General features: G+C 53.0%; 54 protein-coding genes and 1 tRNA gene (1 of these 55 running past the window's edge). 21 read left to right on the plus strand and 34 right to left on the minus strand.

Annotation, left to right across the window (positions count from 1 at the left end):
- Positions 1–1762 carry the 3' portion of a M43 family zinc metalloprotease gene (locus AWR27_RS24395; protein ID WP_077133595.1) on the plus strand. Its footprint begins 593 nt before the window's first position, so 1762 of the gene's 2355 nt are visible here — the last part of the coding sequence; its start codon lies beyond the left edge, outside the window; its stop codon occupies positions 1760–1762.
- 88 nt (positions 1763–1850) lie between these two features.
- On the plus strand, positions 1851–2573 hold the full coding sequence (locus tag AWR27_RS24400; RefSeq protein ID WP_077133596.1) for a head GIN domain-containing protein: 723 nt from the start codon (positions 1851–1853) through the stop codon (positions 2571–2573).
- Positions 2574–2599: 26 nt separating this feature from the next.
- Here AWR27_RS24400 and AWR27_RS24405 read toward each other — a convergent pair whose 3' ends face one another.
- The 4 genes from AWR27_RS24405 to AWR27_RS24425 all read right to left on the minus strand — a co-directional run bounded on the left by AWR27_RS24405 (position 2600) and on the right by AWR27_RS24425 (position 8915).
- Positions 2600–3214, minus strand: a complete 615-nt coding sequence (locus AWR27_RS24405; RefSeq protein WP_077133597.1) for a hypothetical protein — start codon at positions 3212–3214, stop codon at positions 2600–2602.
- Positions 3215–3224: 10 nt separating this feature from the next.
- The gene (locus AWR27_RS24410) at positions 3225–3671 is read right to left on the minus strand and encodes a hypothetical protein (protein ID WP_157579299.1); all 447 of its coding nucleotides are present in this window, start codon (positions 3669–3671) and stop codon (positions 3225–3227) included.
- Between the two features lie 740 nt (positions 3672–4411).
- On the minus strand, positions 4412–5770 hold the full coding sequence (locus AWR27_RS24420) for a RagB/SusD family nutrient uptake outer membrane protein (protein ID WP_077133600.1): 1359 nt from the start codon (positions 5768–5770) through the stop codon (positions 4412–4414).
- Positions 5771–5807: 37 nt separating this feature from the next.
- The gene (locus tag AWR27_RS24425) at positions 5808–8915 is read right to left on the minus strand and encodes a SusC/RagA family TonB-linked outer membrane protein (protein WP_077133601.1); all 3108 of its coding nucleotides are present in this window, start codon (positions 8913–8915) and stop codon (positions 5808–5810) included.
- A 250-nt stretch (positions 8916–9165) separates the two neighbouring features.
- On the opposite strand from AWR27_RS24425, the gene AWR27_RS24430 reads away from it, so the two are divergent.
- From AWR27_RS24430 to AWR27_RS24455, 6 genes are all read left to right on the plus strand, one after another.
- Entirely contained in the window at positions 9166–10221 is a 1056-nt protein-coding gene (locus tag AWR27_RS24430; protein WP_198045077.1) for a cyanophycinase, read from the plus strand.
- 109 nt (positions 10222–10330) lie between these two features.
- Positions 10331–11611 carry an OmpA family protein gene (locus AWR27_RS24435; RefSeq protein ID WP_077133603.1) on the plus strand — a complete coding sequence of 427 codons (1281 nt, stop codon included), beginning with the start codon at positions 10331–10333 and terminating at the stop codon, positions 11609–11611.
- Positions 11612–11709: 98 nt separating this feature from the next.
- Positions 11710–12372 (plus strand): endonuclease III domain-containing protein, encoded by a 663-nt coding sequence (locus AWR27_RS24440; protein WP_077133604.1) that lies wholly within the window; start codon positions 11710–11712, stop codon positions 12370–12372.
- Positions 12373–12473: 101 nt separating this feature from the next.
- Positions 12474–13070 (plus strand): hypothetical protein, encoded by a 597-nt coding sequence (locus AWR27_RS24445; RefSeq protein ID WP_077133605.1) that lies wholly within the window; start codon positions 12474–12476, stop codon positions 13068–13070.
- A gap of 68 nt (positions 13071–13138) precedes the next feature.
- Positions 13139–13984, plus strand: coding sequence for an RNA polymerase sigma factor (locus AWR27_RS24450; RefSeq protein ID WP_077133606.1), 846 nt, complete (start codon positions 13139–13141; stop codon positions 13982–13984).
- Between the two features lie 35 nt (positions 13985–14019).
- On the plus strand, positions 14020–14295 hold the full coding sequence (locus AWR27_RS24455) for a hypothetical protein (RefSeq protein ID WP_077133607.1): 276 nt from the start codon (positions 14020–14022) through the stop codon (positions 14293–14295).
- Positions 14296–14303: 8 nt separating this feature from the next.
- Here the strand turns inward: AWR27_RS24455 and AWR27_RS24460 are convergent, their stop codons facing one another.
- From AWR27_RS24460 to AWR27_RS24490, 7 genes are all read right to left on the minus strand, one after another.
- On the minus strand, positions 14304–15527 hold the full coding sequence (locus AWR27_RS24460) for an RNA-guided endonuclease InsQ/TnpB family protein (protein ID WP_077134184.1): 1224 nt from the start codon (positions 15525–15527) through the stop codon (positions 14304–14306).
- Between the two features lie 352 nt (positions 15528–15879).
- Positions 15880–16134, minus strand: coding sequence for a hypothetical protein (locus AWR27_RS24465; RefSeq protein ID WP_077133608.1), 255 nt, complete (start codon positions 16132–16134; stop codon positions 15880–15882).
- A 12-nt stretch (positions 16135–16146) separates the two neighbouring features.
- A complete protein-coding gene (locus AWR27_RS24470; RefSeq protein ID WP_077133609.1) occupies positions 16147–16377 on the minus strand; it encodes a hypothetical protein in 231 nt (76 codons plus the stop codon).
- Positions 16378–16380: 3 nt separating this feature from the next.
- The gene (locus AWR27_RS24475; RefSeq protein WP_418346647.1) at positions 16381–16830 is read right to left on the minus strand and encodes a DUF6932 family protein; all 450 of its coding nucleotides are present in this window, start codon (positions 16828–16830) and stop codon (positions 16381–16383) included.
- Between the two features lie 91 nt (positions 16831–16921).
- Positions 16922–16993 (minus strand) — tRNA-Arg (locus tag AWR27_RS24480).
- A gap of 84 nt (positions 16994–17077) precedes the next feature.
- On the minus strand, positions 17078–18370 hold the full coding sequence (gene hflX / locus AWR27_RS24485) for a GTPase HflX (protein ID WP_077133611.1): 1293 nt from the start codon (positions 18368–18370) through the stop codon (positions 17078–17080).
- 108 nt (positions 18371–18478) lie between these two features.
- The gene (locus AWR27_RS24490; RefSeq protein ID WP_077133612.1) at positions 18479–19864 is read right to left on the minus strand and encodes an MATE family efflux transporter; all 1386 of its coding nucleotides are present in this window, start codon (positions 19862–19864) and stop codon (positions 18479–18481) included.
- A 287-nt stretch (positions 19865–20151) separates the two neighbouring features.
- On the opposite strand from AWR27_RS24490, the gene AWR27_RS24495 reads away from it, so the two are divergent.
- On the plus strand, positions 20152–20895 hold the full coding sequence (locus AWR27_RS24495; protein WP_077133613.1) for a Nif3-like dinuclear metal center hexameric protein: 744 nt from the start codon (positions 20152–20154) through the stop codon (positions 20893–20895).
- 43 nt (positions 20896–20938) lie between these two features.
- Positions 20939–21193 (plus strand): hypothetical protein, encoded by a 255-nt coding sequence (locus AWR27_RS24500; RefSeq protein WP_077133614.1) that lies wholly within the window; start codon positions 20939–20941, stop codon positions 21191–21193.
- Between the two features lie 243 nt (positions 21194–21436).
- Here the strand turns inward: AWR27_RS24500 and AWR27_RS24505 are convergent, their stop codons facing one another.
- On the minus strand, positions 21437–22261 hold the full coding sequence (locus AWR27_RS24505) for an aldo/keto reductase (RefSeq protein ID WP_077133615.1): 825 nt from the start codon (positions 22259–22261) through the stop codon (positions 21437–21439).
- A 74-nt stretch (positions 22262–22335) separates the two neighbouring features.
- Between AWR27_RS24505 and AWR27_RS24510 the strand changes: the two genes are divergently transcribed.
- Positions 22336–23832, plus strand: coding sequence for a capsule assembly Wzi family protein (locus AWR27_RS24510; RefSeq protein ID WP_077134185.1), 1497 nt, complete (start codon positions 22336–22338; stop codon positions 23830–23832).
- Positions 23833–23839: 7 nt separating this feature from the next.
- Here AWR27_RS24510 and AWR27_RS24515 read toward each other — a convergent pair whose 3' ends face one another.
- From AWR27_RS24515 to AWR27_RS24530, 4 genes are all read right to left on the minus strand, one after another.
- A complete protein-coding gene (locus AWR27_RS24515) occupies positions 23840–26071 on the minus strand; it encodes a S9 family peptidase (RefSeq protein ID WP_077133616.1) in 2232 nt (743 codons plus the stop codon).
- 16 nt (positions 26072–26087) lie between these two features.
- On the minus strand, positions 26088–26597 hold the full coding sequence (locus tag AWR27_RS24520) for a DinB family protein (protein ID WP_077133617.1): 510 nt from the start codon (positions 26595–26597) through the stop codon (positions 26088–26090).
- A gap of 166 nt (positions 26598–26763) precedes the next feature.
- On the minus strand, positions 26764–28878 hold the full coding sequence (locus AWR27_RS24525) for a S46 family peptidase (RefSeq protein ID WP_077134186.1): 2115 nt from the start codon (positions 28876–28878) through the stop codon (positions 26764–26766).
- A gap of 52 nt (positions 28879–28930) precedes the next feature.
- Positions 28931–30271: an NAD(P)/FAD-dependent oxidoreductase gene (locus tag AWR27_RS24530; RefSeq protein WP_077133618.1), complete on the minus strand. Its 1341-nt coding sequence runs from the start codon at positions 30269–30271 to the stop codon at positions 28931–28933.
- 144 nt (positions 30272–30415) lie between these two features.
- On the opposite strand from AWR27_RS24530, the gene AWR27_RS24535 reads away from it, so the two are divergent.
- From AWR27_RS24535 to AWR27_RS24550, 4 genes are all read left to right on the plus strand, one after another.
- Entirely contained in the window at positions 30416–31273 is an 858-nt protein-coding gene (locus AWR27_RS24535) for a prephenate dehydrogenase (protein ID WP_077133619.1), read from the plus strand.
- Between the two features lie 47 nt (positions 31274–31320).
- The gene (locus tag AWR27_RS24540; RefSeq protein WP_077133620.1) at positions 31321–31548 is read left to right on the plus strand and encodes a DUF433 domain-containing protein; all 228 of its coding nucleotides are present in this window, start codon (positions 31321–31323) and stop codon (positions 31546–31548) included.
- A gap of 94 nt (positions 31549–31642) precedes the next feature.
- Positions 31643–32791, plus strand: a complete 1149-nt coding sequence (tnpB, locus tag AWR27_RS24545; protein ID WP_077134187.1) for an IS200/IS605 family element RNA-guided endonuclease TnpB — start codon at positions 31643–31645, stop codon at positions 32789–32791.
- A gap of 72 nt (positions 32792–32863) precedes the next feature.
- Positions 32864–33730, plus strand: coding sequence for an aldo/keto reductase (locus AWR27_RS24550; RefSeq protein WP_077133621.1), 867 nt, complete (start codon positions 32864–32866; stop codon positions 33728–33730).
- Between the two features lie 105 nt (positions 33731–33835).
- Here the strand turns inward: AWR27_RS24550 and AWR27_RS24555 are convergent, their stop codons facing one another.
- The 7 genes from AWR27_RS24555 to AWR27_RS24585 all read right to left on the minus strand — a co-directional run bounded on the left by AWR27_RS24555 (position 33836) and on the right by AWR27_RS24585 (position 39743).
- A complete protein-coding gene (locus tag AWR27_RS24555; RefSeq protein ID WP_077133622.1) occupies positions 33836–34285 on the minus strand; it encodes a ferritin-like domain-containing protein in 450 nt (149 codons plus the stop codon).
- Between the two features lie 90 nt (positions 34286–34375).
- On the minus strand, positions 34376–35815 hold the full coding sequence (locus tag AWR27_RS24560; protein WP_077133623.1) for a hypothetical protein: 1440 nt from the start codon (positions 35813–35815) through the stop codon (positions 34376–34378).
- A gap of 125 nt (positions 35816–35940) precedes the next feature.
- A complete protein-coding gene (gene kdsA / locus AWR27_RS24565; RefSeq protein ID WP_077133624.1) occupies positions 35941–36792 on the minus strand; it encodes a 3-deoxy-8-phosphooctulonate synthase in 852 nt (283 codons plus the stop codon).
- Positions 36793–36898: 106 nt separating this feature from the next.
- Positions 36899–37969 carry an iron-containing alcohol dehydrogenase family protein gene (locus AWR27_RS24570; protein ID WP_077133625.1) on the minus strand — a complete coding sequence of 357 codons (1071 nt, stop codon included), beginning with the start codon at positions 37967–37969 and terminating at the stop codon, positions 36899–36901.
- A 10-nt stretch (positions 37970–37979) separates the two neighbouring features.
- Positions 37980–38210, minus strand: a complete 231-nt coding sequence (locus AWR27_RS24575) for a DUF2442 domain-containing protein (protein WP_232325924.1) — start codon at positions 38208–38210, stop codon at positions 37980–37982.
- 37 nt (positions 38211–38247) lie between these two features.
- Positions 38248–38538 (minus strand): DUF4160 domain-containing protein, encoded by a 291-nt coding sequence (locus AWR27_RS24580; RefSeq protein ID WP_077133626.1) that lies wholly within the window; start codon positions 38536–38538, stop codon positions 38248–38250.
- Positions 38538–39743 (minus strand): DegT/DnrJ/EryC1/StrS family aminotransferase, encoded by a 1206-nt coding sequence (locus tag AWR27_RS24585; protein WP_232325926.1) that lies wholly within the window; start codon positions 39741–39743, stop codon positions 38538–38540. Before AWR27_RS24585 ends, AWR27_RS24580 begins: the two co-directional genes overlap by 1 nt.
- Positions 39744–39916: 173 nt before the next feature.
- Between AWR27_RS24585 and AWR27_RS24590 the strand changes: the two genes are divergently transcribed.
- Together AWR27_RS24590 and AWR27_RS24595 are read left to right on the plus strand one after the other, a co-directional pair.
- Positions 39917–40504 (plus strand): RNA polymerase sigma factor, encoded by a 588-nt coding sequence (locus AWR27_RS24590; RefSeq protein WP_077133627.1) that lies wholly within the window; start codon positions 39917–39919, stop codon positions 40502–40504.
- A complete protein-coding gene (locus AWR27_RS24595) occupies positions 40501–41277 on the plus strand; it encodes a hypothetical protein (protein WP_077133628.1) in 777 nt (258 codons plus the stop codon). The genes AWR27_RS24590 and AWR27_RS24595 overlap by 4 nt, the downstream gene beginning before the upstream one ends.
- Position 41278: 1 nt before the next feature.
- Here AWR27_RS24595 and AWR27_RS24600 read toward each other — a convergent pair whose 3' ends face one another.
- From AWR27_RS24600 to AWR27_RS24635, 8 genes are all read right to left on the minus strand, one after another.
- Positions 41279–42928: a LamG-like jellyroll fold domain-containing protein gene (locus AWR27_RS24600; RefSeq protein ID WP_077133629.1), complete on the minus strand. Its 1650-nt coding sequence runs from the start codon at positions 42926–42928 to the stop codon at positions 41279–41281.
- Positions 42929–42965: 37 nt separating this feature from the next.
- Positions 42966–43898 carry a hypothetical protein gene (locus tag AWR27_RS24605; RefSeq protein ID WP_077133630.1) on the minus strand — a complete coding sequence of 311 codons (933 nt, stop codon included), beginning with the start codon at positions 43896–43898 and terminating at the stop codon, positions 42966–42968.
- A gap of 26 nt (positions 43899–43924) precedes the next feature.
- A complete protein-coding gene (locus AWR27_RS24610; protein ID WP_077133631.1) occupies positions 43925–45889 on the minus strand; it encodes a serine/threonine-protein kinase in 1965 nt (654 codons plus the stop codon).
- A gap of 32 nt (positions 45890–45921) precedes the next feature.
- A complete protein-coding gene (locus tag AWR27_RS24615; RefSeq protein WP_077133632.1) occupies positions 45922–46728 on the minus strand; it encodes a caspase family protein in 807 nt (268 codons plus the stop codon).
- Positions 46718–47536, minus strand: a complete 819-nt coding sequence (locus tag AWR27_RS24620) for a PP2C family protein-serine/threonine phosphatase (protein ID WP_077133633.1) — start codon at positions 47534–47536, stop codon at positions 46718–46720. The genes AWR27_RS24615 and AWR27_RS24620 overlap by 11 nt, the downstream gene beginning before the upstream one ends.
- A 3-nt stretch (positions 47537–47539) precedes the next feature.
- Complete coding sequence (locus AWR27_RS24625) at positions 47540–48142, minus strand: FHA domain-containing protein (RefSeq protein ID WP_083732960.1); 603 nt, start codon at positions 48140–48142, stop codon at positions 47540–47542.
- 5 nt (positions 48143–48147) lie between these two features.
- A complete protein-coding gene (locus AWR27_RS24630) occupies positions 48148–49044 on the minus strand; it encodes a hypothetical protein (protein WP_232325927.1) in 897 nt (298 codons plus the stop codon).
- Between the two features lie 147 nt (positions 49045–49191).
- Entirely contained in the window at positions 49192–49974 is a 783-nt protein-coding gene (locus tag AWR27_RS24635; RefSeq protein ID WP_077133635.1) for an FHA domain-containing protein, read from the minus strand.
- Between the two features lie 137 nt (positions 49975–50111).
- Between AWR27_RS24635 and kdsB the strand changes: the two genes are divergently transcribed.
- Complete coding sequence (gene kdsB, locus AWR27_RS24640; protein ID WP_077133636.1) at positions 50112–50873, plus strand: 3-deoxy-manno-octulosonate cytidylyltransferase; 762 nt, start codon at positions 50112–50114, stop codon at positions 50871–50873.
- Between the two features lie 7 nt (positions 50874–50880).
- Here the strand turns inward: kdsB and AWR27_RS24645 are convergent, their stop codons facing one another.
- Together AWR27_RS24645 and AWR27_RS24650 are read right to left on the minus strand one after the other, a co-directional pair.
- Positions 50881–51228: a XisI protein gene (locus AWR27_RS24645; RefSeq protein WP_077133637.1), complete on the minus strand. Its 348-nt coding sequence runs from the start codon at positions 51226–51228 to the stop codon at positions 50881–50883.
- The gene (locus tag AWR27_RS24650) at positions 51213–51629 is read right to left on the minus strand and encodes an element excision factor XisH family protein (RefSeq protein ID WP_077133638.1); all 417 of its coding nucleotides are present in this window, start codon (positions 51627–51629) and stop codon (positions 51213–51215) included. The genes AWR27_RS24645 and AWR27_RS24650 overlap by 16 nt, the downstream gene beginning before the upstream one ends.
- Before the next feature lie 211 nt (positions 51630–51840).
- Here AWR27_RS24650 and carB point away from each other — a divergent pair, with 211 nt between their 5' ends.
- Positions 51841–54717: a carbamoyl-phosphate synthase large subunit gene (carB, locus tag AWR27_RS24655; RefSeq protein ID WP_077133639.1), complete on the plus strand. Its 2877-nt coding sequence runs from the start codon at positions 51841–51843 to the stop codon at positions 54715–54717.
- A gap of 113 nt (positions 54718–54830) precedes the next feature.
- Here the strand turns inward: carB and AWR27_RS24660 are convergent, their stop codons facing one another.
- Positions 54831–56384 carry a DUF4394 domain-containing protein gene (locus AWR27_RS24660; RefSeq protein WP_077133640.1) on the minus strand — a complete coding sequence of 518 codons (1554 nt, stop codon included), beginning with the start codon at positions 56382–56384 and terminating at the stop codon, positions 54831–54833.
- 133 nt (positions 56385–56517) lie between these two features.
- Here AWR27_RS24660 and AWR27_RS24665 point away from each other — a divergent pair, with 133 nt between their 5' ends.
- Both AWR27_RS24665 and AWR27_RS24670 read left to right on the plus strand, forming a co-directional pair.
- Entirely contained in the window at positions 56518–57186 is a 669-nt protein-coding gene (locus AWR27_RS24665; RefSeq protein WP_077133641.1) for an NUDIX hydrolase, read from the plus strand.
- Between the two features lie 4 nt (positions 57187–57190).
- A complete protein-coding gene (locus tag AWR27_RS24670) occupies positions 57191–57625 on the plus strand; it encodes a nucleoside deaminase (protein WP_077133642.1) in 435 nt (144 codons plus the stop codon).
- Positions 57626–57671 lie beyond the last annotated feature (46 nt).

Below are 57671 nucleotides of genomic sequence, written 5' to 3' on the forward strand. Positions count from 1 at the left end.
GCAGTTTCCGAGTCAGTCGGGCCTGCCTGGCATTCCGTCGCAAAGCCCGGCCAGTACAGATGGTGTAGTAGTTACTTACCGTTCGTTCGGGAACGCGGAGAAGGGAACTTTCCCCGTGATGCAGGCACCCTATAACTTAGGCCGTACCCTTACGCACGAAGTGGGCCATTGGCTGGGCCTGCGCCACATTTGGGGTGATGCCAACTGTGGTGACGATTTCTGTGGCGACACGCCCCCGCAGGCGTCGGAAAGCCGGGGTTGCCAGATCGGGCGCGTCAGTTGCGGAGGGGTCAATATGGTGCAAAACTATATGGATTACTCCGACGACGGCTGTTTCAATATCTTCACCAACGACCAGAAAGCCCGGATGCGCGCCGTGATCGACATCAGCCCGCGCCGAAATAGTCTCATTACGTCGAACGTCTGTGGTTCTACCGTGGCCGTGCTACCAGTTCCAAACTTCCAGGTTGCCAACCGACGGGTGTTGCTTGGCGGGCAGGTGCGCTTCAGCGATTTGTCGGGTGGATTTCCAACGCGGTGGGAGTGGACGTTTGAAGGCGGCAACCCCGCTACCTCGACCGAACAAAACCCGGTTGTGACCTATAATCAACCGGGTAGATTTCGGGTTACATTACGTGTGACAAACACCGTCGGATCATCACAACCGCTTGTGCGTGAGCAGTATGTTGAAGTATTGAACGCTGGCCTTTGCGCTGAATTTACCAACTTCAATGGTACCAATACCACTTTGCGCGAACCGGGTGGCACAGGCTATGTGGCCGGACAGAACAGTAAACGCTCGCAGGCTGTATCCGAATTCTTTGATAACTCGCTGGGATACAGCAATCTGTCGGGCGCATCATTGCGGTTTGCCGTAGCCAAAGCTGCACGCGGAGCCGCCACCGAGTCGGTAGTTACGGTCACGGTCTGGAACGGACGTGGTTTTCAGAATGGCCCCGGTGCCGTTCTGGAACGCAAAGACGTGCCGTTGCGCGATATTCTGGCCGACGTAGCCGCCAATCGACCTACCATTGTAACGTTTGAACGCAACGTGCCGTTGAGCGGCCTGCCATTCCACATCGGCCTTACGCTGCCCTACGCGGCTGGCGATACGGTGGCGTTATCGACAACCCGAAATGGCGAATCGGTCTTCGCTACGGCCTGGCGGCAGAATCGACAGGGCGACTGGCTGCGCTACGCCGACAGTCTCGGTCTGAACGTAGCGCACAATGTAGCGGCACGTATTGGTATGAAGTCGTCGGTGCAGGTAGCGGCTTCGTCGCTCTTTATCAGCCCCGGCGAGCTGGTTACGCTGAATGCGCGTGGAGCCAGCGTGTTTACGTGGGCTGGTTCGGGCCTGAACGCCAGCCTCGGCCCGCAGGTTGTGGCGCAACCTACGCAAACGACATCGTATACGGTATCGGGTACGGGCGACGATCTGTGTAGCACAAGTGCTGTTATCACGGTGAACGTGCGGGCGGGCACCGTAACGGCCACGCCACCGCCCAACGAACAGGAGTTACGCGTATCGCCCAACCCGACCGACGGGCAGATGCTCGTATCGCTCAACAGTTCACAACGAGGTGCCTTAACGCTCTCGGTCCGTAGCCTGACCGGTGCCGACGTGGTTCGGCAGAAGCATCAGAAAAACGCCGAACTCTTCCAGCAATCACTTGATTTGCGCGGTTCGCCGGGCGGCATGTACATCGTTGAGGTCGAAGTTGGTGGCGTGACCTTCAGGCGACGGATTGTGAAGCAGTAAAAAATTCCTGAAAATTTTTTTCGGGAAGGCGTAGGGGTAAACGTAATTTTATCGGTCATGACCGTATCTGAACAAATACCGACATACCATGAAACGTTTTTTCACGACCTTTTTTACGCTGGGTCTCATCGCGTCGCTGCTGACGGGCTGCATCATTAACGTTAATCCAGACGACAATTACAACCCGCAGGACGAACGCACGGCCACGTTCAACCTCACCGATTTCGACCGCCTGAACATGGGCAGCGCGTTTGCAATTACCGTGACGCAGGGTGCCAGCTTCGCTATCACGGCACGCGGCTACCGCAACGACGTCGACGACTTAAACGTATTTGTCCGAAACGGCGTACTAAATGCTGAATACCGGGTCAATCGCAACCGCCGATATAAAATGCAGTTTACAATTACGATGCCGACGTTGCGGGGCGTTGATTTCTCCGGGGCCAGCCAGTCGAACGTGTCGGGTTTTCGTAATCTCGCCGAGTTGAGCATTGCGTTATCGGGCGCATCGAAAGGCACGTTCGACGTGCAGGCAACCCGCACTGTTGTGAACTTGTCGGGCGCATCGGAAGGGCGGCTCAATGGCTCAGGAACAACATTGCAGGCTGATCTGGCCGGGGCATCCACCCTCCGCAGCTTCGATTACCCCACTACCGATGCCATACTGGACGTATCGGGCGCGAGTCAGGCCAACATAGCCGTTAGCCGCAATCTCAACGTAACGGCCTCTGGCGCCAGCACCGTCCGTTACCGGGGCAACCCCACCATCGAACAGCGGCTTTCAGGTGCCAGCACCGTAAGGCCGGAATGACGGGAGAATTTCTTGGTTTTATCGAATCACGGTACATCCATTATTGCAATATTTGTGATAATGGATGTATACATTTGCTTCAGTACTTTTTGAAAATCGCTATTATCATATTTCTCAGAAGTAGGTTTTAAAGAAGCTTTTTCTTCTTTCTTCCAAAAAAAGGTGTCGTAGATGTAATTCCAAAAGAGTCGAACATTCGGGTTTTGGCACAAACTCATTAGTTTCTCATCATTTGATTGATCCGCAAAGTCGCTACAGAAATTAATAAACTCAATAACCTCTTTAGCGTCGGCTGGTGATATACCCTTTATATCACTAAGTTTAGTATTGTCGATTATACGTATAATATTATCAAAATCTAAGAGTGTGTTTACCTCAAAAAATAGCTTTTCCTCTCTGATAGCTGTTGCCCATTTAAGTAAATTGTAAGAATCAAAAAGAGCTATTTTGTGCTGTATTACAGCATTAACTGCGTACTTAGTTTCGGAAAACAAGGCTACACTTTTATGATGATTTATTAAAATTTTCGTGTCGTTTGTAGATTCATCTACTGTAGAGTCATACCCCCATACTGTAAAATATAGGGTGCTGTTTAACTTAATGGCAACAAGCCACTGTTTGAATTTTGCGAGAGTACTCAACACTGAATTTTTATTGAATGCCCCGAATAATTATGTGCTTCACCTGCCATGTCGGGTTATCGAACTCGTCCAGAATGGCAATGAACCCCTCGTTACCCGACGAACCTATGTCAACCCGAAATACATATTCTTCCTGCTCAATGCGCTCAAAAGACAGCCAATGAATGTACCCCCTCCGACGGATACTATCCTGCTCAGCTTCATTATTCCAGCGTTCGCGAAAGGCGTATAGTTGATTTGTCAGCGACTCAATAACCGATGCATCATCCAGTTTTACATACAGTTCAAGGTCCGTTGTAGCCTGATCGACCTCTTCAACCAGCGTATAATTCAGTGTTAAACCGTAGCGTTGAGCCGCTGAATGAAGTAAAAAATCACCTACTGACGGTAAAATAGGCCGAATTAAGTGCGCCCACTTAAACACAATATCTTCTTTTTGAAGAATCCGGTCTGGCATTATAAGTTCGTTATTATGAACGCTATTCCATGAAATGATGCACTCGCCAGCGTAATTGTTCTCATAACGTGGACTTGCTTTCAGCCAAGCTTTATTGCTGACAATATCGTACGATAAGTCATCCTGAAACTCTATGAAGAGAAACTTCACATCAAATTCTTTTTTCGTCAATCGCGTATACTCTTCCCGAAGCCTTTTATCCATACATCTTAAAAATGAGTTGCTTGGCTTGTAGCGCGACTCAAAATCCCGCAACCATTTCAGATTCTGCTTTGACATGGAATCATTTTTTAAGAATGAGGGAATGAGCATCAGCTTGCAAGGTAAACCGAATGGGGTCGTTGCTGAAAGGGCGTATCGGTTTGCCAGCAACGGGGCGGGGAAGTTTTTCGGTAACGGCAGTTACTTTTTGACGGGTAGGGGGTATAGCTCCATGCGTGACAGCCAGAGACGAGTAAGCGAACAAGGTCAACAAGAGCGCGTTGGCAACATACGCGACGCGTTTGTAGAGATAGTACATAAATAGTTGGACAGATTTGAACCGCAAATGTATCTGAGGTCATGTGGTAAAATCAAATTTTTAGTAAAAACTTTTTTATAAATAAAATACTAACATATTTTAATACTTTATTTTTTCATATAATAAAGTATTAATTATCAGCGATATAGCCCCGTTCTAACGCAGGAAGCCCGGCTATTCACATAGCCGGGCTTCCTGCGTTAATGAAATTCCTGAGAGATTAATACCCCGGATTTTGCACCAACTTTTTGTTCGTGTCGATTTCGCGTTGCGGGATTGGCAAAACGAGGTTGTTGGCGTTGTAGGCAATGGTTCCGACCGTACCGGCAGTGCGCTTGATGTCGGCAAGTTGCTGCCCTTCAAAGCCCAACTCCAGCCGACGTTCCAGCAGCACATCGGCCAGCGTAACCGCCGTCAGGGGCGCAGCACCGGCACGGGCGCGAATCGCGTTCACATCAGCCAGCGGAGCCGCGCCTGTAGTAGCGTTCAGCCGCAGGTTGGCTTCGGCCCGCACGAGATACATCTCAGCCAGTCGAACCACCGGCACGTCGCCAAAGCGGTCGTTGAATTTGTTGGTGTATACTAAGTTGTTTATGGTAGTGAAGAACTGACCACGCACATCGGTAGCTCCGAACAATTGCCGGTATTTGGGCTGTACCCGAATATCGCCCCGGCCCTGGAAGCGGGCAGGTGCGTAATACGTGTTCAGCGCGTTGGTGCCGCCGGGGTTGGCCCCTTCCTGATCCGTGATAACGATTTTGAAAATCATCTCCGGGCTATTGTCGGTAAATACTGCTGCGTAGGTTGGAGCGAGCGTGAACGTACCTGATGTAATAACGCGGTTAGCGGCATCGCGGGCGGCTGCGAAGTTCTGCTGTTGCAGATAGACCCGCGCCAGCATAGCCTGAGCAGCTCCTTTCGTGGCAAAACCAAACCCATTGGCCTGTGTGGCAGGCAGCAGTTGCTCGGCTTTCGTCAGATCGTCAAGCACCTGCGCATACACTTCAGCCACGGTGTTGCGGGGGCGGCTGTCGGCATCGCCAACAGTGCCGGTTGGTGTCAGCACGAGTGGTACGCCCGGATTTTGAGCCGGGGTGCCGTCATTGAAACTCTTGCCAAACGCTTTGACGAGTTCAAAATACAGTGCTCCCCGAATGAACCGGGCCTGTCCTTCGTAACTGCCCCGGTTGGCCGTACCAACTTTATCCAAAGCGGCCAGCACATTGTTGGTTCGGTTGATGGTGTTGTAACCATCGAGCCAAAGGTCGCGGGCATCGAGGTTGGTGGTCGAAACGGTTTTACGCCAGATTTCGTCCAGCGTGGCAAACGTACCACCAAATATCACGTCGCGGTTATCGCCTAATAGTTCGGCCATGTACTGGATGCCACCGCCGTACAGGTTAACATCGCTAAGGCCGTCATATGCACCCGTCAGTGTAATACGAACGTCCTGCTCCGATGCCAACGCCTGCGAAGCATCAATTTGTTGCGTGGGCTGTACTTCTAAACGGCTGTTGCAGGCTGTTACCAGCAGTGCGCTCACACCGATTAGAAACCCGTATTTTTTGACTATATTCATTGTCGGGAAAATGTGTTTATCCAAAACGGAGTTGTCTTTAGAAACCAATGTTGATACCACCGATAATGGTCCGGGCCTGCGGAGCCGTGTAGAAATCGTAGCCCTGTGCAATGTTGGTCACAATGTCGTCGGCGTTTACTTCGGGGTCCCAGCCAGCATACTTCGTGAACGTCAGCAAGTTCTGACCCGTTACGAACAGCCGCACGTTGTTCAGCTTCGCCTTGTTGATAATCGTCTTGGGCAGATTATACGACAACGTTGCCGTGCGGAGCCGCACAAACGACCCATCCAGAATAAAGCGGCTTGAGGGTTGTGCTCCGTTGTTGAAGAACAACCGTGCTTCGGGTACGTCGGTATTGGTGTTAGTAGGCGTCCAGGCGTTCAACTGATTCACGGTCTGGTTGTCTTCAAAACGACCGTTGGCCGACGAGAAGCGACCTACGCCGTAGAAGTTGATGTCGTTGCCAAACACGCCGTTGAAGAACACACTCAACGATAAGCCTTTGTAGCTGAACGTGTTGGTTACGCCAGCCGTCCATTTCGGTAGTGGGCTGCCAACCACTACGCGCTGCGCCTGATTGTAGACGCTGGTGGTTGTTCGATCAACACCCGTTACGTTACCGTTCGCATCAACTATGTTCGTGTTTTTGTACCAAATTGCGTTGCCATTGGCGGGGTCAACACCGGCATACTCTGCTGTGAAGAACGCGCCCAGCGGCTGGCCTTCAACGGCCCGGCTCATGGCGTTCAGACCACCTTCGATGATCTGCCCTTGCAGGTTGGTGATGCGGTTGCGGTTCGTGGCTGCGTTCAGGCTTGTTGTCCAGCGGAAGGCGCCCGTCGTATTCTCGGTGTTCAGTACGAACTCAAAGCCTTTGTTTTCCAGTGCACCTACGTTACGGAACTGCGTGGCAAAACCTGTTGTACCCGGCACGTTCACGTCGAGTAATAAGCCACTCGTTTGCTTGTTGTAGTAATCGATTTCACCCGAAATCCGGTTGTTCAGCAAGCCAAAATCGACACCTACGTCGAATTGGTCGGTTGTTTCCCAGCGCAGGTTGGGGTTAGCCAACTGGAAAGGCCGCTGACCGGGCAAACCGGCGTAACCCGCATCGCCGTTGAACAGGCCCAACTGGGCAAAGTTTTGAATAACACCTGCCCGCTGAATCTCGGCATTACCCGTGCGGCCATAGCTGGCCCGCAGTTTGAGGAAGCTAACGGTACGGTTGTTTTTCAGGAAATTTTCTTCTGACAGCACCCAGCCAGCCGAAGCCGCCGGGAAGAAACCGTAGCGGCTATCGCGCCCAAACCGCGACGAACCGTCGATACGAGCACTCAGCCCCAGTAGATAACGGTCGTTGAATTTGTAGTTGGCACGGGCAAAATATGACAGGAATCGATAATCCAACTGCGTAGAAGTGGCGTTGGTTTTGCGGGCCGCGCTGATAATCATCCGGTACGCATCCGACGGGAAATCCTGCCCTTCGGCCAGACTCGTGCGTGTCTGCGACTGCTGATACGACATACCCAACACACCGTCGATGCCATGTCGACCAATGGTCGTGTTGTAATTGAAAAAGTTGTTGGTGGTGTAGTTTTCAACGCGGGCCGTGCGGTATGACCCTTCACCACCGGGGCTACCCGAGTTGCGCTGCGTTTTACTGTTGTAGTACAGTTCTTCGGTTTGATTCAATACGTCGAGACCAAACTCCGACCGGAACGTCAAGCCTTTCATGATCTGCAATTGACCATAAATATTGCTGATGTTGCGATACACAGTGGTGTTGAAGTACGAGTTGCCGATGTTAACAATCGGGTTGTAGTAGTACGGAATGCTGATGTCGCCCGGAGGAGTACCGGCTGGTAATCCGGTTGCGGGGTCGGTTGCGGGCGTCATCGGTGGTAGCGCGACCATCTGCATCGGGTTGTCGAACTGACGGTCGCCCGACAGTCGGTTGTTGAGCGTGCGGGCAAGGCCGGTGTTAAAACCAATCCGAAACCGATCCGATACGCGGTGGTCGAGGTTGACACGGCCCGAATAGCGGGTCAGCGCGTTACCAATCAGAATGCCTTTCTGGTCGAGCAACTGCCCCGATATGTAGAACGTGGTTTTATCGGTACCGCCGTTCAGATTGACGTCGTACTGCTGGAACGGTGCCTGCTGAAATGCCAGATCGCCCCAGTTGGTGCTGACTTGCTGAGGAGTGCCAAACGTGCCCAGCCCCTGCGTTACAAAAAAGTCTTCCATATACGCCGACGCCGAACTGGGGTCGCTGGTTGCCAGCCCGTCGATGCGGTCGGCGTTGGCGGCTGCCTGCCGGTAGAAATTTACGTACTGCTCTGTGTTCAGGAATTCTAATTTGCGGCTGGGTGTGCTCGAACCGTACTGCGCTCCGAAATTAACGTTCGTGCGCCCGGCGCGGCCTTTCTTAGTGGTAATCAGCACCACGCCGTTGGCTGCCCGCGATCCGTAGATAGCTCCTGCCGAGGCATCTTTCAGAATCTCGATACTCTCGATGTCCTGCGGGTTAATGTCTGACAGCGGGTTGGTTTCGGCAGCATTGAACGACAGGTTATCGGTCGTAACGGGCGTACCGTCTACTACATACAGTGGCTGGTTCGACGCCGATACTGACGACTGCCCCCGCACGCGCACCTGAATCCCCTGACCTAATTTGCCGCTGTTGTTTGTTACCTGCACCCCGGCGGCTTTACCCTGAATAGCCTGGTCGAAGCTCGTTACGGGCTGGTCCTGAATGTCGGCGGGTCGGATTTTGGCAATGTTACCCGTCAGTTCACGTTTGATCTGCTGACCGTAACCCGTTACAACGACTTCGTTGAGGTTACGCACGTCGGCCTGAAGCCGAATGTTGATGGTTGAACGCCCACCCACGCGCTCTTCGATGGGTGAAAAGCCAATAAAGCTAAAGACCAGCGTTGCGTCGTCGCTGACGGCAATCCGGTAATTGCCATCGGCATCGGTTAGTGTACCCTGCGTGCGGCCTTTTACCGTCACCGATACGCCCGGCAACCCGGCGTTGTCGTCGGCGGAGGTGACTTTGCCCGTAACAGTCTGGCCCTGGCCAAAGCTATCAAACGCAAGAGCGAGCCAGAACAGGAAACAAAAAAGTACTGGTTTTCTCATGGTAGTTGTGTTAATAATTGTTGAAAAGAATTGTAAAAGTACAAAAGTGGATTCGCAATTAAAAAAAGACTACGCGATGAAGCAGGAAACAGTCCTTTTCAAAAGCCAAAATTTACGTTTGTAGAAATGGGTTTGATTGCCTAAAAAAGCGGTTTGTTGCCATATTGGACACTGTTTGTAAAATAGTCTATGGGCGAACGGTTCTTTAAAAACTTATATTTCTCATATTAGCGTTCTAATGATTTTTTTCATGATTTATCTACGTCTAAATCACTTTGTAACTTCGCCGTTACTTTCTGTAGTATTGTTTGTCTCGTTCGCCTGCGGTTCGTCTCCATCTAATCCGGCACCAACTCCCGCGCCCATCAAAGCCGTCAAGCCGGCCTATACCGCCTGGGCAGTGGGCGACACTGCCGACGTGAAAACCCAGCCGCTGGGGGGTGTGGTACTGGCTGGAGGTGGCACCGATGTTGACGCGGCTATGCGGTGGTTTCTGCGCCGGTCGGGTGGGGGCGATGTGCTCATCATCCGTGCTACGGGTGGCGATGGCTACAACAGTTACCTGTACAATGAATTAGGCGAGCGGGTCAATTCGGTAGAAACCATTTTGGTGAACAATCGGGAGTTAGCCAGTAATGCCGACATTGTTCGGAAGGTACGCAATGCCGAAGCCATTTTCTTTGCCGGTGGCGATCAGGCCAACTACGTTAATTGCTACCAGAACACCCCATTGATAGACGCACTCAACGACCGCATTCGGGCTGGTATCGTGCTGGGCGGCACCAGTGCGGGCTGCGCCATTCTCGGTCAGCTTTATTTCTCGGCGAAAGAAGGCTCCGTTACTACCGATGAAGCTCTTGCCAATCCGTTCGATAAGCGCGTAGCACTGGGCAACAACGATTTTCTGAAACAGCCGTTGCTGGCAACGATTATAACCGATCAGCACTACAGCAACCGCAACCGACAGGGCCGACACGTAGCGTTTCTGGCGCGGGCCGTCACCGACTGGAATGTGGTTGCGCGTGGCATCGGCGTCGATGAGCAAACCGCCGTTTGTGTATCGCCCGAGGGCCGGGCTGTGGTTTTTGGTCGGGGCGAGGCTTATTTTCTGCAAGCTGCCGCCATCAGACCTGAACTTTGCGTAGCTGGTCAGCCACTTACGTGGAATGCCGATAAAAAGGCCGTGCGTGTCTGGACACTCGCTGGCTCTGCCGAAGGTACGCCCGGTTTTGATCTGACAAATTTTCAGCCAGTCGGCGAATTAAAACCGGTATTTTGGTATGTGGAGAGGGGCGTGTTGAAATAACTACCTCCTATAGCTAATAAATAGAATTTACTGATGGTGAATCAGTTAAACCTAAACTACCCGGCGATGTCATATGTTTATATGAAGCAACAGCTTCTAAACAACGACTATGAACCGCCTGTTTTTTCTTTTTCTCTTTCTGCTGCCGACGCCAGACCTATACGCGCAGGTTGTGCAATACACAACCGAACGCCCGCGCGTAGATGAAACGAACGATAGTAACGTTTCTATCAAGCGGGTCGAACTAACTGAGCAATACACCATTGTTTACATGCGATACAACCAGCCCAGAGAGCAATCGGGACGGGGTGTTTTCAGGCGTCCAAACGGTAGTTTATATCAGGAGGTGCCGGGGGGAAATATCGGTTTTCAACCATCAACACGGCTGTATGTAAATCAGGGCGAGCGATCATATAAACTACTTCGGGCCGAAAATATTCCATCTGACATTCGGCGGAAAGTAGCTCCTGGCGAACGGGTTGATTTCGTGGCGTATTTTGAGCGAATTACGCCGGGCTATACAACGTTTGATTTGTTTGAATGTCGGGACTACGTTGAGAATGAGTCCCGAATTACGTGCTTCAACTTCTGGGGTGTGCACATTATCAATCCTGCCCGCAAGCCGAAAGACGCTACTGCAAAACCGTTACCCCGCTCGCAGCCGCCCGTGGCAACCAAACCGGCCCCCCGCCCGGTTCCGCGCACAACGCCTGCCCCGGCCCCCGAAACGCCAAAGCCCGACGTAACACCCCTGCCAACGCCAGCGGCTGTTGCCATCAGTGGCGTTACGCGTGACGCCAAAACTAAACGCCCGATAGCTGCCACCGTCACATATCGACTGATTTCAGGTGCCGAAGCCGCTGGCGATAGTCCCGCCGACTCTACGCAGAGCGGTAGCCTGACGGGGCAATACCGTATTCCCGACGTGTCGCGGGGCGTATATGCCATAACAGTCTCAGCTAAAGGCTATTTCAGCCAAAGCGATACGCTGGCAACGAACCGCATTGACGTTACGCGCGATTTTGATCTTGTACCCATCGAAGCTGGAACGAAGATTACGCTGAAAAATATTTATTTCAACGTCTCGCGCTTCGACCTTAAACCCGAATCATACCCCGAACTCGACCGGTTAGTGACGATTTTGCAAACGAACTCAACCATGCAAATCCGGCTCGAAGGCCATACCGATACGGTTGGCGATTTCGACGCCAACGTAGAACTTTCGCGAAATCGGGTCAATGAAGTGAAGCGGTATTTAGTTAGCAAAGGCATTAGCGCGGGCCGAATCGACACCATCGGCTACGGCCCCTCGCGGCCCATCAACACCAACAAAAGCCTGAAAGAACGACCCGAGAACCGGCGCGTGGAACTGGTGATTGTGAAAGTTTGAGTTGTTTAAACGCAGAGGGAGCAGAGGTGTTCGCAGAGGCCACAGAGAAACTCTATGTTCTCTGCGAACACCTCTGCTCCCTCTGCGTTTAAACAAACATGAAGCCAAACTTCGACCTCAGCGTTGTTCTTGCCCGTATAGAAGACGCCATTAAGCCCTACCCCAAAGCCGCTATGTTCGAGTTGGCCGGTCGGGGCTATAACAGCCTGTTCGAGCAACTGATTTCGTGCATCGTTTCTATCCGCACGCTCGACGAAACCACTATCCCAGTCTCGCTGCGGCTGTTTGAGCAGGCCCGTACCCCCGAACAACTCCTCGCCCTCGACATCCCAACGCTCACGAGCCTGCTCTACGGCACCACGTATCCCGACCAGAAAGCGTATACCCTGCGCGGCATCGCCGAACGAATCGTCAACGAGTTTAACGGTACTCTCCCGGCTGATTTCGATACGCTCACATCGTTGAAAGGCGTAGGGCCAAAATGTGCCAACCTCGCCCTCGGTGTAGCAACCGGGCAGGCCGCCATCAGCGTCGATATCCACGTTCACCGCGTGGTAAACCGCTGGGGCTACGTGCCGACGAAGCAACCTGAGCAAACGCTGAAAATTCTCGAAAAGCAGGTTCCCCGCGAGCAATGGACTGACATCAATCGGCTGCTGATGCCTTTCGGTAAGCACATTTGTACGGGGACTTTACCGCACTGTTCCACCTGTCCCGTGCTGGAATTTTGTGAACAAGTTGGGGTGGAGCGGCACCGGTAGAAGCTGTAATAAAATACCGGCTGGCTCTTTCGTTCATCCGTTTATGCAGGCTTAATTGTCAAAGCAGTACAAACAAAAAATGGTACGCTATGACTAAGTCTATGAAAACCTCCATCACACGCTTGTTGCTACTGGCTGTAGTAGTAACGGCAGTCGTCGCTTTCTCTCCTGCTTCAGATACTAAAAAAGCACTGGAGACATTATCTGGTACATATGCCGATACCAAAGCCGTCGACTGGGGGCGGGGCACGTTTGGAACGCGGGTATTCACCTTCGACAAAGGCAGATGGTCGTTGCTGTTCACGCTGGCCCTGGACCCCCAGATGAAACAGCCCGTATTTGTGTTCCGCACGGTAGGCAGTTATAAGGTGCTGGAAAAATCAGCGACCGTTCCCGATGCTTACAATGCCCTGTTCATCGAAGATAAAAAGTGGGTTACGCTCAAGACCGCCGATAAGCAACTGGCGCAGGGCTTTGGGCTTGACCAGTGCGGCTTTGACATAGACAAGGAGAAAGATATTTCCCTGACAGGATGCTCTTTATGGAAACCAGTGGCCGAGTGCAACGAAGATCATGACCTGCTGGCACTGGATAAAGACGGCAAACTTTATTTCGGCCTGCGACCCGATGACAATAACATGTGTACAGCCGACAAACGCCCGGCCAGGTTGAATGTACCAGTAGTACATACACGCTAACCAAATGAAAATCAGGAGCCGTAGTATTTACCTGCGGCTCCTGGCTTAGTTAAAAACACTGCTTATCTATGCAAACGACCGATCTACAGCAAGAGACACTGGCGAAAGCCATGAACGGAAACATTAACGCATTCCAGGAGTTGTTCAGCGCATTCCAGAGCCAGTTAAAATCGTATTTGTACCGCCTGACGGCCAGCCGAAACGATGCCGATGACTTAACCCACGACGCGTTTATAAAAGCATACGATGAACTAAGCACATTTAAAGGACAATCGTCGCTCAAAACGTGGGTTTTTCAGATTGCAACAAACCTCGCTTATAATCAATTAAAGCGACAGAAACGCTGGACGCCCGATGTCATGGAGCAGGCCAAGAACCTCGTTGTCAATAGCAAAGAGATGCAGGCTCTCATTGGAAAAGTGAGCGAAACCGCATCAGATGCACGGTATGATATGAAAGAGCACATCGATACCTGCTTCACCTGCATGGCTAAAAACCTGCCGATTGAAAATCAGATTGCGTTGATTCTGAAAGACGTGTACGACTTTTCGGTCGCAGACATTTGTTTGATTCTGGATAAAACCGAGGGCATCGTCAAGTATTTGTTGCAGGATGGCCGGAATACGCTGATGGATATTTTTGACAATCGCTGCGCACTCATTCATAAAAATGGTGTTTGCAACCAATGCTCCGAACTGAACGGCTGGTTTAATCCCAAAGAAAATCAGCAGCAGGCATTGATGAAACTTGACCTGGTGAGAGGGTCTAAAAAATTTAACCGCGAAGAGTTGTATGTGATGCGGTCGAAGCTGGTCAGTGCACTTGACCCATTACGTTCACCGGGGGCCGATCTACAGGAACTATTGGTAAAGTGCAATCGGGTAGCTATGCAGGAATTAACTACGCTTGTTTAGTATTCAAGTGATTGATAACCAATTAGAAGACAACCATGAAAAACAAGTTCAACTTTCGCCTGCGCCGAGATTGCTCATTACCGACCCAGACACTCGACCAATTGTCGATAGAAGCCTTGAAACGCCGAAAAACAGCCGCTGAAGAAATGCTGCTTGTTGTAAGCTTACTGGCCCTCTCTGTAATTGTGATGGCCGTTTGGTCCGGGCTCTATCCGCTGGTTCTATGTACGTTTGGTATGCAACCAGCGTTCTCGGACTACCTCACCAAACGCAAGGCCATTATCAATCAGCTTAACCGACGATCAGCTTGAGCAGTCAGCTACCCCCGACTAAAGCCGGGAGCTTGTGCCTGAGTGGTTAGACTACGCGTCCCGGACTCGACACCATAGGCTATCTGACCAAGCCCACTGTTTTTAATGTTTTGCGACGCATTGTAATCCGCATTAGCCGAATGACCACACGACCGACATACAAACTCCGATTGCGACTTTCGGTTTGCCTTCTCGCAGTGTCCGCACTGGCTACACGTGCGGGACGTGTTGCGCGGGTCAATCAGCAGTACGGCCACACCCGACAAGGTAGCCTTATAGCCAATGAAGCGACGAAGCTGGTAGAAAGCCCAATTGGCATGTTTAGCCCGTTGCCATTGGCGCAACCGTTTCTCATCCTTTCTAACGTTTTTGGAAATCCCTGTCAGGTCTTCCAGAACGATAGCCCGGTTAGATGCCTTAGCCTTCGATACAAGGAACTTGGAAATGCAATGATTCGTGTCTTTCTGGAATTTAGATTGCTTTTTGGAAAGGTGTTTCAGCCTGCGTTTAGCCGACTTCGTGCCGACGCTTTGCAGAACGCCCCGGCGTTTGGCGTACCACTGACGGGTCGCTTCTACGTTGGCCCCGCTAAAGGTTTGCCCGTCTGAATCGGTAGCCAGCGTTACGATACCCAAATCAACGCCCAAAGCGTCAACAATTTCACCACCCGGCCGGTCCGCCGGTGCGGTGGATTCGCCTTCTTCGTCGGGTATATCACAGGTTGCCAACAGATACCACTTTCCCTTTATGAAAGCAAGGTCAGATTCGCCCTGTTGATAGTGCAAGAGTTTTTCGTGGTGCTGACCAACGGCGTAGGTAATGGTTTTGCGCCCTTCGACCGTCCAGATCGACACCGTTTTGCGGTCGGTACGATAAGACAGAATCCGACTATCGAACGCAATCGCTCCGGTTGGGCGGTAGCTAATCTGGGTCAGGCTCCGTTTCTTGTCTGGCTCACAGGTGGCATTGTGGTTACGTATCTGGGCTTTCAGCGTCTTGTACGAGTCAGCGACTTTAGCCAGACAGCGAATCACAAACTGAGCCGACAAACCAAACTCTTCTTTCAGCCTGTAGTAAAGAACCTTCTGGATTTCCTGACTGCGAAACACCTTTTGCTCAAAGGCATAGGCACTAACCAGATTACAGGCTTCATTACCCCGTTCGAGGGTCAGCCGCAAGGCCGTTGCCTGTTGAGGGGTAGGTAAAAGCCGTATCTGTGCTGTTAGTTTCATTACCCAAATATACAAAAACAATCATTCAAATGAAAGCAAAAACACAGAAAAAGTTAGCCGGTACGCCGGAGCGGGCTTTCCTCCCCCGCCTAAGGGCGGGAGCATCCAGCCACTTTTACCCGTGAAACAGGTTCATCGAAGTCGCCCACTAATCATAATTGCCAGCACTCTAATACTGAAGACAGTCTGTAAGACCGGGCATGTATCTTTTCAACAATGTAAACCGTTGGATCTCTATTAACGGTTAGTTCGGGCAGTTCTATCGGCTCTATAATCAACGGCCCGTACCTCATCGGCGTTCACTGTGTCAACGCCTACCGTGTGGCCGTTGGCCGGTCCGCGCGTCAGGCCGCTAAACGTTCGGCTGTGGGTTGTCAGGCATTTGCACCACTAAACCGAACTGATTGAGCAGTACGTCTAACTGCCCCACGTACTTTGTTCGTAATTCAGCGTATTGCTTAATGGCTAACCTATCGGGGTTTTGGTAGGCTTCATGCCGTTGAATCGACTGATTCAGCCGCTCAATCATCTCCAATAAGTGTTCTATAAGTTCGGCCCGTTCGTGCGGGGTTGTTGGCATGTCGTCTAAAATATCCTCTACTTGCATAGCTCAACTGATTTACGCAGCCATACGCGGCATATGCAATTCACCTGTTAACCCGATACTCCACAGGAGTTTATTGAGTTCACGCACGTACTTATCACGTCGGGCGGTAAATTCTTCAACGGCCAACGGGTCGGTGTCAGCACTGGCCCGACGTTGCTCAATAACCCGGTTTAGATGGTCGATTCGGTCGAACAAGCCCGCTACCAAATCGGCGCGGTCGTCGGCGTTCAGTTCGTCGTTCATGGTTCAAAAGTCAAGTTCTATCAGTCCTTTGTGTCTGGGTTTGCGGCCTACGGTGCGCGTCCAGTCAAAGAGCCATTCAACCCGGTTACTTTCAAAATCAAAACGTAGGCGGTGGCCTACGGGATACACCCGCACAAAGTAGGCATCAACCAGCATAGGCCGTTGCATACGGTATGCCTGTTTCAGTTCGTCAATTTCCCGTTCGTGTTGACTGTACAAATCAGCATCTACAAACGTCAGTACATCTATGTCGTTGGGGTCACGTTTGCGACTCACGAAACTCCCGTCTATCCACTGCGTAAACCCGCCCGGTAAGAGCGTCAGCAATCGGTCGGTATAAGCTCGATATTGCTCAAATAGGGCTTGGCGCGTGGTCGAGTTGGCAAACTCTGTGACAAACACCCGCTCCAATGTGTTAATATCGGTTTTATGGGTTGATACGGCTTCTGAAATCCGTTTTCGTCAAATTCTAACATTAGGTTCGTTGTGCCAGCATTGCACAGCCTTGTGGCGTAATCATATTACGTCACAAGGTAACTAATTGTGGTCCCGACGGGAATCGAACCCATATCAAACGTTTAGGAAACGTCTATTCTATCCGTTGAACTACGGGACCAAAAGTAGAGACGCAATGACCAAAAAGTAGAGACGCAAAATCTTGCGTCTCTACCGGTGCGATTACAAAATTGCCGAAAAACCCTTACTCTGCCAAACCGTCGCCGTATTCGGCGGCTTCGCTGAGGGGTACGTTTACCCAGTTTGGATAAATGTAGAAGTGCTTTTCCTTCACTAACCAGTACAGTAACTCGCGCAGTTCGCTTACGTTCTCGCCGGTTTGGGCCGAAATAAACGCTACATGGTCGGCTTTCTGGCGTAAATACGTGTTTTTCAGGTACTCCAGCGCAGTTCTCCGACGCACGGCCATCGGCACCAGCACCTCGCCATCGTTGGGCGAAGCGGTCAGCAGGTCGTCGGAGTCGTCGTTGGTCAGATCGGGTTTGTCGAGCCATTGCTCTTTCGGAACAAACTGATCCATCTTGTTAAAGACCAGAACCACCGGTTTATCGGCGGCTTTGATGTCGGCCAGCGTACTATTTACCACTTCGATCTGCTCCTCAAAGTTCGGGTGCGAGACATCCACGACGTGTACCAGAATATCGGCCTCGCGCACTTCGTCGAGCGTCGATTTAAAGGCTTCGATGAGCGTAGTCGGTAGCTTGCGGATGAACCCAACGGTATCGGTCAGCAGAAACGGAATGTTGCCCAGCGTCACTTTCCGCACCGTCGAATCAACCGTAGCGAAGAGTTTGTTTTCGGCAAACACGTCGGTCTTTGCCATCGTGCGCATCAGCGTCGATTTGCCCACGTTGGTGTATCCCACGAGTGCCACGCGCACGAGCCGGTCGCGTTCTTTCCGGCGCGTAACGCTCTGCTTGTCGATCTTGGCGAGTTTTTCGCGCAGAAACGCAATCCGGTCTTTCACGATCCGGCGGTCGGTTTCGAGTTCTTTCTCACCCGGACCACGCATTCCGGTTCCGCCTTTCTGGCGGCTCAGGTGCGTCCACATGCGTGTCAGGCGGGGGTAGAGGTACTGGTATTGTGCCAGTTCGACCTGTACGCGCGACTGTGCTGTTTGCGCCCGCATCGAGAAAATATTCAGGATAAGCAGGCTCCGGTCCAACACTTTGATTTCTTTGAACTCGGCTTCGAGGTTCCGCACCTGTGCAGGCGTCAGGTCGTCGTCAAAGATGATGGTATCAACCGGATTATCGAGAATAAACGTCTGAATCTCTTCCAGTTTACCCTTGCCCACAAACGTGCGGGTATCGGGTCGGTCGAGTTTTTGGGTGAACGCTTTTTTCGTTACAACGCCCGACGTTTCAGCCAGAAACGCCAGTTCGTCTATATATTCCTTTGTCTGCTCGGCGGTCTGCTTTTGCGTAATGAGCGCGACCAGCACGGCAGTTTCAGGTTGTTTATGGGTGTCGATCATACATGATTTTTGTTGATAACAAGGTTTTCATTCCCAAGTCGCGCAGACTTGGGAATGAAAGACCCGTAATGAATAAAACTTACACGTTTGGGTAAAAGTTCTACCCCGCTACACCTGCACTAATTTCCAGCGGCCCCGACGAAAAATCAGCACGGCCAGCACCGCCAGCAGGGTTTCGCTGAAGGCTACCGCCCAGAAAACGCCCTGTGGACCGTAGCCCAACTGTTCGGCCAGCAGGTAGGCCAACGGAATTTCGATGGCCCAGAAACATACGATGTTAATCAGCGTTGGCGTTCGGGTGTCGCCTGCGCCGTTAAACGCCTGACTCACAACCATGCCATAGGCAAAAGCCACGTAGCCTAAGCAGAACACCCGCAGGCATTGTACCGCTACAGCCACCACGCGGGCGTCGCGGTCGAAGATACCCACAATTTCGGCAGCACCGATGTAGAAACCGATACCTACCAGCAGCAGAAACACCATGTTACAGAAAGCCGCCCGCCACACTGAGGTTTCGGCCCGGTCGGGCTGGCCCGCGCCGAGGTTTTGGCCTACCAGCGTAGCGGCTGCGTTTGCCATGCCCCACGACGGCAGAATGGTGAACACCAGAATGCGGATGGCGATGGTATAGCCCGCCACCACTTCGCTGCCAAACGTTGAAACCAATCGTGTCAGGAACACCCAACTGGCCGAGCCAATCAGGAATTGCCCGGTGCCACCAGCCGCCACACTTAGCAGATTACGAATCACGCCGAGGTCAGGTGCCAGATCAGATTGGCGTACCTGCACAATACCGCCCGCCCGAACCAGTGCATAAAGCTGAAACAACACGCCTGCACTGCGCCCAATGGTTGTTGCCACCGCCGAACCCAGAACGCCTAAAGCAGGTATGGGGCCAAAACCGAAGATAAACACCGGACACAGTATAATGTTGACGCCATTGGCCAACCATAACGACCGCATTGCCATCGACGCTTCGCCTGCGCCCCGCAAACAGCCGCTTAGCGTATGGAGCAGGATAATGGCCGGAGCCGATGCGAAGATCATGTAGGTATAACCCACACCGTTTGCAATCAACCGGTCGGAGCCACCCATTAGCCGGAGAATGTCTTCGGCAAAAAAGAAACCCGGCAAGCCCAGCAGTAGTGCCATTGTCAACGACACAACAATCACCTGCCCGATGGTGTGGCTGGCCTCCTGCCGATTGTCTTCGCCCACGCGCCGGGATACCAACGCCGTAGCCGCCGTGCTCAGGCCAATAGCGACCGAGTACACAATCGTCAGAACAGACTCGGTCAGGCCGACCGTAGCGATGGCGTCGGTGCCGATTTTCGCTACGAAAAACACATCGACAATGGCGAACAGCGATTCCATGACCATTTCGAGAATCATCGGAACCGAAAGCAGGAAAATAGCCCGGTTGATGCTGCCGGACGTAAAATTGGTTTCCGTACCGCGCAATGCAGCCAGAAATAACCGAAAAAATCGGGTCATTGGAAGAGGGTGAATACGGCCTGCCATCAAACGATACCTCGCTTAAATTGCCTGCCAGCTATAATGAAATAGGAAAAATGCCACCCGAAGGAGTTGTGTGGCGAAGGAAGAGAAGAAGACCCCCGTAGGGTCTTAGGCAATGAACTTCATGGGCGTTGGCTAACCGCAGGGCGCAGTTGCGTTTTAATGCTGCAAAGCTACTGCTTTATTTTGTTGACAACCAATTGATATTGAGCGAACGGTACATAAATAGCCAACTTTTCTCGCTATACATGGTTCATTAACCAATGAGTAACCAGACCATACTACCTAACGACATTGCCCAGTTTTTACGAACCCAACTAAGCGTTCAGCAGTATTCAGCTACTGAGCGTGGTGGTATTTATCGCGCATCTAACCGGCCCGTTGCGCGACTTGGCCTGGCTCTGGAACCCTTTCCCCGCCTGCCCCAATGGCTGGTCGATAACCAGATCGACGCGCTGTGGCTGCACCGTCCCTGGCATCTCGATATGAACACAATACCAGCCAACATTGGTATTCTGCATCATCATTTACCCTTTGACGAACACCTGACCATTGGCTTTAATCTACGGTTGGCCGAACGACTGAACGCACAGACCCCGCCCGAACCGCTGGGCTTCAAACAAGCCACCGACGAAGCTGGAATGCTATTGCCTCCGCGCCCCATCGGGATGCTGCTATCCGTGCCGGAAGGCGAATTCGACGCGCATTTGTATAAGGCCCGCGACGAATTTAAGGGCTACGACCGGGCCGAAATGGGTCGGCACCCGACCATCAGCCGCGTGGCTGTGGTTGGAGCCATGACTGATGCGCTCGTTCGCGAAGCCGCCAACCGGGGCGCGCAGCTTTACCTGACGGGCCAATACCGCAAACCAGCACAGGAAGCTGTAAATGAAGTCGGTATCGCCGTCATTGCCCTGGGCCACCGCCGTACCGAAGAGTGGGGACTACAGGCGTTGGCCACGCTGATACAGGCGCAATGGCCGGCGTTAACGGTTATGAGGCATTAATTAGGTTTTTAAAACTGTTATCTTTGAGGAAATAGTTTTGATAATGGCCGCAACTATTCAATTATCGTACCGTCAGGTAGCAGACTTAGCCCGGCAACTTCCTGCCAGTGAGAAGCGTAAATTAGCCCGCCAGTTAGTGAAGGAGGTGGAACAGGAAGACCGTTCGGTTGAGGATACACTCACGCCCGCCCAGCGTAAAACCTGGAACACCATCAAACAAGGTTTTGCGGAGTTAAAACAGTATAAAGAAGGAAAGTTGAAAACGCGTTCATTGAAGGAGGTGCTGAATGAGTTATGAAGTCAGTACCGCACCAACGTTTGTACGTGAGCTTAAGCAACTGTCCAAAAAATATCCTTCAATAAAAGTCGATATAGGCAATTTGGGAGAAAGCCTCGCCGAAAACCCAACGCAGGGCGAATCTCTTGGGCGTGGATGCTATAAGATTCGACTGGCAATAAAAAGCAAAGGAAAGGGCAAACGGGGCGGTGCCCGTGTAATTACAAGGAAAAGTTAGCCTGATCATGAGCTAAAGCTGAGTTATCACAAAATGTCGCGCGGGTCGGGAGCTACGCGGGTGTTGTCATAAAACGTATTGAGTTCGGCCATGTCGGCTTCCGAAATCACGAAATCGAACACGTCGAAGTTTTCGCGGATACGTTCGCGCTTGACCGACTTTGGAATCGTTACAACGCCATGTTGCATCGACCAGCGCACCAGAATCTGGTACGTCGATTTACCATACTTTTCGGCAATGGCGACCAACCTCGGATCGTTTTGTTTTTCACCCCGCACCAATGGCGCATAGCCTTCGGGCTGAATGCCTTTTTTGCGGCAATACGCCAGTATGTCGGGTAGGTAACAATATGGGCTGAACTCAAACTGATTCACTGCCGGAACGATAGTGGCCCGCTCAAGCAACTCATCCATGTGTGTCTGGTAGTAGTTCGACACGCCAATAGCCCGCACCCGACCGTCGGTATAAAGTTTTTCGAGTGCCCGCCACGTGTCGAGCCGGTGCGGGCTGGAAGGCCAGTGAATCAGATACAGGTCAATTACGTCGAGCCGTAGTTTCTCGGCACTCCGGTCAAACGCCCGCAGGGTTTTATCGTAGCCCTGATCGTCGTTCCAGACTTTGGTCGTGATAAATACTTCCTGGCGGGGCAGGCCGCTGGCTCGCAGGGCGTCGGCCACTTCGCGTTCGTTGCCGTAGGCCGACGCCGTATCAATCAGGCGGCAACCGGCTTCCAGTGCCCACTCTACAGCCTGTTGTACTTCGCTATTGTGTTTGGGAGCATACACGCCCAGGCCCAGCAGCGGCATGTCGATGGTATTGTTGAGCGTAACAATCGGCGTATTTACGTACATACGTCAAATAAATTTTGGAGTCAGAATCTGAAGTTAACCCGTATGTTTGAAACGACTTACGGCGCGGGATGTTTATGCGGACGATTTACTTACTAATGTGCTTCGCCCCACTCGGCCTGACGGTGGTTTGCGCCCAGCCGATTCGCTATGAAGCCGAAGTAGGAGGGATGACCGCTTCGGTCAGGCAAACGCCGTTCTGGCTCCGGGCCAACCAATATGGCACCGTGCCACTCAACAGCCCGGCGGCCACTGTACGGCTGGGTATGTATCGTGATTACAAAACACGTCCCGACTCGGCCAAAAGCCGCCGGACATCCCGTTTCGGATGGGGGTTTGGCATCAACGCCGTTGCGAATGCTGCTCTGTCGGAGCGCGGGCTGGCTTCTGCGTCTGAGAAATGGGCGGCATTTTTCCCCGACGCTTACGCCAAAATCCGGTACGGTCGGCTGGAGTTGTTTGCGGGCAATCGGCGCGAGGTGTACGGTATTGGCGATACCCTGCTGACGTCGGGTTTCGTGGCCTGGTCGGGCAATGCGCTGCCTTTCCCAAAAATACAGCTTCACACACCCGACTATGTGTCGCTTGGCTTTACTAAGCATCTTTTTGCATTCCGGGCGGGCTACGCGCATGGCTGGTTTATAAACACCTACATTCGAGGCAGTTATCTGCACCAAAAGTACCTGTACGCTCGCCTTGGCAAGCCCCATTGGCGGGTGCGTTTTTACGGCGGTTTAAATCATCAGGTGCAATGGGGTGGCCGGGCCGATTACCTCGTTGGTACCGCTTTGTCGGTCGATGGTAGTTTACCTACTTCGTTCCGCGATTACCTGTCAATTGTGACGGGGAGCTATCCTGATGCCATCCAGAGCAGTCGCTTTACCGATTTCGACGGCACAAACCGCATTGGTAATCACGTAGGCAGCTACGACGTGGGGGTTGAATGGAATGGGCCAAAAGCCAATTGGCTCCTGTATCGGCAACATCCTTACGAAGATGCGTCGGGTTTGTCGTTTCAGAACCTGCCCGACGGGCTAACGGGTTTGCGTTTCCTGAATCATCAACCAGCTACCCACACGTTTCAGATTCGGCGCGTGGTGGTCGAATGGCTTCGCACGACAAACCAAAGCGGGCCAACATTCGATTTGTCGGCCCGCTTCCAGGGACAGGATAACTACTTTAACAACAGTCAGTACCGCGAAGGCTGGTCGTACCGGGTCCGCACCATTGGTACGCCGTTTATTATGCCGGGCACTGATCTGGCTCCGGCAGTTGCGGGCTTATCGAGTGCCGGATTCTTCCCAAATAACCGCCTGATTACGTGGTACGCTGGCCTGAACGGCGCGTTTCGGAACGGCCCAACCCTAACGGTACGGGCATCGCACAGCCGCAACTTCGGTATGTACAAACGCCCTTATCCGGCAGTTTTCCGGCAGTTTTCCGGACTGCTTTCGGCGCAGTGGCCGCTGGGTCGCCGGGCTGGCACGTTGCTGAGTACCTCGTTTGCGCTTGACCGGGGTGAGTTACTACCCGATTCGTTCGGCGGTTTTTTGAGCGTCCGCCGAACGTGGTGATTCGGGATTAGTTGGTCATAGTCGGGCCTACGTATCGCTCGAAAAATTCATAAATCCGTAGCATTCGGTCAATGCGCTGACGCACGTTGCCGCTCCGACTTAGTTCGTGAGTGGCACCGGGCATTCGGACATACTCGACCGGGCGGTTCAGAATTTTCAGACTTTTGTACAGCATTTCAGACTGAATTACTCCCGTGCGAAGATCGTTTTCGCCGTGTTTGATGAGCAGTGGCGTTCGGATATTCTGCACGAAGGTATACGGAGAGTTGGCATCGAGAACGCGGGCTTCGGGCGTCCAGGGGTAGGCGAAGTAGTTGGGAATGAGCCGCCACGCATTGCCCTCGCCCAGAAAGGTGGTCAGGTCATAAACGCCCCGCTGCGCAAAGGCGGCTTTGAAGCGGTTGTCGTGGGCCACAATCCACGCTGTAAGATAACCGGCGTAAGAACCGCCTGTAATAACCTGCCGCGCCGTATCGACCCACGCTTCTTTGGCCGCGTCGGTAGCTGCTGCCAGCACGTCTTCGGCGGGGCCGGTTCCCCAGTCGTTGATATTTGCCCGCTGAAAGGCCAGCCCGTACCCGCCCGACCCGCGCGGGTTGGCGTACACGATGCCGTATCCCTGAGCGCACATGTACTGAAACTCGTGCCACATGCTGGCTTCGCCCGGTCCCCACATGGCCGTTGGCCCGCCGTGCATATTCAGCAGTAATGGGTGCTTTTTGCCCGATGCCATCACAGTGGGCTTCATAATCCAGTAGTCGATAGTTTGCCCAAGTGAGTTTTTATAGGTCCGCTTTTCGGGGTAGCTCAGTTGCTTTTGCTCCACCCAGGCGTTGTGGGTAGTGAGTTTCACACCGGAAATGGTTTTGTCTTCGGTGAGGCTGGTGTACAGTTCCGATGGATTTTCTACCTGAGTTTTCGCAAAAACTATTCTATTACCCGACACGTCGAACGTCGTAATGCCGCTCTCAACATCGGTCAGTTGTTCGGGCTTTCGAGTTGCCGGATCGAGCCGGTACAGCGGCACGCCACCGTTCGATGGAGCCGTGAAATACAGCGTATAATTGGCCGAAGCTGGTTTACGGCCTTTAGTGGTTGCTGGCATTGTAGCCCACGTCAGGTTGTTGGCTCCCCGGTCGAAATCAAGAACCTGAACCGCCGATGCCGACGCACCGTTGAGCGCGGCCAACGCCAACTGCGGTACGTTGACGCCCTCCGAGGGGCCAACCAAAAACGCCAGTGTCCGCCCATCGGGTGCGGGTGTTGGGCTTCCGTATCGCTTTCCCGCATCGCCCAGCACTACCACGCGTTGCCCGGAGCCGTTGGCCGGAATAAAGACAATGGCTTTAGCCTGTTCACGGTCGGGGTGTTGAGTGGTATCGCGATCAGCAGTTGCCAGTAAGCCCTGCCCGTTGGGGTGCCAGGCGGTGGCCTGCACTGACGTAAAACCGCGTGTCAGGGGTCTGGGCGTGGCACCTTCGGTTGCATCGACTATGTAGAGATGCGCGAAACTCATGTCCGGCTCGGTGGTAGCTTCGCCCTGAAAATTGAGCCGGTTTATCACCTTTGCCTTTTTGTCTTCAACGTCTTTTGCCAGATATGCCCTGATTTCGGCCAGCGACCCATCGGGGTTAGGTTTTACAGACGTATCGGGTTTGAGAAAATTGTTGTTGGCAAAGCCCGGTTTCTCAAGCGACCATACCGGACCGCTCCTGCCCGGATTCAGCAGCGAGTCGGTCAGCAGCGCGGTCATCGGCACCGAGGCCGTGAACGCAAGCTGCTTCCCATCGGGCGACCACAGCGGTTCCGACACCGAGTATGAACCATTGGTAAGTTGCCAGGCTTCGCCCCCGTCGAGCGGCATCACGAAAAGTTGGCTTTTGCCTTTTACGTTACGCACAAACGCCAGCCGTGTACCATCGGGCGACCACACCGCTCCCCGCGCCGATTCGCTGCCCCGCGTGAGGGCGCGACTATCACCGGGTTTCAGGCCAGTCAGGTAGATATGGGTTCGATAGTCGTATTCGTTTTTTTGGTCAGAACCCGACGTAGCGACGCCCGACGTAGCGACGCCCGGCTCTATAGTCGTGAGTGCGTAAACTGCGCGTTTGCCATCGGGCGCGATAGCGATACTACCTACCTGTTTGATACGTGTCAGGTCGGTAACGGTGATTTTTTGCTTAGTTTGCGCCCAGAGCAGTTGCGGTGCTAAAAGAAAGAGGATGAATAGCTTATGCATACGTTAAAAGGTTGTTTCACAGATACCGCTCCCGAATGATGTTGGCGTGGTGCAGGGCATGACCAACAAGTACAAAGCCGAGCGCAAGCACCGACATCGGCTGGTGAAAACAAACCCCGCTTCGTTGCAGCATCTCGTTGTCAAAACTGCGGAACAGTGCGATGCTCGACTGCCGAACCAGCGCGTATTCGTCGTATAAATCGGCTACGGTTCGGCGATTGGCCTGCGCGTTCAGCCCGAACAGTTCTTCGTCGTAACCGGGCAGTTCGGTGCTGTCGTTACGGGCGAAACGTAAGGCTCGGTAACTCATAATGCGTTCGTTATCAATTACGTGCTGGATAATATCGCGCACGGTCCACTTGCCGGGAGCGTAGCGATAATCACCCAGTTGCTCAACTGTTTCGCGGGCAATATGCTTATCGAACGTATCGAACTGCGTGAGGGCGTCGATTACTTGCTGATCATCGGCCAGGTTGATGTACCGGTCGAAAAAATTGGGCAGAACGGGAATGTCGGATTTTGTCATGGAAGGAGGGCATTTACGTGTAGAGACGCAACCCTTTGCGTCTCTACGTGAACCGGATGGTATTTTACTGGAACCAGATGGCATCTTGCTGTCGCGAGGGAGACGCAACGGGCTAATGGCTAGCGGGTTAATGGCTGGCGCGAGGGAGACGCAAAGGGTTGCGTCTCTACTTTTTAACAGCAACGCCCGTTAATTCGCCAACGAGCCGGTCGGCTTTGTAGATGTAGCGCATGGCCGCTACCATACCGCCTGCGTGTACCGAAATGCTGCGGTTCAGGTCGGGTACGAAGATGAACTCGCCGGGCAGGCTCTCCATGTTGCCATCGAACACTAAACCCACCGCTTCGCGGTTTTTGTTGATCATCGGACTGCCCGAATTACCCCCGATTATGTCGTTGGTACTAATGAAACACATCGGCTCTTTCAACAACGCTACGGGCGGATTTTTCCAGCGGGCGGGCAGATTCCACGGGGCCTTATCGCCGAACGAATAATTGCGGTCGTAAAGCCCGGCGAAGGTAGTGATGATGGGAGCCTGCGTACCGTTGTACGGATACCCCTGCACCACGCCGTCGTTGATGCGGAGCGAGAACGTAGCATCGGGCGGAACGGCGTTGCCATATACGGCGTAGAGCATCCGGCCCAATTGCCCGCGCAGCACCTCCTGCCGCTGACTGATTTGGCGGGCCTGCCGGGCCGCTGCCAGATAGCGCGGAAAGCCAATCCGGGCCAGAGCCAGCATCGGATCGTCTGATGCACTGGCCGCGTTGGGGCGCGTAGCTAATTCTTTGACGAACTCCGGATCGGTTAGTTTTGTGTTTTTGACTAAATAGGCGGCTGCTTCTTTGGGAGACTTGCCATTGAGAGCGGCTTGCACGTATGGGTCGTTGTTGCCCAAACCGGCCTGAGCCTCAGCAAGGTGCGCGGCCAAATACGCTTCTTCCAGTGCCATGTTCTTCACGCTCGGAGCCACCATCAGCGACCGCGCCCGTTCGGCGTCTTCGGGGCGGCTGGCAAGCAACTGGCTAAATTGCGTGACCACGTTGGCAAAGGTCAGCAGGTCGCCCATCGTGCGTTCGCTGGGGCCAAGGTAGGTGGCATCGTTGAACAGTCCACGCAGTTGTTGCGTGTTGGCAGCCAGTTCGTCCCAGGTTTTGAGTTGGTCGGCGGGGACGTTTTTGGTTTGTGCGGCTGCTTTGAACTGCCGCTCGAACCGGGCTTTACGGGCCATCAGAGTCGGGTCGCGCATACCGGCGAGTTGCCCGCCAATGGCCTTGATGCTGTTTTCGTAGCTGAAAATCTCGTTCAGAATACTGTCGTTTTTGGCAGTAGCGTTGTAGGCTTGCAGCGCGCTGGAGCGATTACGCAGCAACTGCACGGTATGTGGCGTCTGCAAATCGCGGTCAAACTCCAACTCGGCTACGGTCTTCAGTCGCTCGGTACGGCCCGGATTGCCGATTACGAAAATCGGTTCACCGTCGCGCACACCGTTGGTGTTGAACTTGAAGAAGTGCTTGGTTTGCAGTGGTTTATTGTTGTCGTAGACTCGAAAAAACGAGCAGTCGAGCGCATAGCGGGGGTAGGTGAAATTATCAGGATCGCCCCCAAAGAAGCCGAGTTGCAGTTCGGGCATGAACACCAACCGAACATCGGTGTAGCGTTTGAAGCCGTAGAGTGCGTATCGCCCACCGTTATAGAACGTGATGGCCTGCAACTCTAATCCTTTCCACTCGGCTTTGGCACCATACTCGGTTTTGATCGTTTCAAACACCTGCTCGCGGGCTTGTAGCTGTGCCTGTTCGTTTGTTCCGGCGGCTGTCATGGCGTCTTGCACCCGCCGGGTGATGTCTTCGATTTTTACCAACTGATCAACGAACAGACCGTCGACTTTACGCTCTTCGGCCAGCGTTTTTGCGTAGAAGCCCGTCGCGTTCAAGTCTTCGCCCTTGCGCTGAACGCCCGTTCCCGACTCGCGGGCGCAGTGGTGATTGGTCATTACCAACCCGTTGGCCGACACGAACGAGGCTGAGCAGTAATCAGCAAACCGAAGCGCGGCCATGCGCGCTTCATCGAACCACTTTTCGTCGGCGTTGATGTTGTAGGTTTTCTTGAAATAATCCGTCGGCGGGCTGTCGAAAGTCCACATTTTGCCGAGGTCGAGCGGCCCGCCGAGGGTAGTGTCGATTGGCGTGGTTGTCGTAGTCTGGGCCGGAGCCGATCCAAGCAACGCCAGTAGCAGCGCACCCGTCAGCATTGCCGGGTGCAACGTTTTTCGTAGCATATCGTTCTGAATTAGTGCAATCGCAGTGCGAAAGTAACAGAACATCGGGGTATTACGCTACCTCGTTCTTCAGCATAATTTCATTTCCCACCGGGTTGTCTTTACGAATGAAGGGCCGAATGATGAGCCGGGTGCCGCGTTGGTAGGTAAAGAGCCGGTACATCCAGTTACTGAAAACAATCAGTTTACTGCGGAACCCGACGAGATACCAGATATGCACGAACAGCCACGCCATCCAGGCAATGAATCCGCCGAGATGAATATTGCCCGGCAAATCGGCCACGGCGCGGCTACGACCCACAATTGCCAGCGAACCTTTATCGAAATACTCGAACGGTTCTGTCGGCTCGTTCTTGAGCATCCGGCGGATGTTTTTAGCCAGATGCTGCCCCTGCTGAATGGCCGGTTGCGCCACGCCGGGGTGCCCTTTCGGCCATTTCTCGGTTTTCATGAACGCAATGTCGCCAATAGCAAACACGTCGGTCAGGCCCTGAACCCGGTTGATGGAATCGACCAGAATACGCCCCCGCTCGGTCGATTCGGCAGGAATACCGTCGAGCAGTGCGCCCGTTACGCCTGCGCCCCATACCAGCGTCTGTGTTCTGATCTGCTCCCCACCTTTGAACGTAACCGTCTGACCGTCATACGATTCTACAAAGGTGTTGAGCTTGACAATAACCCCTAATTCTTCGAGGTAACGTTGCGCTTTCTGCCCGGCCTCGTCCGACATGGGCGGCAATACTTTGCCCATGCCTTCTACGATATAGATGTTCATCTGGCTGAAATCTAATCCCGGATAATCGGCGGGCAGCACGTGTCGGCGCATTTCGGCCAGCGATCCGGCCATTTCAACGCCCGTTGGTCCGGCACCGGCAATCACGAAGTTGAGCAGACTTTGGCGTTCGTCGGGGTCGCGGGTGATGCTGGCCTGCTCGAAGCACTGCAAAAACTGGCTCCTGACGTTCAGGGCTTCCGGAATGGTTTTGAGCGGAAAGGCATATTTCTCGATGTCTTTGTTACCGAAGAAATTCGATTTCGAGCCGCTGGCAATCACTAAGAAATCGTAGGTCAGGTCACCAATGAGCGTAGTTACGGTTTTTGCGTCGGGGTTTATTTTGTTGACGCGCACCATGCGGTAATGGAAATCGTTCTGACCGTCGAACATTTTCCGAAACGGCTCGGCAATGGCATCCGGCTCCAGCCCGGCAGTAGCCACCTGATACAGCAGCGGCCAGAAACCGTTGTAATTCTGTTTATCGAACAACACTACCTGCACGTCGGTATTACGCAGGCTTTTGGCGAGATTCATACCGCCGAATCCACCACCGATGATAACCACGCGGGGTTTAGTGGTATCGGGTATATTGAGCGAAAGTTTGTCGTATTGAAGCATAATCGTTGAGTAATCAGCCTGTGCATTTCCTCATCTATAGTACCTTACAATCAGCCGTTTTGTTCGCCAAACCAGTGATTTGTTACCGAGGAGCGTGATTATGCCGGGCTGGTTGGCTTATTTTGCGGACTGAATAATTTTTGTATGACAGTTTCTATTATCGGCGTTGGTTTGCTGGGTGGCTCGTTTGCTCTGGCTCTGCGTGAGAAATACCCGAAAATGCGATTCGTTGGGGTCGATGCGTCGGTAGTTAATGGACAGTTGGCCTTAGCGAAAGGCATTGTCGATGAGGTTTTGCCACTGACCGAAGCCGTAGCTCAAAGCACACTTGTGGTGCTGGCAACGCCCGTGAACGTGATTTTGCAGCAACTGCCCACCGTGCTGGATTTGCTGCAGCCCGGTGCTACCGCGCTGGATTTAGGCTCCACCAAAGAACAGATTTGCGTTCTGGCCGACCAACACCCGAAGCGGGCGCAGTTTGTGGCGGCTCACCCGATGGCGGGTACCGAAAACTCCGGCCCCGGCGCGGCCTTTCGGGAGTTGCTGCCCGGCAAAAACCTGATTATCTGCGACCGCGAGAAAAGCGATGCCGAATGCCTGAAATTGGCGGAGAGCCTGTTTCGCGATATTGGCATGAAGCTGTTTTTCATGACCCCGCAGGAACACGACCTGCATTTGGCCTATGTTTCGCACCTGAGCCACATCAGCGCGTTTGCCCTCGGCCTGACGGTGCTGGAAAAAGAAAAAGACGAGCAGGCCATTTTCGACATGGCAAGCACGGGCTTCAGCAGCACCGTGCGCCTTGCCAAAAGCTCCCCGCAGATGTGGGCACCCATCTTCGACCAGAACCGCGCCAATGTCTCCGACGCGCTGGCAGCTTACATCGAGTTTCTGCAACAGTTTAAGCAGGTCATCGACGATCAGGATATTACCACCTCACTCGACTTTATGCAACGCGCCAACGTAATCCGGCGTGTACTGGATGGTATCGAGAAACGATGAACGCGCTGTAGTCTGGATATGTTATTTTTGTCAAAAAACGATTCGTCATGGAGTATATCGCAGATCGGATTACCATTGACCCGGACTTATGTAATGGAAAACCAACCATCCGGGGATTGCGGGTAACGGTTCAAACTATTCTGGAATACTACTTCGCCGGTGACAGTCGGGAGGAAATTTTACATCAGTATCCGATGCTGGAACCAGAAGATATTGACGTCTGCCTACAATTTGCCGTGCGATTAATGGATAACCATTATGTGTTAAGAAAATGATTTGCCTAATTCTCCCGGCTTTAATCGGAGTATACAGGCCAAAATATTAGCGTTAATTACTTGCACTGCTAAGGATGCGTTTGTATCTTTGTCTATGCCCAAAGCGTACCGATACCGTTTGTACCCCAACGCTGCACAGGCCGATTTACTCAACAGGCATTTTGGCAGTGTTCGGTATCTCTACAATTGGGCTTTAGCCAAAAAGACGCAGGCATACCAGACCGAAAACAAAGCACTATCCCGGTACGATATACAGCGGGAATTGCCCAACCTGAAAGGAGAACAGCAGTGGCTGAAAGAAATAAACTCCCAGGCACTCCAATCTGCGTTACTGAATTTGGATTCAGCCTACACCCGCTTCTTTCGGGAAAAGAAAGGGTTCCCCCGCTTTAAGTCGAAGAAAGATAGTCGGCATAGTTTCCAGTGTCCCCAAAACGTCAAGGTTGACTTCAGTACTTCGACTATCCAACTACCTAAGATTGGCAAGGTGAAAGCCGTCCTGAGCCGCGAGTTTGTCGGCACCATCAAGACCGTAACGGTCTCGAAGTCGGCCACGGGCAAGGTCTTTGCATCGGTGTTGGTCGAAACGACCGATGTACTACCCGCAAAATCAGCACCCAACCAAGCGTTAGCGGTCGGTATCGACGTGGGCCTGAAAGACTTTGCTACCCTCTCAACGGGCGAAGCGATTGCCAACCCGCGCTTTCTAAAGAAGTCACTCAAAAAATTGCGTCGGCTTTCTCGCCAGCACAGCAAGAAGCAGAAGGGTAGTAGTAACCGAAATAAGTCCAGAGTTCGACTGGCAAGACAGCATGAGCGGGTAAGCAACCAGCGTACCGACTTTCTACACAAGGTGTCTACCCGGATAGTCCGTGAAAACCAAACGGTCTGCGTAGAGAGCCTGAACATTTCGGGCCTGCTGAAGAACACCAAACTCAGCCGTGCTATTGCAGACGTGAGTTGGGGTAGCTTCGTGTCGATGCTCGAATACAAATGTGAGTGGCAGGGCAAGAACCTGGTGAAAATTGGACGCTTTGAACCATCCTCAAAACTATGCACGTGTGGCACATTGAACCACGCCCTCACGCTGAAAGATCGGGTTTGGACGTGTTCAGCATGTGGAACCACACACAATAGGGACCTATTGGCGGCTAACAACATTGTCAGGTTTGCGTTTCAGAAACAGAACCTAATAGGGGTGGACAGCCCCGAATCTGCGCTTGTGGAGACCGCCGTTAGGTAGTCGTTGAAGCAAGAATCTCATGGCTTTAGCCGGGAGAGTGTCAACATTCTTTAACAGCAACCCAACAAACTCATGCAAACCGAAACAAATAAACCCGCCCTGGCTTCTGGCACCGTAACACTCGGCAACGACCTGGCCGTGAACCGAATGGGCTACGGAGCCATGCGCATTACGGGCGACGGCATCTGGGGGCCACCCCGCGACCACGACGAAGCCATTCGTGTACTGAAACGCTGCCTCGACCTGGGCATCAATTTTATCGATACGGCAGATTCTTACGGCCCGTATGTATCGGAAGAGCTAATCGCCGAAGCACTACACCCCTACGCCGACGGTCTGGTGATTGGCACAAAAGGCGGTTTGCTCCGCACCGGCCCGAACCAATGGCCCGTTGACGGAAGCCGGAAACATTTGGAAGAAGCTCTGAATGGAAGCCTGAAGCGGCTGAAAGTCGAGCAGATTGATCTGTATCAGCTACACCGCTTCGATGATAAAGTGCCGTCGGAAGAGTATCTCGGCTTTTTGCAGGAAGCGCAACAACAGGGCAAAATTAAACACATCGGTCTGTCGGAGGTGAGCGTTGAGCAGATTCGGGAAGCGCAGCAGTATTTTGAGGTGGTATCGGTACAGAACATGTACAGCTTTTCTCAACAGAAATGGAATTCGGTGCTGGCGTACTGTGAAGAAAACAACATTGCGTTTATTCCGTGGTATCCGCTGGGCGGAGGTAGCCTCGGAGACGAAGAATCGATGCGCCGGGTGGCCGAACGTCACGGCACGACTACCTATCAAATTGCGCTGGCGTGGCTGTTAGCCGCATCGCCTGTGATGCTGTTGATTCCTGGCACTTCATCCGTGAAACATCTGGAAGAGAACACAGCGGCTGCGGAGATCGCCCTGACGGAGGAAGATTTTCAGGATATGCCGTTGCCACAATGAAGGTGTAAGGGGTAAGGAGTAAAACGGGTAAGGTTGGAAAAGACAATTGGTTTGAATAAAACCTTCTTTCCAACCTTACCCATTTTACTCCTTACCCCTTATATTTTACTTCTTTAGTGCGGTTACTCTCTCGTAAGCGTCCTCAAGCTGACCGAGCTGTTTTACCAAATCCTCTTTAATGTAGGCTGGAATGTGGTCTTTCTCAATGGCATCTTTGTAGGCTTCGATAGCGGCATTTTCTCCAAACTCAACTGAGCTTAGCACCGTGTCGCGGTCTTTGCCGGTTAAGGCTGCCTTAATGTCGATCCAGGCCCGGTGTACTTTACTTGGCAGATCGGTAGACGTTGCATCGGTAACGGCGGTGCCGTCGATACGCACAATATGGTCGGCCAGTTGGCTACGGAAGTTCTGACTCTGGATGATGTAGTGCCGGAACAGGTCGTCTAACTGGGCGTCTTCAGTATCTTCAACAGCTTTTTGGTAGCCTTGAATGCGGTCGTTGTTAATTTTGACGAGGTCGTTCAAATCCTCGACAATGTCTTCGTTCTTAATCATAACGGTTGCTCCAATAGTTTATAAATTCGTAGGTAAGAACTACGCACCCGTCTGTTTGTTTCGGATTATTCACTAATTCATCCATGTTGCTTACCCATTCGGAGGAGTCATGGTGATGCTCTTAATCCGAACGGTCGAGCCTTTCTCGAATTGAATCTGCCCATCGGGAGCCGTCAGCGACATTTGGTTGATAATACCGTCCCAGCCTTCGCGTCCGCTCATGGTTACTTCATAAATCCGATACTGCCCATCGCCAATAATTGGGAAGGTAACGGTTCGGTTGGGCTGGTCTAAAAAGTCAGGATCGCTGGGTTTACGAAAAACGATACTGGCCTGGGTAGCTTTGGTCTGGAAAGCCGCATGAATATAAATTTTTGGCACGTCGGTGGCCCGCCAGAAAGCCATCGGAGCCATGAGCCGGAAACGTGCCTGCTCGGTATTGTTGCGTTGCCAGCGGATGTTTAGCTCATTCCTGATGGGCCAGCCTGTGTCGCGGGTGTTATAATAATACCAGCCCTGTCGGTCATTTGTGAACACGTAATTTGGGCCGGCTGCCGGACGTGGACGGCTGTAGGCAAACTGCCGAACGTCGGCCAGTGTGCCCACAACTACGTAGTAATCATACTCATACGTGCCATTGTGGTCGACCAGCAGAAACATGTTGTTGTTAATGTAGCCGCTGTTATTATCGTATTCAGTACCTACTTTAGGGAGACCAAATCCTGCCGACACAAACATATATTGGTTATCGCGATACAGGCCAAGGCCCCGGCCCTGTTCGTTGAGTAGGGCGATCCAGTTTTCAGTGCCGTACCGGTTAATCATATCCCGGTCAGTAAATTCAACCGTGGCGTCGTTGGTAAATGGGCGGTTGCCGTTGTAGGTCACAAACCGATAGTAAGGGCCGTTCAGGTAAATACAGGGGGTTTCCTGCGTCCGGGCTTCGTATTGGGTTGTATCCCGTCGCTCAATTACGACCCGGCACCGGACGTGAACAACGTTGTCCTGCAATTCGACCCAGTGCTCAAACGTGCAGTCGGCGGGTTCATTGAGCAGGGGCCATATCAGCGGTCTGTTCTTTACGTACACTAAATTCTGACTCTGCTGGTAGCTGATGATGGGAGCGGGGTTGTTATGTACGTCGCCCGTTTGTACCGGGTTCCAACCCAGCCCCACCCACTGCGGCACGGGGTTTTTGCCGTTTACGCTGTAGGGGACGGGGCCAGCATAAATGGCTGTTTGCCACTGCCGACCCAGGTCGTTGTTATTGACCATGTTCACGGTGCTACCCGCTTCGGAAAGGTAGGTAAATGCTCCGCCCGCGTTCAGGTCGATACCTACGCGAATTTTGTCGTTTTGCAGAAACAGGCGTTTAGGCGCGTTTGGCTGTTGCTGCGGAGGTAATCCGCCCGATGGCGGGTTCGTGTCAACCGGACGAGTGTAGGGTGCCGTAGCCGGATAATCGCGGACGCAGGTAAACGCCAGTGCGCTGAGCATCAGGCAGAGGGCGAGCGAAAAAATTTTTGGCATAGACGTTAGCGTTGAAAGCTGGATGACCAAAGGTAGCGGGTACGAATTGGCTATGCAAACATAAACGCCGTAATGCCATATCCTGACGACATGGCATTACTTTATGGCGCACTATAGGCTGGATTTTATACGGTCATCTCGCCCGCCGACGTGTATTTTCGCGTCACGGCGTGGAGTTCAAGTAGCGGTTTCAGGAACTCTTCGAGCAGCGTAATATCCAACTGACTGGCGGCATCGCACAGAGCCTCCGACGGGCAGGTGTGCGTTTCGACAAACAGCCCATCGACACCAGCCGCCACACCCGCACGGGCCAGTACGGGCAAGTATTGCCGCGCCCCACCGCTCGCGCTCGCCGACGGTATGCCGTACTTGCGGATGGCATGCGTAACGTCGAACACCACAGGGTAGCCCGTGTTCTGGAGGTGGTAGAAACTGCGCGGGTCAACCACCAGATCGTTGTAGCCGAAGGTGTAGCCGCGCTCAGTCAGGATAATCTGCTCGTTGCCCGAATCTACAATTTTCTTGACGGGGTGCTTCATGTTTTCGGGAGCCAGAAACTGCCCGTGCTTAATGTTCACAACGCGCCCGGTTTGAGCAGCGGCCACCACAAGCGTCGTTTGCATACACAGGTAAGCCGGAATTTGCAGCACGTCGACTACCTCGGCTACCGGAGCCGCCTGATCGGGGTAGTGAATATCGGTCAGTAGCGGAAAGCCGAACTGCTCTTTCACCTGCGCCAGAATTTTGATGCCTTTTTCCAGACCCGGCCCCATGTAATAGCTCAGGTCGGAGCGGTTATCTTTCTGGAACGATGATTTGTAAATGACCTTGATACCGAGCCGCTCCGAAATCTCTTTCAGTTGCTCGGCAACGGTCATCATAATTTTTTCGTCTTCAATTACGCAGGGGCCACTGATGAGGAATAACTCATCGGCTCCGCAGTCGATATCGCCAACGCGAACCAGTTTCTGTGACATATAGTTTTGAGGTTTTTTAAACGCAGAGTTAGGAGAGGTAGCCGCAGAGGGCGCAAAGTACCTCTGTTCTCTCTGCGGCTACCTCTCCCAACTCTGCGTTTAGATTCTATAATCTTCTGAACAAATCTTTCAGTACGTCCATCGTGATGGTGTTTTTCCAGTCATAGCCGATGGCGTGATTCCACATGTGTGGGAGATTATACGACACTTCGGCCATTTTTGTAATCGTGTCGTCGTCCCACTCTGCCGACAGGTTTTGCGGCAGGGTGATGTTGTGTTGGGCCACAAACTGCTTAAACTCGGCAACGCCTTCGGGGTAGTAGTCATCGAGGTGGTTCATGATGAGGCAGTTGGCATAGCAATGCCGCGTACCCAGAATTTTCGACAGGCCATACGACAGCGCGTGGCAAACGCCCACTTCCGAATAGGTCAGGCTTAACCCGCCCATCAGCGACGCTACCATTAGTTTCTCGTCGGTTTCGGGGGTTTGACCTTTGCTGAATATCTCGCGGCACAGAGCCAGCGACTGCTCGGCGAAGGCATGTGAATACGCATTGTTGAATTGCCCGTTCTCCGACTCGACGCAGTGAATATAGGTGTCCATGCCCGTGTAAAACCACCAGTCGCGCGGAACGGTAGCAATCAGGTCGGGGTCAAGTACAATCTGATCGAACACCGTCCATTCACATTTCAGACCCAGTTTTTTCTCTGGTCCGGTCAGTACGGCGGTCATCGATACCTCGGCACCCGTTCCCGAAATCGTTGGTACGCCAACGTGGTAAACGCCGGGCTTTTTGATGAGGTTCAGCCCCTGATACAGCGTTGACGAGCCTTCGTTGGTCAGCATCAGCGAGAGAGCTTTGGCGATGTCCATGATGCTGCCGCCCCCAATGCCGACAACCCCGGCGGGCAGGCCCTGCTTTGCCAGAATTTCATCGCGCAGGGTGTCGATCTGCTCGGTGGTGGGTTCGTGTTCTTCGACGCTGATATAGTAAACGAGGTCGTTGTTCTGCGCCGGAACGCGACTTTCGAGCGGTTTCCCGTTGAAATAGGCATCGACCAGAAACACCATGTAGGGGTTTTCGCCTGTGCGGTGCGGAGCCAGAATGTCGCCTAATTGGTCGAAGCTGCCCCGGCCAAAAACGGTTTTTTCGACGCCTTTAAAGTTTTTGTGCATTATGAGTGAATTAGGTGGCCAACCGCTCTTGTTTGCTGGTCAGTCGCGTAGGTGGATACAAGACGTTTTTGATGCCAATGATTTCATCAAGTTCGTCCCAGAAAACATGATAAGCCGAGAACGAAAACCGTTGCCGTTGCTCAGGCGTTGCGTTCGTAAGAATAACCGACCAGCTAAGGGGCCAGGCAACAGAGCGGCCATCTTCCAAGTCAAAATGAACCCGGCTGTCGTCAATCCACACATTCGCCAAAACTGGTAGTTCGCTTATACTGACCGGCTCAGGCGACACGGCGGATTTTGTAGTTGACCGCGATGTTGTTTTTCGTGCAGTAGGCTCCATACGTCTCTTGTATATAAGGCATTTGTTCGGCTAACGTCTTCTCGATATTGTTCAGTTCGCGCTGTTTGAAGCCCTGATTGTCTGCCAATTGTACAACACCATCTGCAAAAATCCAGTATTTACACAATTTACGGCCTCCATCGCCTACATGAATATGAAATGGTTCATTTAGCAGGTCGAACATAACGAAGAAAAAACGCAGACCTGCCTGCGTAAACACTGTTGGCATCAGGCGTCAATAAGCGTGGCCTTCGTTACAGCCGCTTCAATTTGCGAGGCCAGCGTATCGGCTTCTTCGGACGTCCAGGAAGCCCGAATGCCGAACGAAATCAGCCGACCAATTACGTTCTGCGCAGTAGGCAGGTCGAGGTTTTGGTAATCTTGTGGAGGGCCGAATTTCTCGATGGGCAGGGCCGATGCCGTTTGCATCGTTTTGATATGATCCCACTGATTGATGAAGTGGTACATGTTCGTGAACCAATAGTTGAACCCGCCCACGCCAGCGGCCTGCAACTCCGAAACGGTTTGCCGGGCTGCGGCTTCGGTTGGCAGCAGCAGATTCAGGAATGTGGCCGAATCACCGTCGGGGTCGGGAATACGGGCGAACGATAGGCCCGCCACCTTGCCCAGTCGCTCCATCAATTGCTTTTTGCGGGCGTTGTTTTGCTCGATAATCATCGGCACCCGGCGCGTTTGGGCCAGCCCCACAGCCGCGTGGAGTTCGCTGATGCGGTAGTTGAAGCCCACAATCGGGTGTTGCTCCATGCCCCGGTTGGTGCCAATATGGTCGTGGCCGTGGTCGGAGTAGTTGTCGGCGAGTTTATAAACCTGCTCGTCGTTTGTTACCATCACGCCCCCTTCGCCCGCCGTAGCAATCTTGAAAAAATCGAACGAATAGGCACCGGCCCGGCCCCAAAGCCCCGTATAAACGCCTTTATAGCTGGCACCCATTGCCTGCCCGGCGTCCTCCACCAGCACAAGATTATACTCGTTCACAACGGCCATGATGGCGTTCATATCAGCCATTTGTCCGCACATATGCACTAAGCAAATGCCTTTGGTACGGGGCGTAATGGCCTTGCGAATACCGTCGGCACTCAGGCAGAGTGTATCGTCAATATCGGCGAAAACAGGCAGCGCACCCGCCAGCAATACGGCTTCGATAGTGGCTACGTAAGTAAACGGCGGCACAATAACTTCGTCGCCCGCGCCGATACCAGCCGCAACCATCGCACAAAGCGCAGCCGCCGACCCGCTCGATACGGCATGAGCGTAGCTGGCACCCACTAACTTGGCCACTTCGGCTTCGAGTTCGCGGGCTTTATAGATATTGTTGCGTTGCGCTTCGTGGTTGTAGCGAAACAGGATGCCCGTTTCCAGCACGTCGTTGATTTCGGCGCGTTCGTCGGCACCGAAGAATTCCATACCCGGCATATAATCAATGATTTTGTTGGCGCAAATATCGGGACATTTCCGGGATAACGGGTAACATACCAAAATTGGAATCTATCGCCCGCTTACCTTTCACGCTTTCGCCCGATTAAGCTGCGGTAACTTGATAGACAAACGAGACCACGTTCTATCTTCGTGAATTCTATGACCCATGTATGTCGACGCGCCCCCTGCCCATTTATGCAACCGAACCCGATTTTTACGAGGCCCTGCGCCGACGCGACGAGCGGGCGTACCAGTTTCTGTACGCCGATTGTTTCCCGATGTTCCGGCATTGGGTGCTGCAGAACAGCGGTTCTGAGATGGACGCTGAAGATGCGTTTCAGAAAGGCATGATGAATTTTTTGCTGAACATCGAAACCGGCAGCTATCAATATCAGTCCGGCACTCGCATCAGTACTGTGCTGTTTGGCTACAGCAAATGCGTATGGCTGACCGAGTTGCAGTCGGCCCGGCTGCGAACCCGCGCCAGCCTGCCCGACGCCTTCGACCCGGCAGACGTGGCTTCGGTGGCGCAGGATCTGGAACGCATGGAAATTGTGGCAACGGTTCGGCAATCGTTACAGCAACTGAAAGATGAGTGCCGAAAATTGATGGAGTGGTTTTACGTCGATGAGTTATCGCTACGCGAGATTGCCGGGCGGTTGGGTATGAAAGAAACGTCGGTGAAATCGAAGCGGTATGAATGTGCCCGGAAGTTAAAAGAATTGTATCAGAAACTTGCTGATCGTCAGGGATTATGAATTTTTCCGAAGAAGATTACGAACTTATTGAAGCGTATTTAGCCAATGAACTGTCGGCAACAGACCGGGCCGCGTTCGAGGCCGATATGCAGCGCAACCCCGATCTGCAAGCTGAGGTAAGCCTGCAACGCAATCTGCGGTTAGGCTTGCGGGCCATTGGCATCGAAAAGGCCGTGATGCAGGCACGTAGTCAGTACGAGGCTATAAAGCCAGCGGCTGCGTCGGTTCGCCCGCTGGTTTCGTCGCGGTCATGGTTCTATTGGGCCGTGGCTGCGTCGATAGTTGCCGTGCTTACAATTGGCTACGTTGCTTATCAACAAACTACGCGCCCGCCCGATCTGGCATTTATCGACACCATAGCCCCAAATCAGAGCGACGACCTGGCGAAAGAACTACCTGTTGGAGCCGTTTCGTCCAACGTCCGGACGCAGTTTTTAGATGCGTTTACTCAGTACAAAGCCGGACGCTACGACCGGGCTATCGAGCAGTTGAGAACAGTACCCGCCGACAAACAGTCGGAACCTTATAAACTGTATTTTCTGGGTTTGAGCCGATTAGCCAATAAGCAGCCTGCCAGGGCTATTCCGCTGTTCAAACGGGCCATGAATTCGCCTGAATCGTCCATCCGCCAGAAATCGGAGTGGTTTCTGGCGTTGGCCTACGTGAAAAATGGGCAAAACGAAAGAGCGTTGCCATTGCTTAAAAAGGTCAGCAACAACAACGCTCATCCGTTCCGGCAACTTGCGCAGGAAGTACTCCGAAAAATCGACTGAGCTATTGCTCAGATAATGTTTTCACTTCGCTTTCTGTCAACGCCCGGCGGTAGATGCGGATGTCGTCCATGGCACCGTTGAAATACCACGGAATAATCCGATTCTGTGCGCCAAATTTCAGTTCACCACCGGGGCAGTTGTCAATTGAGCTGGCGGGCAGGTTTGTGTTCGATGAGAACTCGGTGCCGTTGATATACATGCGGGCGGTGCGCCCGGTATAGGTTAGTACAATGTGATACCAGGTATTGAGCGGGATGTTGCTGGCAAGCGACAGGCTCTGCCAACCCACGCCCCCCGCGCAGTTGCTGTTTTGTTTGATGTCAGTGTTTATGGCAATACCCGGTCCGTTGTCGTTGGGCCGTATCTGCGAACTGTACATTTCGGCTCCGCCATCGCTAAACCTTGACTTGTTGAAAATCTGCATTCGGTCAGCCGAAGCACCCGGTCTGACCCAAATGCTGATCGAAAGCGCGTCGGGGCGTAGCGTTATGTTGTCGTTCATAAAAAAATAATTGCTCCCATTCAGCAGAATAGCCGAATTGGCCCGGCCCTTGTGGTCGGTTGTGAAGGTCGGGTTTCCAACCAGTATAATATGGTTGTCGAAACCGCTCACGTCGAGCCGCGAACCATCGGTAAACGGTATTGACGCGATTAAATCCTGAGCTACAGCGTCGAGCTGGGTGGTAAACTGGTTGATGTTTCCATAAACTATTCCGCCATTGGGCACGCGCGCAAAGGGTCGGTAATAATAGCGCGTATTGGGCTGAAGACCCGTCAGGTTAACGGGGACGCTTACGTTGATAGCCGGATTGTCGATGTTAACGGTTGGCGAGTTGCTAACATCGGGGGTGCTGTTGGTGGGCGAGTAGCAGATGCCGTAGCTGGTGGCTGCGGGGTTGCCGGGGCTGTTGATGATAAAATTGACCGTAGCCGTCGTTACAGCAGCATTGGGCACGCCCACGGCGGCAACAGACGGGTTGATGTATGTTAGAAAGTCGACCGTTGAGCTATAACCTGCACGTCCGGTTGCGTTCACGGCAAAACTCCGCACATAGTACCGGGTGTTGGGCAAAAGGTTCGTCAGCGAAAACGAAACGGGCGTATTGATGGCTACTGTGCCGTTTATATTCTGCGTAGCGTCCTTGTCATATTCCGGGTTTTGGTTGCTGCTGGAGTAGCAGATGCCGTACCGCGTCAGGTTGGCGTTACCCGTCGACGTAACGGCCATCCGCACGGTGGCCGACGTAGGCGACAACTCAGTTACGGGCTGAACCGTTACGGCAGGCGTGGTTGCATTGCTGACCGTGACCGTGCGCGACAACTCGGTTTCAAGGCCACATGAATTGGTCAGAACTACTTTTACGACATACTCGCCCGGAGCCGGATACGTGTACCGGGTTGTCAGACCGGTGGTAGTTGTGGGATTGCCATTACCGAAATTCCAGATGACCTGATCGATGGTTCCGGCGTTGCTGCCAATTGAAAAATCGACCTGAAGTTGTTGAATCTGCGCGTTGATAAGACCGCCGGGCTTCACGCACTCACGCTGCGTTTTTTTGCCGGGTAGTTCCCAGTTTTCGCACCCGGTCAGGCTATAGCCGCACAGACAGGCAAATGCGATGAGAAACAAAGAAGTTGCTAATGACCTCATGGTTAAGAAGAATTAGGTTGAGCGGTGAATAGACGAATTAAAAAGAGTAGCGCACGGCCACACCCCAGCTATGCGACGAGGGGTTGACTTGCAGGGCCGTTTCGCGCACTTTCGGCTTACGGATCAGCAAATAGGTTTCGAGCAAAACTGCCGTTGCGGCTATACCCAGACAGGCTTTGTACAGACCGTTTTTCCGTTGAGCTACTTCGGCGTCTGCGTAGGCACTGGCGTACTGTCTGTACGCGTCGGGCGTATTAATGATGCCGTCATTGTCGGGGTCAACGGTTCTGCCAACCTCATTGAGTTTATTCAGCTTAGCCTGATAATCAGTTCGTAACACCATTGCATACGCCCCGGCACCTATAGCCACAGCCCCCGTCAGCAATTTCAAGCCGATGCGTTTGGAGGGTCGGGCCACCTCGGTATCTGTGATGACTTTCGAGATTGTATTTTCCTCGCTATTCCGAATCTGGAGTTCCAGCGTACTGCGCTTGGTGGGGTTAGTAGCGTATCGTAGCGCGTTTTCGTATTGACCTTTCGCTTCAGGGAACCATTTGTCTCCATAGAGCCGGTTCGCTTTTTGCTCGTAATAATCGACCAGCGTGGCTTTTGTGATACCATCGTCGGCGTTCAGGCTCAGAAGCTGATTGAAGAGCGGCATAGCGGATTTTTCATCGCCCTTTTGTAAGGTGCTATCGGCCTTTTGCCGTAGGTTCAGCGCGTTCGTACACCGCTCGATCTGGCCTTTGGCGTAGGCGTCGTTCTCAAACGTGGGTACTTCCAGGCAGTTTCGGTACTGCTTCACGGCTTCGGCGTAGTTGCCGACCCGGAATAGGTCGTCGCCTTTCTTTTTGTACCGATCATATTCATCATCGATATGGGCAGCAACGAGCGGCAGCGCATTGGCGGGCCGGGCCTGAACCGAGAGTGAAGCAAAAAAGAAGAAAAGAAAAAGTAAGGGTTTCATCATGGGGAAATGGTAGAAAATGTAACGCGTTACTGGTTATTACACTGTTTGATGCGCATCCGAACTTCCGGCGTATCGCGCAGAGCCTGCGCCACTTTATACCAGTCTTTCGCACCGTCGAACTCGTCGTTGGCAAAAATCTTGTTTGCTTTGCTCAGGTAGCGGCCATACGCGCCCTCGGCTTTGCTGGTGTTCAATTTATGTTCGCTGGCTAAGGCAGCCGCCCGACTGAAATCGGTAATGGCTTTGGCTTTGTTGTTGCCATTATCGATGGCTTTCACGCCCGCTTCGATCAATTGGTCGTATTCGGCCTGTTGTCTTTGCGATTTTTCGGCTACGGCGGCATCTTCCGTTGTTTTCACTGGCGCAGGCTCCGACGGTATAGGCGTGGGCACAACCGCAGCCGTTTGGGGCGATCCGATGGGTGAACCGGCGGGTTTTTGATTGAGAGCCAGATTGTGCAGTTGCCGAACGTCGCGCCGGGTCGGGTCGAGTTGGAGTGCGCTGGCCGTAAGTTCAACTGCTCTGACAAAATCGCCCTGACGAAACGCGTTTCGGGCTTTCGCCAACGCTACGTCGATGCGTTTTGTCAGCGCGGCTTTGTTGTCGGTAGTGCCGTTTCCTTCAACCGGCGGAACAGGGTCTTTTGTACCACTAATAGTTGGAGAAACTGATCCCGTACTAATCGCCGTTGAGTCGGTTTTTGTACCGGTTGAACTCGTTGTCTGCTGACCGTTCAGTACCGCGTAGACCAATATACCACCCGCAGCCAAAGCGGCTAAAATGAATGTGCTTTGTTGCGTTCGTTTTTTGGGCGTCGGTATGCGTACCGGTACCGGTTTGGCAATCGGCGTTTCGACTGGGGTCGGTTCCGGGGAGGCAGCATACACGTCTGTGGCTTCTTCGCAGACGGGCGGTTTTTCATATACGTCGGTTGCCTCGGCAGGTGGGGCCATTACCGGAGCCGGGCGTGGTCGCAACGTTGCCAAACACGTTGCCAGCCCCTGTATAGCCTCGGGCTGTGTAGGCGAACCGCGCAGAATCTCCTCATACAGCAAAACAGCCTCATCGTATTGCCCGTTTGCCATGTGCTGTCGGGCTTCGGTCAGTCGTTGCGGAATGGCATCCAGCAGATCGAGCAGTTCGTCTTCCTTGCGAACCCGCTCGTGAATATCGCGCACCAAACACCGCCGGATCATGGTTCGGTACGGCTCCTGAATGGTATCAACGCGGGCGGGCAATTCAACAGTCACAATCTTCTTTTCAATCTCGCGCCGAATCGACTGCTCGCTGCTGTTCCGCAAATCGGCCCGAAATGGCTTTTCGCCCGCCAGCATTTCGTACAGAATCACGCCAAAAGCCCACAAGTCGAGGTTGAAGCTGACCCGGCTGCCTTCGATTTGTTCGGGAGCTTTATACGAAGGCGTTCCCCGACCATCGCTCAGGTCAAAATCCGAACTGTCGAGTTCGTCGTCGTTCACCAATTTGCTGAGACCGAAATCGGCGATTTTAGGGATAAAGCGTCCGGCGTTATCGCGTGAAATCAGGATGTTGGCCGGTTTGAAATCACGGTGAACGATGCGATGGCGGTGCAGGTGTTGCAGACCGAGCAGAATGCCCCGCGTGATGTCGTGAATCTGCGGGGGAGTTAGCGGCTGCTTTTTGAGCAGATCGGCCAGATTGCCATCGGGGTAATACTTCATGATGGCAAAATCGCAAAGGCTGGTATCGGTTTCGAGCCGGTAGCAGGCGTCGTAGCGGGCAATGTTGCCTTGCCGGGGTACACGCTGCGCCAGTTCGACTTCGGCCTTTAGCGACTTGGTATCATTTCCTTTAAACTCACTGATTTTAATGGCGACCCACTCCGTTTCTAACTGATCTTCAACCCTGATAACCCGACCATATGAGCCACTACCAAGCAACATCTCCGCATCGTTGGGCCGGATGGGGTAGCGTTGTTTGAATTGGTGAAAAGAAGTAAACGGCTGACTCATAGCGTGGCTTTAGAGCGTAACACAATGTAACTTCAAATATACGTTAAAGGTAGATTATCTGGAAAGCGACCATAAAAAATTGGCGTTTGTTTACCATTTGTTGCCTGTTTAACCCGCTGACTCACGTACTGGTGAAGTTCGCGGATGGTAACAATTCGGTCGGCGTTCCGGTCGGCCCGGCCCGACAAGCCCCGCAGGAGGTAATGCGTAAAGGTGCCGCCCGCCAACTGCCGGCTTTCGATGGCAACCTGCGTGGAGCGGCTGGCGAGCAGCAGGGCAATAGCACCGGATTCGTCGGCGTGCGGAGCTGCCGACTGCCCGAATGTCGAAGCTACGGCGGTTGGGTTGGTCATACCACCCGACAGGCAGGCGTCGGCAATGCACAGTTTTGTACTGGCCTTCGATGCGCGAAAAGCGGCTTTGATGGTTTGATGCGAAAGCCGTTTCAAATCATTTACCGAACGGGCATCGGCGGGCGCAAAACTATCGGCGGTGCCGTGGCCGGAGAAGTACAGCATGATGCGGTCGGTTGGTTTCGCTTTCCGAAACAGCAACATAGCCTGGCCGATGGCCGAAGCCGTAGCCTGCCGGTTGGTGAGCACCCGCATGTTTGACGCAGGCACCCGCCCACCCAACGGGCTTTGCAGAAAGGCCGCTACCTGCCGGGCATCGCGGTCGGCAAAGCGCAGATCGCCTGTTCGGTAGGAGAACGCTTCGTAGTCTGAAATACCAATGACCACAGCGTAAGTAGCTGGCTGCGCCGACGTGCCCGAAGTACTGAGCAGCAGACTGATAACGCAGTTGAACAGGATAGAAAAAACAGCACTGTCAGGTTGCATGGCAGGTGTAGGGTAGGGGTGTCGGATATGTCTCTGGGTACGCAACGTACTCGATACCAAACAGATAGCCTGAATAATTGTCCTGCACCTGCCCCTCGCACAGGGCCAACAGCGATTGTAGCTTGGCCTGATTGGGAATGGTATGCACAAACAGGGCTTCGATCAGTTCATCGTGCAGTTGCTCCAGCACGCCATCGGTGCAGAGGAAAAAATAATCACCCGCCCGCACGTCGGTCAGCAGCGTTATATCGGGAGTGGCCCGCGCTGACACGTCGACCTCGCCCGCTGTGGCAACCACGGCCCGGCTGAGCCGATTGCGCCACGGGTGTGTCAGGGCCTGCGTGGCTGTAATGATGCCGGCTTCGACCATGTCGTTAACCTGCTTATGGTCGCGGGTTTGAAAAATAATCCGCCCGTCGCGAATCTGATACACCCGGCTGTCGCCAATGTGCGCCACGGTTATGCCCCGTTCGTGAACCTGTACCAGAGCCAGTGTCGAACCCATTCGGTTTACGAGCGGGTGCTGTAGTAAGTACTGCCGATAAGCCTCATACGCCTGACTCAGGGCTGTTTGCAGGTGTACGCTGTCGAGCGTGGGAAAGTCGAACAGTTGCGCATAGGCTACTATGTGCTGGCACAGAAGCTGGCTGGCAACCTCGCCTTTGTCGGCTCCGCCCATACCATCGCAGACCAGAAAAAGCTGGTTCTCCGGCTGCGCTTCCCCCACGGGCGGATACAGGGCGTCCTGATTGTTGTTTCGCTGACCTACCTGGGAGAAGGCAAGAGGTAAGGTTAGGTGAATGCGCATAATTTACTGAGTGCGGTCGGGGTTAAAAGCCAGATCAACTTTGTAAGTTTCGAGCATAACCGGGTTGATTGGCTGGTGACTCAGGCGAAAACGGTCGGCCCCGCCCAGCGTGATAAGACCCTGATGGTCAACGTCGATGATGTCGGTTTTCTGGAGAGGTACGTTGTTGAGCGATGTACCGTTCAGGCTATGTCGAATGGCTTGCGTATCGGGGTCGGCGGCTCCGTCCTGAAGCTGATAGCGCAGTTGTCCGGTCCATTTATCGAAACTCACGGTCAGCGTACAGTGCTGCCGACTGATAAAGCACCGTCCGTTGTGCAGGTAGCGGTCTACCCGAATGTTGGCCGTATCGCCCGTACCGATGACGTTTGGGCCATATCGCAGCGGATACAACGTTCTGGGCTGGCCGAGGTAGGTCAGGCAACCGAAGCCGGGCAGGCCATGTACAATACTTTCGTCGTAATGAAACGCTGATTGCAGCATGTTGGTAGCTCCGCAGCCAACGTGCGAACAGACGATATAGCCGCGTTCGGCGTCGGTGCCCCGAACCATGATGCGCCGGCCACATTGCTGGCAGGAAATGAGCGATGTTTTGAAACCTGGCATACTACTCACGATTCCATGTCCTGCACGTTGCCGTTGTTAACATAGGTGTCGTCTGACATCGAATCGACTTCAGGCGCGTAGGTTTCGGCGTCCATCTCGTCGGCGGTTGTCTGCATCAGCGTCGCGTCTGTGGGCGGTACGGGTTGGTCGTCAACGGCGTCGGTATCAACAATCGAATCAACCACCTCGCGCGACATAGCGTGTTCGAGGTGCTGACCGAAATCGTCGTTGGACAATACGGTGGGCGTGATTCGTTGAATCATGACCAACTCACCGTCAATTGCATCGTACTTATAAACTGTGTCTAAACCCTGATCGCCCGTTTCGTCAACTACCCGATACGTGTGACCGTCTTCGCCATCGAGTACGAGCGTATCAATTACACCGTCGTTATCGTCGTCAATACCTATTACCCGCCGACCGTTCACGTAGCCTTCAATGACGGTAGGTTTGGTCTGTTCCGCCAATTCGATTCGCGAACCTGTCTGGCTTTTGGCAGAGTGGTAGGGCTTAAACGGAAGTTCTTCCTGCGTAACCATTTCCGTAAACTCAACCCGCTGTTCGAGCGACAGATCGGTCCATTCGTCTTTCAGGAATGTGTTGTACCAGCGGCCATGCCAGTTAAATACGCCCCCTACGCCTACTTCATTCCGGGCCGCTTCGAAAGCCTCATCGAACGACATGGCGTCGGTAGTTTTGCCAGCCACGTCGATATCGGCGGGTAATGCACCAACAGGTGTTGTGGGCGTGGCTAAGTCCATGCCGGGCTGACCTTCAGGTGATGAGCCTGACTTAGGAATTTTTGAGGCAACGGCCCAGGCGGCTCCACCGAGCAGGAGGGTAGCCGCCGAGATGCCCAGCATTTTTTTCTGATCGGCAGAGAGGCCATTTGTCGTAGACATGGTTGAGCGGTTTGGCGTAAACGTATCGGTTTGCATAAATTGAAAAATGAGAAGGTTGAAACAGGGTGTGGATAGTTTTCTTTTTCGTGTGGATCATTCCTTTATCGGGCGAGTTTGAAAAAGGTAAGTGATCGACGCGAAAAAAATTTAGCTTACCCAAATGGCCTGGCATCGGCGGCAGCTTTTTTGCTGAGCCAGGAGGTCCCATTCGCGGGTGCCGAACGGATCGCGGCAGGTAGGGTTGGGGCAGCGGTAGCGTTCGCGATATTGTTTGTCGATTAATTCTAACTTCTCTTCGGTCGACAGCAGCGTCGAGCACAACGTAGGTACGAGCATACTTAGCCCGGCTCCCGACATAATCTGTAGAATCGGTATCGACCCGCCCCCTGTGGCTATGGCCGCGCTCACGCCCACGATAGACGACACAATCACGCTGCCCGTGCGGATCATCTTTTCACGGTTGCGGCAGTCGCGCCGAAGTTTCGGATATTGCTCGTAAACTGTCTGTAAATCAGAAAACTGGCGCGAAAAGTCGAGCGAATCAGCGGCTTCTGGTGCTGGTTTGGATGCAGTAGGCTGCGGCAGAACGGGCTGCTCTGGCGTATTGGCGGGTGGCACAACCCGGAGGGCGAGCAACTGATTAGTAGTATAATCGACGTCGGCCAGGCGGATAGTGTCGCCGTCTGTAATCAGTTTACGCTTGATGCGCTGCTGATTCACAAACGTGCCATTTTTGCTGTCGAGGTCTTCGAGTACGAAATCGGTGGGTGTACACTGAATCAGCGACGCGTGTTTGCTGCTGATTTTCGGGTTGGCTACCACGATGTCGTTATCGGCACCGCGCCCGATGGTAAACACCGGCAGTTGGCTCAACTGCTCAAGCTGCTGTTCAAACCAAATAGCCGGTTTTGTTAACGTTGAGAAGGTCATACAAAGGCAATCTAACGCAGCAAGTTACATCTGGTAAGTACATTAGGAAATAGGTTGGTTCACTTATTTTGTAAACGGTAGGTATCGCTTATTATACGGTATGAACCCTTATCTTCGCCTATCGAATTTATACCCCTATGTTTATCGGCATCATTCCGGCACGCTACGGTTCGTCGCGGTTTCCGGGTAAACCCCTCGCTCAACTCAACGGCAAACCCATGATTCAGCACGTTTGGGAGCGCACCTCACAAGCCAGATCGCTCGACCGCGTGGCGATTGCTACCGACGACGAGCGCATTGCCAGCGTAGCCCGCGCTTTTGGGGCCGACGTACTCATGACCCGCCCCGACCACGTGAGCGGCACCGACCGCTGCTACGAAGCCTACAACCTGCTCCGCCCGCAACTGCCGCCCCAAAGCGATGCCCAGCATTATGTAGTGAATATTCAGGGCGACGAACCCTTTATTCATCCCAATCAGATCGACGGGCTGACTGTTATTCTCGATGGTGCGGTAGAAATTGCCACTCAGTGTGCCAAAATCGATTCGGCTACCATTCTGCACGACACGGGAGAAGTAAAAATCGCGCTCACCAAACAGGGCGACGCGCTGTATTTCAGCCGCCAGCCGATTCCGTTTCTGCGGGGCGTCGACCCGGCGGAGTGGCACACGCGCTACCCTTATTACCAGCACGTGGGTTTGTATGCCTACCGCGCCGATATTCTGGAGCAGATCAGCCAACTGCCGCCCTCACCGCTGGAACAGGCCGAATCGCTGGAGCAACTGCGCTGGTTAGAAGCGGGTTATAAAGTAAAGCTTGTCGAAACCCCCTACGTCAGCATCTGCGTCGATACGCCCGCCGACTTAGAAAAAATCAGCCGGATTCAGGGGGGCGTTTGACGGCGAATCAGGCGACTGCGTATCCTGTGTAGGGACGTTTGTATGGAGCGTGAAATGCCAGCACAATATCATCTTTACTGACTCCCCTACGTTCGAGTTCACCAACAATATCAAAATCGGTAGCATCCTCCTGCACCCAGATTTTGCCGTTTTTAATATCGAGGTGGAAGACCGGGTAATACACACGTTTACCGTTTTCCCAGCCAATGGTCAGAATCTGGTAATGGTCGCGCTCGGCGTCTATAATGAGTTGTTCTTCAACTTGATCGTCACCTATGAAAATAGCAGGTGCATTGGCATACTGCGTCAGCAATTCGGTAATTAACGTTCGATATGTATTTACCTTGCTATCCATTGTACAATTCGCTTAGAGTTAGCATCAAAAACTAACAGTGAAATGCTATAATCAGCAACGATCTTTTGAATCAAAGGTTTCTGGAAGAATGAGGTATATATATCTGTATCGACGGCCAGAAAAAGTTTTCGAGATGGTCTATCCTCTTGAAGGCCAATTAAATAAACATCATATTGACCTTTGGCTTGATAAAAATCGCTGAGTTTCGACTTACTCAAAAAGCTTTTTACTTCAACCGCAATATGTTCAGAACCTCGTTCAGCCGCCAGAACCTGTTCGGCTGCCAAATCTATTTCGAGTCGCAAACCACCGAGTTTTAAAATCAGCGGGTCATGAGTAATTAGCCATCCATCGGCTTCAAGGGCTTCACGAACTACTTGATGAAATATGTCACGCGCCATAAAGTAAAAGTACAGGCTTCACTCGGTTTGGCAAAACATTAATAAAGTAGATGGCCATCACTCCAATTATTGGTAATCGGAATTTAACCGGATTTCCGTTGCATTCCCCCCCCGTACCCCCTACCTTTGCGGGATTTTTGGCCTTACGATATCCCCATCCGACGGCCAGTATTGTACATTGTTTATTGCCCCTTGTACATTCCCTCCAAAGATGCCCAAAAATTCTGCCATCCGCTCGGTTCTGATTATTGGCTCCGGCCCCATTGTTATCGGTCAGGCGTGTGAGTTCGACTACGCCGGTTCGCAGGCTGCCCGCTCCATCCGCGACGAAGGTATCGAGGTCAGTCTGATCAACTCCAATCCGGCTACGATCATGACCGACCCGATCAATGCCGACCACGTGTATCTGCTGCCGCTCGAAAAGAAGTCTATCGTCGAAATCCTGAAAAAACATCAGGACATGGGCAGGCCCATCGACGCGGTGCTGCCCACAATGGGCGGGCAAACGGCCCTCAACCTCGCCATCGACTGCGAGAAGGCGGGTATCTGGCAGAAATACGGCGTCAAAATTATCGGCGTCGACATCAAAGCCATCGAAACTACCGAAGACCGCGAAAAATTCCGGCTGCTGATGCTTCAGTTAGGTGCCGGGGTTTGTAAAGGACGCACGGCCCGGTCGTTTCTGGAAGGGAAAGAAATTGCCCAGGAAATCGGGTTTCCGCTGGTTATCAGACCGTCGTTTACGCTCGGCGGTACGGGGGGCGGCTTCGTGAATACGCCCGAAGAGTTCGATAAAGCCCTGACACACGGCCTGCACGCATCGCCCGTACACGAGGTGCTGGTAGAACAGAGCGTGATGGGCTGGAAAGAATACGAGCTTGAACTCCTGCGCGATAATAACGGGAACTTCATTATCATCTGCTCCATCGAGAACTTCGACCCGATGGGCATACACACCGGCGACAGCATTACGGTGGCCCCGGCCATGACCCTGCCCGACACGCTGTACCAGCAAATGCGCGACCTCGCCATTCGGGTTATGGGCGGCATTGGGCAGTTTGCGGGTGGGTGCAACATCCAGTTCTCGGTGAACCCGCAAACCGACGACATCATTGTTATTGAGGTGAATCCGCGCGTAAGCCGGTCGTCGGCACTGGCATCGAAAGCAACGGGCTATCCCATCGCCAAGATTGCCGCCAAAATGGCTGTTGGCTACAATTTGGACGAACTTATCAACCCGATTACGGGCACGACTTCGGCCTTTTTTGAACCCGCCATCGACTACGTAATTGTAAAGGTTCCGCGCTGGAACTTCGACAAATTTCCGGGAGCCGACCGTTCGCTGGGCCTGCAAATGAAGTCGGTGGGCGAGGCAATGGGCATTGGCCGCAACTTCCAGGAAGCTTTGCAAAAAGCCTGTCAGAGTCTGGAAATCCGGCGCAATGGCCTCGGTGCCGACGGGCGTGAATTGAACGACCGCGAAGCACTGACCAAAAGCCTGGCACACCCAAGCTGGAACCGGCTGTTCCACATCTACGATGCTTTTAAAGCCGGAATGTCGTTCCGCACGATTCAGCAACTGACCAAAATAGACCCCTGGTTTTTGCATCAGATCGAAGAACTGATTCTGCTCGAACGCGAAATTCAGCAGTACGATCTGGACGATCTGCCGCCCGAACTGCTCCGCACGGCCAAGCAAAAAGGCTATGCCGACCGGCAACTGGCGCACCTGTTGCAGGTGAAAGAAAGTAAGATTTATCAGTACCGGCAGCAGCACAACATCCGGCGGGTGTTTAAATGCGTGGATACCTGTGCGGCTGAGTTCGAGGCCAAAACGCCGTATTACTACTCGACGTTCAACAATCAGTTGCCCATCACCCAGGACCGGCCCGAACCCGTATCCGACCTGCCCGGCAACGAATCGATCCGCTCGAACCGCAAGAAAGTGGTGGTGCTGGGTTCTGGCCCGAACCGCATCGGGCAGGGTATCGAGTTCGATTATTCGTGCGTTCACGGGGTGTTGGCCGCCAAAGAAGCTGGTTATGAGACCATCATGATCAACTGCAACCCCGAAACCGTTTCGACCGACCCAGATATTGCCGACAAGCTGTATTTCGAGCCGGTGTTCTGGGAACACGTTCACGCCATTATCATGCACGAGCAACCGGAGGGCGTAATTGTGCAGTTGGGCGGGCAAACGGCACTGAAAATGGCCGAGAAACTGACCCGTTACGGTATCAAAATCATTGGCACAAGCTGGGAAGCACTCGACTTGGCTGAAGACCGGGGCCACTTCTCCGACATGCTTCGCAAGCTCGACATTCCGTATCCGAAGTTCGGGACGGTGCGCGAAGCCGAAGCCGCCATCGAACTCTCACGCGAGCTGGGTTTCCCGCTGCTGGTACGGCCCAGCTATGTATTGGGCGGGCAGTCGATGAAGATTGTGATTAATGAAGAGGAATTGGAAAGCCACGTGATGAAGATTTTGCAGGATATTCCCGACAACAACATCCTGCTCGATCACTTCCTCGAAAACGCCATCGAAGCCGAAGCCGACGCCATCTGCGACGGAGAAGACGTGTATATCATCGGTATCATGGAACACATCGAACCGGCGGGCATCCACTCCGGCGATTCCTACGCCGTGTTGCCGCCCTTTGACCTGAGCGAGAACGTGATTCGGCAAATTGAGGAATATACAACGAAAATTGCCGTGGCGTTGGAGACTAAAGGGCTGATTAACATCCAGTTCGCCATCAAAAACGAACAGGTGTACGTGATTGAAGCCAACCCCCGCGCCAGCCGCACAGTGCCGTTCATCTGCAAAGCTTACCAGGAACCTTACGTGAACTACGCCACAAAGGTGATGCTGGGCGACAAGAAGGTAAAAGATTTCGATTTCAAGCCCGTAAAGAAGGGTTACGCCATCAAGATTCCGGTATTCTCGTTCAACAAATTCCCGAACGTAAACAAGGAACTCGGCCCCGAAATGAAATCAACTGGCGAAGGCATCTATTTCATCGACGATTTGCAGGACGATTTCTTCCAAAAGGTGTACTCGGAGCGGAATTTGTATCTGAGCCGGTAAAAACTAAAGGGGAACACGGATTGAACGGATGGGGCGGATTGACACAGATTTTTAACATAAAGAAATCTGTGTCAATCCGCCCCATCCGTTCAATCCGTGTTCCCCTTTACTCCTTAAAAACCTAACCCCAGCGCGAAGCCGCGAACCGTTGGGTTGCCGGGTAGCGCAATGCCGTTAGAAGCCTGACCCGTGGTTAAGTTGATGCTGTAGATACGGGTTGTGCCGCCCGAACGGAGCAGGGCATACGCCGAATTGCTCGTACCGCCAATATCGAAGCCGTTACCACCTTCAATGGGTATGCCCAATGACCCAACGGCTACTAATCCACCAGCGTTCGGCGGGTCCTGACGCATCAGCATTGCATTCTCGGTGCGGGTGTCAATGTCGAAGAGCACCGTGCTGGTAGTACCGGCAAAGTTGTTGGTGTAGGCTGCCGCCGTTACATTGGGCGAACCCGGATTCAGATTACCATCAACCGCTGTAACAGTGCCGTCATTGGGGTTAAGCCGCAGATTCTGACCCGAATTAGTCACTAACCGAATACGGTCGACCATCGGATTGAAGTCAAAGCCACGGTCATTGCCCGATAGTGACGCTGCAAATGGTCCTGACCCAACAGGAGCAGCCGCGCCATTCGACGTATTAATCGTGTACAGGCGGTTGGTGCTACCCAATGCATACAATTGACCGTTGGCCGGGCGGAAATCGATGCCGAAAATCGTTTCGCCGTTTTGCAGACCCGTAATGGTTTTGCTGATTGGGTTCGGGTTGAGCGGATTAAAAATGAGCAGATTATTCAATCCATCGACGGTATAAGCCACCGGCTCGGTTGGAATGGCGATACCAATAAGGCTCAGGTTCGGCAGATCGCTCAGCCGCTCGGCGCGGCCACTCATCAGGTCAATTTGGTAAAAACCCTGCGTAGTGCCGCTAATCAGGATTGCCACTGCACTGCCATCGGGGGCGATGTCGAAGCTGCCCCGCCCGGCGATGTCAATGCCGAGCGAACCAACTTCGGCCAGCCCACCCGCGTTCGGCGGATCCTGACGATACAATTTGTCGGTAAGCGGGTCAATGTCGTACAGTATGGTGCTGGTGACGCCCGCCCGGTTGTTGGTGTACGCTACTCCGTTGATGGCAACCGGAGCCGGGCCGTTGATGGAACCGTCAACAACCATCACAGTGCCGGTTTCGGGGTTCAGTCGCAGGTTCTGCCCCCGGTTGGTTACTAACCGAAGGCGGTCGACGGTAGGATTGAAATCAATCGAAACCACGTCGCCGGCAACGGGCGGCATAAACGGCCCCATGCCTACCATCCGGGCCGCGCCTGTGTTGGGGTTGATGGTGTATAGCCGACTGCCATCGCTAACGCCGTACAGTTGCCCCGTTGCCGGGCGGAAGTCTATCGATTGCAACCGCTCACCACTCGCCAGTCCGGTAATTGTGGTGGTAGCCAGTGCGGAAGTTGGATTCTGCGAGTTTAACAGCAACAACTGATTGTTGTCGGTTAGGGCGTAGAAGGTGAAATTGGCCGACAGCCGCGCCTGGGCCGCACCTAATTCGGCCCGCGAGTCAATAAGCTGCTCTTCCTTACAGGCATTGAGCATGAGCAGTGAGCCGATAGCGAGCAAGGCAGCTACAGGGCGTAGGTTTTTCAGAACACGCATAGTCGTAGTTTTCTGGTTGAAACGTTTTGCATCGGTAAATCAGAAATTTAGAAACACCTGACTATACGTATGTTTGTAGCATCTGGATGTTGGCCTGCACAAAAAGCCAGATAAATTGTTAGTATCTTATCGTATGGAGAAACTCGAAGACGCCCCTAAATTCAAGTTCTGGAAAAGTCAGATTGAAGCTAACGGATTGACAATAAATGGTATAAAAGATCATTTTATCAGGCGTCGGCACAACGGCGAGGTACTGTTTGCCATGCTTGAGTTAGATGCCGACACGCCCGAAGGCGATAAAATTCCGCCCGTCTGTTTTCTTAAAGGCCATGCTGCTTCGGTATTAGTGTGCCTGATTGATGACCAAACGGGCGAAAAATTTGTCGTATTGGTCAAGCAACGGCGCATATCCGACGGTTCGCAAACCTACGAACACCCCGCCGGTATGGTCGATGCCGCCGATGACCCCGCCGATGTTGCCGCCCGCGAATTAGGCGAAGAAATCGGTCTGGAAGCTACCGCCACTGAACTGACCAAGTTGAACCCCCGGCTGTGGTTCCCCAGCACCGGCACGAGCGACGAAGCGATGCACTTCTTCTTCATCGAACGCACGATGCCCCGCGCCGAAATCATGGCATTTCACCACAAAAATATGGGTAACCATTCTGAATTTGAGCGAATTACAACGGCAGTAGCAACGCTTCCCGAAGCCCATAAATTAGTTAACAACGTAAACGGACTGCTTATTCACTTTCTTTATCTGAAGCACGTTGGTGATTACGAAACCATGAAGCGGCTTTAAAACTATGGACGAATTTATGCAGGAGGCCATTCGGCAGGCGCGGAAAAGCTTAGACGAAGGCGGTATTCCCATCGGCTCGGCACTGGTAAAAAATGGCGCATTGATGGCGTCGGGCCATAACAAACGGGTGCAGGAAGATAACCCGATTCTGCACGGCGAAATGGACTGCCTCAACAACGCCGGGCGTGTTGGGTCGTTTCGCGACACGGTTATTTACTCTACCCTGATGCCGTGCTACATGTGTGCCGGAACCATCGTACAGTTCAAAATTCCGAAAGTTATCGTCGGTGAATCGCGGACATTTGCCGGTGCCCGCGAGTTTATGGAACAGCATGGCGTCGAAGTGGTTGACCTCGATTTGCCCGAATGCGTTGCCATGATGGAGCAGTTCATCGCCGAAAAACCAACCCTCTGGAATGAAGACATTGGCGAATTGTAATTGGCGTAATTCATAGCATGGTTACTAAATGGTAGGTGGTTCGTCT

Source organism: Spirosoma montaniterrae, from assembly GCF_001988955.1.
GTDB lineage: Bacteria > Bacteroidota > Bacteroidia > Cytophagales > Spirosomataceae > Spirosoma > Spirosoma montaniterrae.

Coding starts and splice junctions, on each gene's coding strand:
- AWR27_RS24400 (WP_077133596.1), top strand. CDS start 1,851: ATGAAACGTTTTTTCACGACCTTTTTTACGCTGGGTCTCATCGCGTCG.
- AWR27_RS24410 (WP_157579299.1), bottom strand. CDS start 3,671: ATGCCAGACCGGATTCTTCAAAAAGAAGATATTGTGTTTAAGTGGGCG.
- AWR27_RS24420 (WP_077133600.1), bottom strand. CDS start 5,770: ATGAATATAGTCAAAAAATACGGGTTTCTAATCGGTGTGAGCGCACTG.
- AWR27_RS24425 (WP_077133601.1), bottom strand. CDS start 8,915: ATGAGAAAACCAGTACTTTTTTGTTTCCTGTTCTGGCTCGCTCTTGCG.
- AWR27_RS24430 (WP_198045077.1), top strand. CDS start 9,166: ATGATTTATCTACGTCTAAATCACTTTGTAACTTCGCCGTTACTTTCT.
- AWR27_RS24435 (WP_077133603.1), top strand. CDS start 10,331: ATGAACCGCCTGTTTTTTCTTTTTCTCTTTCTGCTGCCGACGCCAGAC.
- AWR27_RS24440 (WP_077133604.1), top strand. CDS start 11,710: ATGAAGCCAAACTTCGACCTCAGCGTTGTTCTTGCCCGTATAGAAGAC.
- AWR27_RS24445 (WP_077133605.1), top strand. CDS start 12,474: ATGAAAACCTCCATCACACGCTTGTTGCTACTGGCTGTAGTAGTAACG.
- AWR27_RS24450 (WP_077133606.1), top strand. CDS start 13,139: ATGCAAACGACCGATCTACAGCAAGAGACACTGGCGAAAGCCATGAAC.
- AWR27_RS24455 (WP_077133607.1), top strand. CDS start 14,020: ATGAAAAACAAGTTCAACTTTCGCCTGCGCCGAGATTGCTCATTACCG.
- AWR27_RS24460 (WP_077134184.1), bottom strand. CDS start 15,527: ATGAAACTAACAGCACAGATACGGCTTTTACCTACCCCTCAACAGGCA.
- AWR27_RS24465 (WP_077133608.1), bottom strand. CDS start 16,134: ATGCAAGTAGAGGATATTTTAGACGACATGCCAACAACCCCGCACGAA.
- AWR27_RS24470 (WP_077133609.1), bottom strand. CDS start 16,377: ATGAACGACGAACTGAACGCCGACGACCGCGCCGATTTGGTAGCGGGC.
- hflX (WP_077133611.1), bottom strand. CDS start 18,370: ATGATCGACACCCATAAACAACCTGAAACTGCCGTGCTGGTCGCGCTC.
- AWR27_RS24490 (WP_077133612.1), bottom strand. CDS start 19,864: ATGACCCGATTTTTTCGGTTATTTCTGGCTGCATTGCGCGGTACGGAA.
- AWR27_RS24495 (WP_077133613.1), top strand. CDS start 20,152: ATGAGTAACCAGACCATACTACCTAACGACATTGCCCAGTTTTTACGA.
- AWR27_RS24500 (WP_077133614.1), top strand. CDS start 20,939: ATGGCCGCAACTATTCAATTATCGTACCGTCAGGTAGCAGACTTAGCC.
- AWR27_RS24505 (WP_077133615.1), bottom strand. CDS start 22,261: ATGTACGTAAATACGCCGATTGTTACGCTCAACAATACCATCGACATG.
- AWR27_RS24510 (WP_077134185.1), top strand. CDS start 22,336: ATGCGGACGATTTACTTACTAATGTGCTTCGCCCCACTCGGCCTGACG.
- AWR27_RS24515 (WP_077133616.1), bottom strand. CDS start 26,071: ATGCATAAGCTATTCATCCTCTTTCTTTTAGCACCGCAACTGCTCTGG.
- AWR27_RS24520 (WP_077133617.1), bottom strand. CDS start 26,597: ATGACAAAATCCGACATTCCCGTTCTGCCCAATTTTTTCGACCGGTAC.
- AWR27_RS24525 (WP_077134186.1), bottom strand. CDS start 28,878: ATGCTACGAAAAACGTTGCACCCGGCAATGCTGACGGGTGCGCTGCTA.
- AWR27_RS24530 (WP_077133618.1), bottom strand. CDS start 30,271: ATGCTTCAATACGACAAACTTTCGCTCAATATACCCGATACCACTAAA.
- AWR27_RS24535 (WP_077133619.1), top strand. CDS start 30,416: ATGACAGTTTCTATTATCGGCGTTGGTTTGCTGGGTGGCTCGTTTGCT.
- AWR27_RS24540 (WP_077133620.1), top strand. CDS start 31,321: ATGGAGTATATCGCAGATCGGATTACCATTGACCCGGACTTATGTAAT.
- tnpB (WP_077134187.1), top strand. CDS start 31,643: ATGCCCAAAGCGTACCGATACCGTTTGTACCCCAACGCTGCACAGGCC.
- AWR27_RS24550 (WP_077133621.1), top strand. CDS start 32,864: ATGCAAACCGAAACAAATAAACCCGCCCTGGCTTCTGGCACCGTAACA.
- AWR27_RS24555 (WP_077133622.1), bottom strand. CDS start 34,285: ATGATTAAGAACGAAGACATTGTCGAGGATTTGAACGACCTCGTCAAA.
- AWR27_RS24560 (WP_077133623.1), bottom strand. CDS start 35,815: ATGCCAAAAATTTTTTCGCTCGCCCTCTGCCTGATGCTCAGCGCACTG.
- kdsA (WP_077133624.1), bottom strand. CDS start 36,792: ATGTCACAGAAACTGGTTCGCGTTGGCGATATCGACTGCGGAGCCGAT.
- AWR27_RS24570 (WP_077133625.1), bottom strand. CDS start 37,969: ATGCACAAAAACTTTAAAGGCGTCGAAAAAACCGTTTTTGGCCGGGGC.
- AWR27_RS24580 (WP_077133626.1), bottom strand. CDS start 38,538: ATGCCAACAGTGTTTACGCAGGCAGGTCTGCGTTTTTTCTTCGTTATG.
- AWR27_RS24585 (WP_232325926.1), bottom strand. CDS start 39,743: ATGCCGGGTATGGAATTCTTCGGTGCCGACGAACGCGCCGAAATCAAC.
- AWR27_RS24590 (WP_077133627.1), top strand. CDS start 39,917: ATGTCGACGCGCCCCCTGCCCATTTATGCAACCGAACCCGATTTTTAC.
- AWR27_RS24595 (WP_077133628.1), top strand. CDS start 40,501: ATGAATTTTTCCGAAGAAGATTACGAACTTATTGAAGCGTATTTAGCC.
- AWR27_RS24600 (WP_077133629.1), bottom strand. CDS start 42,928: ATGAGGTCATTAGCAACTTCTTTGTTTCTCATCGCATTTGCCTGTCTG.
- AWR27_RS24605 (WP_077133630.1), bottom strand. CDS start 43,898: ATGATGAAACCCTTACTTTTTCTTTTCTTCTTTTTTGCTTCACTCTCG.
- AWR27_RS24610 (WP_077133631.1), bottom strand. CDS start 45,889: ATGAGTCAGCCGTTTACTTCTTTTCACCAATTCAAACAACGCTACCCC.
- AWR27_RS24615 (WP_077133632.1), bottom strand. CDS start 46,728: ATGCAACCTGACAGTGCTGTTTTTTCTATCCTGTTCAACTGCGTTATC.
- AWR27_RS24620 (WP_077133633.1), bottom strand. CDS start 47,536: ATGCGCATTCACCTAACCTTACCTCTTGCCTTCTCCCAGGTAGGTCAG.
- AWR27_RS24625 (WP_083732960.1), bottom strand. CDS start 48,142: ATGCCAGGTTTCAAAACATCGCTCATTTCCTGCCAGCAATGTGGCCGG.
- AWR27_RS24630 (WP_232325927.1), bottom strand. CDS start 49,044: ATGTCTACGACAAATGGCCTCTCTGCCGATCAGAAAAAAATGCTGGGC.
- AWR27_RS24635 (WP_077133635.1), bottom strand. CDS start 49,974: ATGACCTTCTCAACGTTAACAAAACCGGCTATTTGGTTTGAACAGCAG.
- kdsB (WP_077133636.1), top strand. CDS start 50,112: ATGTTTATCGGCATCATTCCGGCACGCTACGGTTCGTCGCGGTTTCCG.
- AWR27_RS24645 (WP_077133637.1), bottom strand. CDS start 51,228: ATGGATAGCAAGGTAAATACATATCGAACGTTAATTACCGAATTGCTG.
- AWR27_RS24650 (WP_077133638.1), bottom strand. CDS start 51,629: ATGGCGCGTGACATATTTCATCAAGTAGTTCGTGAAGCCCTTGAAGCC.
- carB (WP_077133639.1), top strand. CDS start 51,841: ATGCCCAAAAATTCTGCCATCCGCTCGGTTCTGATTATTGGCTCCGGC.
- AWR27_RS24660 (WP_077133640.1), bottom strand. CDS start 56,384: ATGCGTGTTCTGAAAAACCTACGCCCTGTAGCTGCCTTGCTCGCTATC.
- AWR27_RS24665 (WP_077133641.1), top strand. CDS start 56,518: ATGGAGAAACTCGAAGACGCCCCTAAATTCAAGTTCTGGAAAAGTCAG.
- AWR27_RS24670 (WP_077133642.1), top strand. CDS start 57,191: ATGGACGAATTTATGCAGGAGGCCATTCGGCAGGCGCGGAAAAGCTTA.